This window comes from Novosphingobium sp. BAM6 (genome assembly GCF_057784955.1).
Window position 1 is genome coordinate 845,873 of the sequence record NZ_JBYNTR010000001.1, and the last position, 54,681, is coordinate 900,553.

At 64.2% G+C, this 54,681-nt stretch carries 60 protein-coding genes and 2 riboswitches (2 of these 62 only partly in view); of the genes, 30 read left to right on the forward strand and 30 right to left on the reverse strand.

Annotation, left to right across the window (positions count from 1 at the left end):
* Both AC3EC3_RS04005 and AC3EC3_RS04010 read right to left on the reverse strand, forming a co-directional pair.
* Window positions 1-286, reverse strand: partial view of a DUF4197 family protein gene (locus AC3EC3_RS04005; protein ID WP_488488369.1) — the beginning only. Its footprint begins 344 nt before the window's first position; the window shows 286 of its 630 coding nt (coding positions 1-286); its start codon is at window positions 284-286; its stop codon lies beyond the left edge, outside the window.
* A 131-nt stretch (window positions 287-417) separates the two neighbouring features.
* The gene (locus tag AC3EC3_RS04010; RefSeq protein WP_488488370.1) at window positions 418-1,170 is read right to left on the reverse strand and encodes a DUF4197 family protein; all 753 of its coding nucleotides are present in this window, start codon (window positions 1,168-1,170) and stop codon (window positions 418-420) included.
* Window positions 1,171-1,221: 51 nt separating this feature from the next.
* Here AC3EC3_RS04010 and AC3EC3_RS04015 point away from each other — a divergent pair, with 51 nt between their 5' ends.
* The gene (locus tag AC3EC3_RS04015; RefSeq protein WP_488488371.1) at window positions 1,222-3,387 is read left to right on the forward strand and encodes a primosomal protein N'; all 2,166 of its coding nucleotides are present in this window, start codon (window positions 1,222-1,224) and stop codon (window positions 3,385-3,387) included.
* Here the strand turns inward: AC3EC3_RS04015 and ada are convergent.
* Window positions 3,372-4,487 (reverse strand): bifunctional DNA-binding transcriptional regulator/O6-methylguanine-DNA methyltransferase Ada, encoded by a 1,116-nt coding sequence (gene ada / locus AC3EC3_RS04020; RefSeq protein ID WP_488488372.1) that lies wholly within the window; start codon window positions 4,485-4,487, stop codon window positions 3,372-3,374. The two genes, AC3EC3_RS04015 and ada, sit on opposite strands and share 16 nt — an antisense overlap.
* Before the next feature lie 324 nt (window positions 4,488-4,811).
* On the opposite strand from ada, the gene AC3EC3_RS04025 reads away from it, so the two are divergent.
* The 5 genes from AC3EC3_RS04025 to AC3EC3_RS04045 all read left to right on the forward strand — a co-directional run bounded on the left by AC3EC3_RS04025 (window position 4,812) and on the right by AC3EC3_RS04045 (window position 9,662).
* The gene (locus AC3EC3_RS04025) at window positions 4,812-5,366 is read left to right on the forward strand and encodes a F0F1 ATP synthase subunit delta (protein WP_260922493.1); all 555 of its coding nucleotides are present in this window, start codon (window positions 4,812-4,814) and stop codon (window positions 5,364-5,366) included.
* A 13-nt stretch (window positions 5,367-5,379) separates the two neighbouring features.
* Complete coding sequence (atpA, locus tag AC3EC3_RS04030) at window positions 5,380-6,909, forward strand: F0F1 ATP synthase subunit alpha (RefSeq protein WP_260922500.1); 1,530 nt, start codon at window positions 5,380-5,382, stop codon at window positions 6,907-6,909.
* Between the two features lie 61 nt (window positions 6,910-6,970).
* Window positions 6,971-7,849 (forward strand): F0F1 ATP synthase subunit gamma, encoded by an 879-nt coding sequence (locus AC3EC3_RS04035; RefSeq protein ID WP_488488373.1) that lies wholly within the window; start codon window positions 6,971-6,973, stop codon window positions 7,847-7,849.
* A 59-nt stretch (window positions 7,850-7,908) separates the two neighbouring features.
* Entirely contained in the window at window positions 7,909-9,366 is a 1,458-nt protein-coding gene (gene atpD, locus AC3EC3_RS04040; RefSeq protein ID WP_488488374.1) for a F0F1 ATP synthase subunit beta, read from the forward strand.
* Window positions 9,367-9,404: 38 nt separating this feature from the next.
* Window positions 9,405-9,662: an ATP synthase F1 subunit epsilon gene (locus AC3EC3_RS04045; protein WP_260922504.1), complete on the forward strand. Its 258-nt coding sequence runs from the start codon at window positions 9,405-9,407 to the stop codon at window positions 9,660-9,662.
* A gap of 59 nt (window positions 9,663-9,721) precedes the next feature.
* On the opposite strand, the gene AC3EC3_RS04050 is transcribed toward AC3EC3_RS04045, so the two are convergent.
* Complete coding sequence (locus AC3EC3_RS04050; RefSeq protein ID WP_488489193.1) at window positions 9,722-10,000, reverse strand: HNH endonuclease; 279 nt, start codon at window positions 9,998-10,000, stop codon at window positions 9,722-9,724.
* A 175-nt stretch (window positions 10,001-10,175) separates the two neighbouring features.
* Between AC3EC3_RS04050 and AC3EC3_RS04055 the strand changes: the two genes are divergently transcribed.
* Window positions 10,176-11,666: a TadA family conjugal transfer-associated ATPase gene (locus tag AC3EC3_RS04055; protein WP_488488375.1), complete on the forward strand. Its 1,491-nt coding sequence runs from the start codon at window positions 10,176-10,178 to the stop codon at window positions 11,664-11,666.
* A gap of 3 nt (window positions 11,667-11,669) precedes the next feature.
* Here AC3EC3_RS04055 and AC3EC3_RS04060 read toward each other — a convergent pair whose 3' ends face one another.
* Window positions 11,670-11,894 carry a hypothetical protein gene (locus AC3EC3_RS04060; protein WP_488488376.1) on the reverse strand — a complete coding sequence of 75 codons (225 nt, stop codon included), beginning with the start codon at window positions 11,892-11,894 and terminating at the stop codon, window positions 11,670-11,672.
* A 249-nt stretch (window positions 11,895-12,143) separates the two neighbouring features.
* On the opposite strand from AC3EC3_RS04060, the gene AC3EC3_RS04065 reads away from it, so the two are divergent.
* Entirely contained in the window at window positions 12,144-12,281 is a 138-nt protein-coding gene (locus AC3EC3_RS04065) for an entericidin A/B family lipoprotein (RefSeq protein ID WP_488488377.1), read from the forward strand.
* 48 nt (window positions 12,282-12,329) lie between these two features.
* Here the strand turns inward: AC3EC3_RS04065 and AC3EC3_RS04070 are convergent, their stop codons facing one another.
* From AC3EC3_RS04070 to AC3EC3_RS04115, 10 genes are all read right to left on the reverse strand, one after another.
* The gene (locus AC3EC3_RS04070; RefSeq protein WP_488488378.1) at window positions 12,330-12,875 is read right to left on the reverse strand and encodes a CcdC protein domain-containing protein; all 546 of its coding nucleotides are present in this window, start codon (window positions 12,873-12,875) and stop codon (window positions 12,330-12,332) included.
* 10 nt (window positions 12,876-12,885) lie between these two features.
* Complete coding sequence (gcvPB, locus tag AC3EC3_RS04075; RefSeq protein ID WP_488488379.1) at window positions 12,886-14,487, reverse strand: aminomethyl-transferring glycine dehydrogenase subunit GcvPB; 1,602 nt, start codon at window positions 14,485-14,487, stop codon at window positions 12,886-12,888.
* On the reverse strand, window positions 14,484-15,854 hold the full coding sequence (gene gcvPA / locus AC3EC3_RS04080) for an aminomethyl-transferring glycine dehydrogenase subunit GcvPA (RefSeq protein ID WP_488488380.1): 1,371 nt from the start codon (window positions 15,852-15,854) through the stop codon (window positions 14,484-14,486). Before gcvPA ends, gcvPB begins: the two co-directional genes overlap by 4 nt.
* A 79-nt stretch (window positions 15,855-15,933) precedes the next feature.
* Complete coding sequence (gene gcvH / locus AC3EC3_RS04085) at window positions 15,934-16,305, reverse strand: glycine cleavage system protein GcvH (protein WP_488488381.1); 372 nt, start codon at window positions 16,303-16,305, stop codon at window positions 15,934-15,936.
* Between the two features lie 13 nt (window positions 16,306-16,318).
* Window positions 16,319-17,446: a glycine cleavage system aminomethyltransferase GcvT gene (gene gcvT, locus AC3EC3_RS04090; RefSeq protein ID WP_488489194.1), complete on the reverse strand. Its 1,128-nt coding sequence runs from the start codon at window positions 17,444-17,446 to the stop codon at window positions 16,319-16,321.
* Window positions 17,447-17,496: 50 nt separating this feature from the next.
* A riboswitch (glycine riboswitch) is annotated at window positions 17,497-17,614 on the reverse strand.
* Window positions 17,615-17,742: riboswitch (glycine riboswitch) on the reverse strand.
* 79 nt (window positions 17,743-17,821) lie between these two features.
* Window positions 17,822-18,532, reverse strand: coding sequence for an NAD(P)H-binding protein (locus tag AC3EC3_RS04095; RefSeq protein WP_488488382.1), 711 nt, complete (start codon window positions 18,530-18,532; stop codon window positions 17,822-17,824).
* Window positions 18,525-19,685, reverse strand: coding sequence for a deoxyguanosinetriphosphate triphosphohydrolase (locus AC3EC3_RS04100; protein WP_488488383.1), 1,161 nt, complete (start codon window positions 19,683-19,685; stop codon window positions 18,525-18,527). The genes AC3EC3_RS04095 and AC3EC3_RS04100 overlap by 8 nt, the downstream gene beginning before the upstream one ends.
* Before the next feature lie 6 nt (window positions 19,686-19,691).
* Complete coding sequence (locus AC3EC3_RS04105; protein WP_488488384.1) at window positions 19,692-20,381, reverse strand: aspartate/glutamate racemase family protein; 690 nt, start codon at window positions 20,379-20,381, stop codon at window positions 19,692-19,694.
* A gap of 75 nt (window positions 20,382-20,456) precedes the next feature.
* Window positions 20,457-20,786, reverse strand: a complete 330-nt coding sequence (locus AC3EC3_RS04110; protein WP_260922547.1) for a hypothetical protein — start codon at window positions 20,784-20,786, stop codon at window positions 20,457-20,459.
* 82 nt (window positions 20,787-20,868) lie between these two features.
* Window positions 20,869-20,994 carry a hypothetical protein gene (locus AC3EC3_RS04115; protein ID WP_488488385.1) on the reverse strand — a complete coding sequence of 42 codons (126 nt, stop codon included), beginning with the start codon at window positions 20,992-20,994 and terminating at the stop codon, window positions 20,869-20,871.
* Between the two features lie 177 nt (window positions 20,995-21,171).
* Here AC3EC3_RS04115 and AC3EC3_RS04120 point away from each other — a divergent pair, with 177 nt between their 5' ends.
* Complete coding sequence (locus AC3EC3_RS04120) at window positions 21,172-22,596, forward strand: sigma-54-dependent transcriptional regulator (protein WP_488488386.1); 1,425 nt, start codon at window positions 21,172-21,174, stop codon at window positions 22,594-22,596.
* 85 nt (window positions 22,597-22,681) lie between these two features.
* A complete protein-coding gene (locus AC3EC3_RS04125) occupies window positions 22,682-23,428 on the forward strand; it encodes an SDR family NAD(P)-dependent oxidoreductase (RefSeq protein ID WP_488488387.1) in 747 nt (248 codons plus the stop codon).
* 111 nt (window positions 23,429-23,539) lie between these two features.
* On the opposite strand, the gene AC3EC3_RS04130 is transcribed toward AC3EC3_RS04125, so the two are convergent.
* The 4 genes from AC3EC3_RS04130 to rnhB all read right to left on the reverse strand — a co-directional run bounded on the left by AC3EC3_RS04130 (window position 23,540) and on the right by rnhB (window position 27,246).
* Window positions 23,540-23,911, reverse strand: a complete 372-nt coding sequence (locus AC3EC3_RS04130; protein ID WP_488488388.1) for a hypothetical protein — start codon at window positions 23,909-23,911, stop codon at window positions 23,540-23,542.
* Between the two features lie 198 nt (window positions 23,912-24,109).
* Window positions 24,110-25,222 (reverse strand): dihydropteroate synthase, encoded by a 1,113-nt coding sequence (gene folP / locus AC3EC3_RS04135; RefSeq protein WP_488488389.1) that lies wholly within the window; start codon window positions 25,220-25,222, stop codon window positions 24,110-24,112.
* Window positions 25,223-25,238: 16 nt separating this feature from the next.
* On the reverse strand, window positions 25,239-26,372 hold the full coding sequence (locus AC3EC3_RS04140; RefSeq protein ID WP_488488390.1) for a DNA methyltransferase: 1,134 nt from the start codon (window positions 26,370-26,372) through the stop codon (window positions 25,239-25,241).
* Between the two features lie 253 nt (window positions 26,373-26,625).
* Window positions 26,626-27,246, reverse strand: coding sequence for a ribonuclease HII (rnhB, locus tag AC3EC3_RS04145; protein WP_488488391.1), 621 nt, complete (start codon window positions 27,244-27,246; stop codon window positions 26,626-26,628).
* A 130-nt stretch (window positions 27,247-27,376) separates the two neighbouring features.
* On the opposite strand from rnhB, the gene AC3EC3_RS04150 reads away from it, so the two are divergent.
* The 6 genes from AC3EC3_RS04150 to AC3EC3_RS04175 all read left to right on the forward strand — a co-directional run bounded on the left by AC3EC3_RS04150 (window position 27,377) and on the right by AC3EC3_RS04175 (window position 31,652).
* Window positions 27,377-27,901, forward strand: coding sequence for a GNAT family N-acetyltransferase (locus AC3EC3_RS04150; protein WP_488488392.1), 525 nt, complete (start codon window positions 27,377-27,379; stop codon window positions 27,899-27,901).
* A gap of 96 nt (window positions 27,902-27,997) precedes the next feature.
* Entirely contained in the window at window positions 27,998-28,546 is a 549-nt protein-coding gene (locus AC3EC3_RS04155) for a DUF1285 domain-containing protein (RefSeq protein WP_488489195.1), read from the forward strand.
* Window positions 28,543-29,148, forward strand: a complete 606-nt coding sequence (locus AC3EC3_RS04160; protein WP_488488393.1) for a CoA pyrophosphatase — start codon at window positions 28,543-28,545, stop codon at window positions 29,146-29,148. The genes AC3EC3_RS04155 and AC3EC3_RS04160 overlap by 4 nt, the downstream gene beginning before the upstream one ends.
* A complete protein-coding gene (locus AC3EC3_RS04165) occupies window positions 29,132-30,298 on the forward strand; it encodes a CCA tRNA nucleotidyltransferase (RefSeq protein WP_488488394.1) in 1,167 nt (388 codons plus the stop codon). The genes AC3EC3_RS04160 and AC3EC3_RS04165 overlap by 17 nt, the downstream gene beginning before the upstream one ends.
* Window positions 30,295-30,969 (forward strand): retropepsin-like aspartic protease family protein, encoded by a 675-nt coding sequence (locus AC3EC3_RS04170; RefSeq protein ID WP_488488395.1) that lies wholly within the window; start codon window positions 30,295-30,297, stop codon window positions 30,967-30,969. The genes AC3EC3_RS04165 and AC3EC3_RS04170 overlap by 4 nt, the downstream gene beginning before the upstream one ends.
* Before the next feature lie 11 nt (window positions 30,970-30,980).
* Window positions 30,981-31,652 carry a retropepsin-like aspartic protease family protein gene (locus AC3EC3_RS04175; RefSeq protein ID WP_488488396.1) on the forward strand — a complete coding sequence of 224 codons (672 nt, stop codon included), beginning with the start codon at window positions 30,981-30,983 and terminating at the stop codon, window positions 31,650-31,652.
* A gap of 45 nt (window positions 31,653-31,697) precedes the next feature.
* Here the strand turns inward: AC3EC3_RS04175 and parC are convergent, their stop codons facing one another.
* The 4 genes from parC to AC3EC3_RS04195 all read right to left on the reverse strand — a co-directional run bounded on the left by parC (window position 31,698) and on the right by AC3EC3_RS04195 (window position 36,597).
* On the reverse strand, window positions 31,698-33,992 hold the full coding sequence (gene parC, locus AC3EC3_RS04180) for a DNA topoisomerase IV subunit A (RefSeq protein WP_260922604.1): 2,295 nt from the start codon (window positions 33,990-33,992) through the stop codon (window positions 31,698-31,700).
* 95 nt (window positions 33,993-34,087) lie between these two features.
* Window positions 34,088-34,420 (reverse strand): 2Fe-2S iron-sulfur cluster-binding protein, encoded by a 333-nt coding sequence (locus AC3EC3_RS04185; protein WP_488488397.1) that lies wholly within the window; start codon window positions 34,418-34,420, stop codon window positions 34,088-34,090.
* A 16-nt stretch (window positions 34,421-34,436) separates the two neighbouring features.
* Window positions 34,437-35,516 carry a cysteine desulfurase family protein gene (locus AC3EC3_RS04190; RefSeq protein WP_488488398.1) on the reverse strand — a complete coding sequence of 360 codons (1,080 nt, stop codon included), beginning with the start codon at window positions 35,514-35,516 and terminating at the stop codon, window positions 34,437-34,439.
* 19 nt (window positions 35,517-35,535) lie between these two features.
* A complete protein-coding gene (locus AC3EC3_RS04195) occupies window positions 35,536-36,597 on the reverse strand; it encodes a cysteine desulfurase family protein (RefSeq protein ID WP_488488399.1) in 1,062 nt (353 codons plus the stop codon).
* A 137-nt stretch (window positions 36,598-36,734) separates the two neighbouring features.
* Between AC3EC3_RS04195 and AC3EC3_RS04200 the strand changes: the two genes are divergently transcribed.
* Window positions 36,735-37,391, forward strand: a complete 657-nt coding sequence (locus tag AC3EC3_RS04200; RefSeq protein ID WP_488488400.1) for an alpha/beta hydrolase — start codon at window positions 36,735-36,737, stop codon at window positions 37,389-37,391.
* Window positions 37,392-37,473: 82 nt separating this feature from the next.
* On the opposite strand, the gene AC3EC3_RS04205 is transcribed toward AC3EC3_RS04200, so the two are convergent.
* Together AC3EC3_RS04205 and AC3EC3_RS04210 are read right to left on the reverse strand one after the other, a co-directional pair.
* Window positions 37,474-37,827: a hypothetical protein gene (locus tag AC3EC3_RS04205; RefSeq protein WP_488488401.1), complete on the reverse strand. Its 354-nt coding sequence runs from the start codon at window positions 37,825-37,827 to the stop codon at window positions 37,474-37,476.
* 126 nt (window positions 37,828-37,953) lie between these two features.
* Window positions 37,954-39,573, reverse strand: coding sequence for a phosphoenolpyruvate carboxykinase (locus tag AC3EC3_RS04210; protein ID WP_488488402.1), 1,620 nt, complete (start codon window positions 39,571-39,573; stop codon window positions 37,954-37,956).
* 286 nt (window positions 39,574-39,859) lie between these two features.
* Here AC3EC3_RS04210 and AC3EC3_RS04215 point away from each other — a divergent pair, with 286 nt between their 5' ends.
* From AC3EC3_RS04215 to AC3EC3_RS04245, 7 genes are all read left to right on the forward strand, one after another.
* Complete coding sequence (locus AC3EC3_RS04215) at window positions 39,860-40,636, forward strand: response regulator transcription factor (protein ID WP_488488403.1); 777 nt, start codon at window positions 39,860-39,862, stop codon at window positions 40,634-40,636.
* Window positions 40,617-42,209: a sensor histidine kinase gene (locus AC3EC3_RS04220; RefSeq protein ID WP_488488404.1), complete on the forward strand. Its 1,593-nt coding sequence runs from the start codon at window positions 40,617-40,619 to the stop codon at window positions 42,207-42,209. Before AC3EC3_RS04215 ends, AC3EC3_RS04220 begins: the two co-directional genes overlap by 20 nt.
* Complete coding sequence (locus tag AC3EC3_RS04225; RefSeq protein ID WP_488488405.1) at window positions 42,206-42,676, forward strand: HPr kinase/phosphorylase; 471 nt, start codon at window positions 42,206-42,208, stop codon at window positions 42,674-42,676. Before AC3EC3_RS04220 ends, AC3EC3_RS04225 begins: the two co-directional genes overlap by 4 nt.
* A 72-nt stretch (window positions 42,677-42,748) precedes the next feature.
* On the forward strand, window positions 42,749-43,720 hold the full coding sequence (rapZ, locus tag AC3EC3_RS04230; RefSeq protein WP_488488406.1) for an RNase adapter RapZ: 972 nt from the start codon (window positions 42,749-42,751) through the stop codon (window positions 43,718-43,720).
* A 54-nt stretch (window positions 43,721-43,774) separates the two neighbouring features.
* Window positions 43,775-44,179 (forward strand): PTS sugar transporter subunit IIA, encoded by a 405-nt coding sequence (locus AC3EC3_RS04235; RefSeq protein WP_488488407.1) that lies wholly within the window; start codon window positions 43,775-43,777, stop codon window positions 44,177-44,179.
* Window positions 44,176-44,454, forward strand: a complete 279-nt coding sequence (locus AC3EC3_RS04240; protein ID WP_488488408.1) for an HPr family phosphocarrier protein — start codon at window positions 44,176-44,178, stop codon at window positions 44,452-44,454. The genes AC3EC3_RS04235 and AC3EC3_RS04240 overlap by 4 nt, the downstream gene beginning before the upstream one ends.
* Before the next feature lie 7 nt (window positions 44,455-44,461).
* Window positions 44,462-45,265, forward strand: coding sequence for a TrmH family RNA methyltransferase (locus AC3EC3_RS04245; protein WP_488488409.1), 804 nt, complete (start codon window positions 44,462-44,464; stop codon window positions 45,263-45,265).
* Window positions 45,266-45,342: 77 nt separating this feature from the next.
* Here the strand turns inward: AC3EC3_RS04245 and AC3EC3_RS04250 are convergent, their stop codons facing one another.
* The 3 genes from AC3EC3_RS04250 to recR form a co-directional block, all read right to left on the reverse strand.
* Window positions 45,343-46,899, reverse strand: a complete 1,557-nt coding sequence (locus AC3EC3_RS04250; RefSeq protein WP_488488410.1) for a DNA recombination protein RmuC — start codon at window positions 46,897-46,899, stop codon at window positions 45,343-45,345.
* Between the two features lie 69 nt (window positions 46,900-46,968).
* The gene (locus AC3EC3_RS04255; RefSeq protein ID WP_488488411.1) at window positions 46,969-47,538 is read right to left on the reverse strand and encodes a peptide deformylase; all 570 of its coding nucleotides are present in this window, start codon (window positions 47,536-47,538) and stop codon (window positions 46,969-46,971) included.
* An 88-nt stretch (window positions 47,539-47,626) separates the two neighbouring features.
* A complete protein-coding gene (gene recR / locus AC3EC3_RS04260; protein WP_488488412.1) occupies window positions 47,627-48,223 on the reverse strand; it encodes a recombination mediator RecR in 597 nt (198 codons plus the stop codon).
* 84 nt (window positions 48,224-48,307) lie between these two features.
* Here recR and fmt point away from each other — a divergent pair, with 84 nt between their 5' ends.
* Window positions 48,308-49,219, forward strand: coding sequence for a methionyl-tRNA formyltransferase (gene fmt / locus AC3EC3_RS04265; protein ID WP_488488413.1), 912 nt, complete (start codon window positions 48,308-48,310; stop codon window positions 49,217-49,219).
* Window positions 49,216-49,962, forward strand: coding sequence for a tRNA pseudouridine(38-40) synthase TruA (truA, locus tag AC3EC3_RS04270; protein WP_488488414.1), 747 nt, complete (start codon window positions 49,216-49,218; stop codon window positions 49,960-49,962). Before fmt ends, truA begins: the two co-directional genes overlap by 4 nt.
* A gap of 450 nt (window positions 49,963-50,412) precedes the next feature.
* On the opposite strand, the gene cobS is transcribed toward truA, so the two are convergent.
* Window positions 50,413-51,405 carry a cobaltochelatase subunit CobS gene (gene cobS / locus AC3EC3_RS04275; RefSeq protein ID WP_260922674.1) on the reverse strand — a complete coding sequence of 331 codons (993 nt, stop codon included), beginning with the start codon at window positions 51,403-51,405 and terminating at the stop codon, window positions 50,413-50,415.
* Between the two features lie 223 nt (window positions 51,406-51,628).
* On the opposite strand from cobS, the gene AC3EC3_RS04280 reads away from it, so the two are divergent.
* From AC3EC3_RS04280 to AC3EC3_RS04295, 4 genes are read left to right on the forward strand one after another with little or no spacing between them, the layout of a single operon-like run.
* Window positions 51,629-51,988 (forward strand): DUF1428 domain-containing protein, encoded by a 360-nt coding sequence (locus AC3EC3_RS04280; RefSeq protein ID WP_488489196.1) that lies wholly within the window; start codon window positions 51,629-51,631, stop codon window positions 51,986-51,988.
* A 34-nt stretch (window positions 51,989-52,022) separates the two neighbouring features.
* The gene (locus tag AC3EC3_RS04285; RefSeq protein WP_488488415.1) at window positions 52,023-52,826 is read left to right on the forward strand and encodes a VOC family protein; all 804 of its coding nucleotides are present in this window, start codon (window positions 52,023-52,025) and stop codon (window positions 52,824-52,826) included.
* Between the two features lie 55 nt (window positions 52,827-52,881).
* Window positions 52,882-53,508: a glutathione S-transferase family protein gene (locus AC3EC3_RS04290; protein ID WP_488488416.1), complete on the forward strand. Its 627-nt coding sequence runs from the start codon at window positions 52,882-52,884 to the stop codon at window positions 53,506-53,508.
* Window positions 53,505-53,963 (forward strand): SRPBCC domain-containing protein, encoded by a 459-nt coding sequence (locus tag AC3EC3_RS04295; protein ID WP_488488417.1) that lies wholly within the window; start codon window positions 53,505-53,507, stop codon window positions 53,961-53,963. Before AC3EC3_RS04290 ends, AC3EC3_RS04295 begins: the two co-directional genes overlap by 4 nt.
* A 616-nt stretch (window positions 53,964-54,579) precedes the next feature.
* Here AC3EC3_RS04295 and AC3EC3_RS04300 read toward each other — a convergent pair.
* Window positions 54,580-54,681, reverse strand: partial view of a DnaJ domain-containing protein gene (locus tag AC3EC3_RS04300; RefSeq protein WP_488488418.1) — the final stretch only. The gene runs 507 nt beyond the window's last position; the window shows 102 of its 609 coding nt (coding positions 508-609); its start codon lies off the right edge, out of view; it ends in the stop codon at window positions 54,580-54,582.

The following is a 54,681-nucleotide window of genomic DNA, read 5'->3' on the forward strand; positions in this document are numbered from 1 at the left end:
GAAGCGCGGGATCGTTCGAGGCCGAGGCGGGCTGTGTGCCGGAAAGGCGCGGAATGGCGAGCCGGTAGCGACTGTCCCAGAACCCGTTTGCACTGGCAAGCTGGGCATAGCTGCGCTCGATCGAGAGCGTCAGCAGGCGCCGCCCGGTCAGCGTTGGGCCGGAATGCACCATCGAGGCCGCGCAGCCGGACAGAAGTCCTGCTGCAAGCAGTCCGCCACTGGCGAGAGCCGCTCGCCGCGTTGTCTTCTCCAGCTTGAAGACCTGCTCGAAACCGCCTGTCGTCATTCCCCTCAACCCTCCGCCACCTGTTCGATGGCAAAGGGCTAGGAAAAGCTCGTTTCGTCGCGATGGCGCGTTCGTTTCATCGCATAACAGTCAAGTATCACTGTGTAACGTCATGCGGCGGAGGCAATCGGTTATCGGCGATGCAGAGCGGCGGCGAGCATGGCGTTTCCGCCAGCGGTGGGATCGTCGCGAACCTGCCCTTCGGCGGCACCGATCTCGTACCAGATCGCATTGTCGGCGCCGAGCGCGAGCGCATGCGCGGCATCGGTGATCGTCACGCCGGAAACCGCCGCCATGGCCTTGGCCAGTACCGGATCGTTGCTGGCCTGCATGGCCTGTTCGAGCGCAGGGATCATCGCGTTGACCAGCATCGGGCCCATCTGCTGGCGCAAATCGCTGCTGGCGGCGGTGCGACCTGCGGTGAGCAGCGCGTCGGGTTTGGCAAAGGTCGCCTCGTCGATCGCGCGTTCGATCAGCGGTCCTGCGACTTTCGCGCCGGCCTCGGCGAAGGTGTTGAGCCGGTGGGCAAGGTCGTTGCGGAATTTCGCCGAGCGCAGCGCATTGTTGCGGGTGCGACCGGGACGCTGGAACAGGACCGGCAGGCCGATCTGCGCGACCGGACTGTTCCAGAAGCCGTCCGGCTGGCTCAACTGGACAAAAGCACGGGTGCTGGCGAGGTGTAGCAGTGCCCGCACGGCACCTTCGTTCGCTGGCGGCGGGCCTGCCGTATGCGGGCGGGAGCCGCCTTCGCCCGTCACGCAGCCGGTCAGGGCCACAGCGAGTCCTGCTGCGGCGAAACCCAGCACACTGCGGCGTGCCACGATCGCCTCGGGTCCGGAAAACGCGCCTTGCGCGGTGAATTTGTTACGCGATCCCCAGTTCACAATGCCCTCCTGCTTCACGAACACCCGATGCGGTGCCTATATCGACGCGACATGAAACGCGTCCGCCTCCTCGTCTTCAATGCCGCGCTCGGCGTGCTCGACTACCGCGTGCCGGACGGCATGGACCCGCAGCCGGGCGCCGTGGTGGTGGCGCCGTTGGGGCCCAGACAGATACTCGGAATCGTCTGGGAGCCACAACGCCTGAATGCGCAGGAAGTGCCTGAAACAAAACTGCGTTCCATTCTGGAAGTGTTGCCGGTGCCTCCGCTGCCCGAACCGCTGCGGCGGCTGGTGGAGTGGACGGCCGATTACTACTGCGCGCCGATGGCCTCGGTCGCGCGCATGGCACTGGGCAGCAGCGCGGCGCTGCGCGGCGGCGGCACGACCACCGAGTATCGCCTGACCGGCGTGGAACCCGCCCGCCTCACTCCCCAGCGTGCAGCGGCAATGGACGCCTTGCAGGGCGAACAGGCCTCGATCCGCGAACTGGCCGAACTCGCCAGCGTTTCCGAAGGCGTGCTGCGCGGGATGGTGGGCGCGGGGATACTGGAGGCGGTGACGGTCGATCTCGACCGCCCCTACCCCGCCGCCGATCCCGAGCATGCGGTGCCCGACCTCAATCCCGAACAGCGCACGGCGGCGGATGCCTTTATCGAGGCCGTAACCGCGCATGAGTTTGCGCCGTTCCTGCTCGATGGTGTGACCGGCTCGGGCAAGACCGAGACCTATTTCGAGGCCGTCGCCGAAGCGCTGCGGCTGGGGCGGCAGATACTGGTATTGCTGCCCGAGATCGCGCTTACCGAGAATTTCCTGCGCCGTTTCGAGCATCGTTTTGGCGTGCCACCGATCCTGTGGCATTCATCGCTCAAGGCTAGCGAGCGACGACGGGCGTGGCGGGCGATCGTCAATGGTGACGCGCAGGTCGTCGTCGGCGCGCGCTCGGCACTGTTCATGCCTTACGCCAAGCTCGGCCTGATCGTCGTCGACGAGGCGCATGAGGTCTCGTTCAAGCAGGACGACGGGGTGCGCTACAACGCCCGCGACGTGGCGGTGATCCGCGCGCGGTTCGAGGGTATTCCGGTAATCCTCGCCAGTGCGACTCCCGCGCTGGAATCGATGCAACTGGCCGAGGCGGGAGTCTATCGCCGGATCGAGCTGGCCGGGCGCTTCGGCGGTGCCAGCCTGCCCTCGATCGAGGTGCTGGACTTGCGCAGTGAGGCACCCGAGCGCGGCCGCTGGCTGGCGCCTCGGCTGGTCGAGGAGATGAAGGCGCGGCTGGCGCGCGGTGAGCAGTCGCTGCTGTTCCTCAACCGGCGCGGTTATGCCCCGCTGACCCTGTGCCGCAACTGCGGCTATCGCTTCCAGTGCCCCAACTGCACCGCCTGGCTGGTGGAGCACCGCTTTTCCAAGCGCCTCGCCTGCCACCACTGCGGCCACGAGACGCCTGCGCCAGAGGCCTGTCCCGAGTGCGGCACCGGGGATTGCCTTGTCGCCTGCGGGCCGGGTGTGGAGCGTATCGCCGACGAAGTGGCCGAAGTGCTGCCTGAGGCGCGCACCGCGCTTGTCACCTCAGACACGATGAACACGCCCGAAGCCATCGGCGAGTTCGTTGCCATGGCGGAAGGCCGCGCGATCGACGTGATTATCGGTACGCAGCTGGTAACAAAAGGCTACCATTTTCCCGAGCTGACGCTGGTAGGTGTCGTCGACGCCGACCTTGGCCTCGAAGGTGGCGATCTGCGCGCGGGCGAGCGGACGTACCAGCAGATCGCGCAGGTCGCCGGGCGCGCCGGGCGCGGCGAGAAGCCGGGACAGGTGCTGCTCCAGACCCGGCATCCCGAAGCCGCCGTCATCGCCGCGCTGGCGGCGGGCGATCGCGATGCGTTCTATGCCGCAGAGACCGAGGCGCGCCGCGATGCCGGTGCCCCGCCGTTCGGACGCTGGGCGGCGATCATCGTGTCTTCCGAGGAACTCAACGAGGCGCGCGATGCGGCCCGTGCCATCGGCGGTACTGCGCCGGACCTGCCCGACATGCTGGTGCTCGGCCCTGCCCCTGCCCCGCTCTCGCTGTTGCGCGGACGGCATCGCTTCCGCCTGCTCATCAATGCGCGACGCTCGGCCAGCCTTCAGAAAGTGCTGCGCGAGTGGCTGGAGCCGCTCCAGTTTCCGCGCGGCGTGCGCGTGAACATCGATATCGACCCTTACTCGTTTGTCTGACTTGTCCGGAGCGTCCGATCAGCGAAAAGATCGGGCGTGTCGCCGTGTTCCGTCGTGACACCTTCGCGGCGCAGCAGCTCACGCTTGATGCCGGTGCCATAGGCATAGCCGCCGATCGATCCATCGGTGCGCACCACGCGGTGGCACGGGATCAGCACTGCCACACAGTTCGCGCCATTGGCCGAGCCTGCCGCACGCGTGGCCTTGGGCTTGCCCACGGCGGCGGCCAGTTGCGCATAGCTGCGCGTCTCGCCTGCCGGGATGCGCTGAAGCTCGCGCCAGATCGCTTCCTGAAATGCGGTGCCTGCCACGTCGAGGGGAATGCCGCGCGCATCGCCCGGACGCTCGACCGCGTCGATCACTTGTCGGAGTAAGGCCGCGAAATCCTCGCCGCCCTCGATCAGATCGGCATTGGGAAAACGCTCGGCCAACGTCTCGACGCCTTCGTCGAACGAGAGGCGGCACACGCCCTTATCTGTCGCAGCCACCAGCATCGCGCCCATGCTGGTGGGAACCACCGCCCAATGGATCGTCACGCCGCGCCCGCCGTGCTTCCATGCCGAGGGCGTCATGCCAAGCCGGGCCTCGCTGGCTTCGTAGAAGCGGGATGCGGAGCCGTATCCGGCCTCGTAGATGGCCTCTGTCACGTTGTGTGCCTCCTGTAGGGCGTTCTGTACGCGTTCCATGCGCCGGGCGCGGGCATAGGCGGCAGGCGTCAGGCCTAGCGCGCGCTTGAACAGGCGCTGGAAATGGGCGGGCGAATAGCCGACATGGCCTGCCACCTGCTCGACGGTGACGGCCTCGTCGAGCGCGAGCAGTCGCACTGCCTCTGCCAGCGCGACCTCATCCCGCGATACGTCATCGGGATGGCAGCGCAGGCACGGGCGCAGGCCTTCCTCGCGCGCCTGCGAAGGCGTCGCGAAGAACCGCACGTTCTCGTGCCGGGGGTGGCGGGCCGCGCACGAAGGACGACAGTATATCCCGGTGGAGAGCACACCCGTCACGAAATGCCCGTCATAATCCCGGTTGCGGGCCAGTACCGCGCGCCAGGCCGTATCATCATCGGGCATCTTGTTCGCCATGCCGTCCGAATCCGTCATCCGACCTGCCGGGTCAAGGCGCAAGCGTGAAAGATCGCGCGGGCTTGCACCATTTCCGAGCTGGAAAATCGGCAGGGTGTGTCCCGCTTGCGGCGCAGTTTTTGGCGAAATGAAGGTCATGCGCGCATAGTAATTGCGTGCACACGGCAGCGCTTCCCGATTTCTGCTTTCAAATCACTTCGATTGCGGTCGCGCATAGACAATCCGCCCACCTTGCGTCGTCGCATTATCGTCGCTATGCGGCCCCGACAGCAGGCCGGGGAGAGCGCTTTCGCGCACTGTCTCGTCGTGCCTCAGACACACCGATGTAAGGAACAGGACGGCGTGGAGAATTCCGGCGCAATCAAAGCCAGCCTGCAGGGACGATACGCTTCGGCGCTGTTCGATCTTGCCAGCGAAGCGGGCACCGTCTCGACAGTCGAGAGCGACCTCGAAGGTCTTGGGCAGGCCCTGCGCGAAAGCGCGGAAATGGCGGATCTGATTCGCAATCCCCAGCTGAGCCGCAAGGCGGCCGGTCAGGCGATCGATGCCGTGGCCGGTGTGCTCGGTGTCTCGCCCCTCACCCGCAATTTCCTCGGCGTGCTGGCGGCCAACCGTCGCCTGGCCTCGCTGCCGGGCATCGTCACCGCGTTCGCCGCGATTGCCGCTGCCCAGCGCGGTGAAGTCTCGGCCGAAGTGGCCAGCGCTCACCCGCTGAGCGAAGCCCAGGTCGAGGAACTGCGTCACAAGCTCGAGGCGCGCGAAGGCCGCAAGATCAAGCTCAGCACCCGGATCGATCCGGAACTGCTCGGCGGCCTCGTCGTCACTATCGGGTCCAAGCGCATCGACAGCTCGATCCGCACCCGTCTCAATTCGCTCGCCCAGGCCATGCAGGGCTAAGAAAGGCAGAACAATGGATATCCGCGCGGCAGAAATCTCGAAGGTCATCAAGGACCAGATCGCCAGCTTCGGCACCGGGGCCCAGGTCTCGGAAGTCGGCTCGGTGCTCAAGGTGGGTGACGGCATCGCCCGCATCCATGGTCTGGACAACATCCAGGCCGGCGAAATGGTCAAGTTCGCCAACGGCACGCAGGGCATGGCGCTCAACCTCGAAGCCGACAACGTCGGCGTCGTGATCTTCGGCTCGGATGCCGAGATCAAGGAAGGTGACATCGTCGAGCGCACGAACACCATCGTTGACGTCCCGACCGGCAAGGGCCTGCTCGGCCGCGTCGTCGATGCCCTGGGCAACCCGATCGACGGCAAGGGCCCGATCGAGTACACCGAGCGTCGCCGCGTCGAGACCAAGGCTCCCGGCATCATCCCGCGCCAGTCGGTGCACGAGCCCGTGCAGACCGGCCTCAAGGCGATCGACGCTCTGGTTCCCGTGGGCCGTGGCCAGCGCGAGCTGATCATCGGTGACCGCCAGACCGGCAAGACCGCCGTCGCCATCGACACCTTCATCAACCAGAAGGAAGCGAACAAGAGCGACGACGAGAACAAGAAGCTCTACTGCATCTACGTCGCTGTCGGCCAGAAGCGCTCGACCGTGGCACAGATCGTGCGCCAGCTCGAAGAGAACGGCGCGATGGAATACTCCATCGTCATCGCCGCAACCGCTTCGGAGCCCGCACCGATGCAGTACCTCGCGCCCTACACCGGCGCTGCGATGGGCGAATTCTTCCGAGACAACGGCATGCACGCCGTGATCGTGTACGACGACCTTTCGAAGCAGGCCGTAGCCTACCGCCAGATGTCGCTGCTGCTGCGCCGTCCGCCGGGCCGCGAAGCCTATCCGGGCGACGTGTTCTATCTCCACAGCCGCCTGCTTGAGCGTGCGGCCAAGATGAGCGACGACAAGGGCGCAGGATCGCTGACCGCGTTCCCGATCGTCGAGACGCAGGCAGGCGACGTGTCGGCCTACATTCCGACCAACGTGATCTCGATCACCGATGGCCAGATCTTCCTCGAAACCGGCCTGTTCTATCAGGGCATCCGTCCGGCGATCAACGTCGGCCTGTCGGTCAGCCGCGTCGGCGGCGCTGCGCAGACCAAGGCGATGAAGAAGGTTGCCGGTTCGATCAAGCTGGAGCTGGCGCAGTACCGCGAAATGGCGGCCTTCGCGCAGTTCGGTTCGGACCTCGACGCCTCGACGCAGAAGCTGCTCAACCGCGGTGCGCGCCTGACCGAGCTGCTCAAGCAGAAGCAGTTCTCGCCGCTCGGCATGGAAGAGCAGGTCGTCTCGATCTTCGCGGGCACCAACGGCTATCTCGACAAGATTCCGGCGACCCGCGTCACCGAATATGAAGCCGAGATGCTCGACTACATGCGCGCCGAGCATGCCGACGTGCTGGCCATGATCCGCGATACGAAGAAGTTCGAGGGCGAGATCAAGGACAAGACCGTCGCCGCGCTCGACGCCTTCGCCAAGCAGTTCGCCTGAGACTGACGTGACGCCGCCGCGCCGGGCTTTCGGGTCCGGCCGGTAATTCGGAGACAAACGAGTGGCTTCGCTCAAGGAACTCAAGGGCCGGATCGGCTCGGTCAAATCGACCCAGAAGATCACCAAGGCCAAGCAGATGGTCGCTGCGGCCAAGCTGCGCAAGGCACAGGCGGCCGCCGAGGCCGCGCGTCCTTACGCCACGCGTCTGACGCGCGTCATGGCCTCGCTGGCGGGCCGCGTCAGCCTCAGCGGCTCCAGCCCCAAGCTGTTGACCGGCACCGGCAGCGATCAGGTTCACCTGCTCGTCGTCGCCAACTCGGACAAGGGTCTGGCGGGCGCTTTCAACTCGAACATCGTCAAGGCCGCCATGGCCAAGGCGCGCGAGCTGGAAGCCCAGGGCAAGACCGTTCTGTTCTACCTCGTGGGCCGCAAGGGCCGCGCGCCGATCACCCGCGCCTACCCGAACCAGGTCGCCTACACGTTCGACACCACCGACGTGCGCAACCCCGGTTTCGACGAGGCAGAGAAGATCGCCAACGAACTGGTGAAGCTCTACGACGAAGGCCGCTTCGACGTCGCCCACCTGTTCTTCTCGAAGTTCCGCACCGCGCTTCTTCAGGAGCCGACGAGCGTTCAGGTCATTCCAGTCCCGACCCCCAAGGTCGAGGCTGCCGATGCCAACGATGCCGTCGTCGAGTACGAACCCGATGAGGAGCAGATCCTGGCAGCCCTGCTGCCGCGCTACGTGAAGACCCAGATCTTCGGGGCGCTGCTGGAGAATGCCGCTTCCGAACAGGGCGCGTCGATGACCGCCATGGACAACGCGACGCGCAACGCCGGCGACCTTATCAAGAACCTCACGATCCAGTACAACCGCAGCCGTCAGGCCGCGATCACCACTGAGCTCGTCGAAATTATCGCCGGCGCGGAAGCGCTTTAACGGCACCCGAAAAATCTGGCGCGGAAGCGCTTCAAGAAACCGCAGGCAAGGAACCCAAAATGGCCACCGCCCCCGTGCTTAACCAGACCACTACTGGCAAGATCAGCCAGATCATCGGTGCTGTCGTCGATGTGATTTTCGATGGCGAACTGCCGTCGATCCTCTCCGCTCTCGAAACCGAGAACAACGGCCAGAAGCTGGTGCTCGAAGTCGCCCAGCATCTGGGTGAGAACACCGTTCGCACCATCGCCATGGATAGCACCGAGGGTCTGACCCGCGGTCAGAACGTCGTGTCGACCGGCGCGCAGATCTCGGTTCCGGTCGGTCCCAAGACCCTGGGCCGTATCATGAACGTCGTCGGCGATCCGATCGACGAGCGTGGCCCGATCGGTTCGGACATGTTCGCCCCGATCCACGCCAAGGCGCCCGAGTTCACTGAGCAGTCGACCGAAGCGGCGATCCTCGTCACCGGCATCAAGGTCATCGACCTTCTCGCCCCTTACGCCAAGGGCGGCAAGATCGGCCTGTTCGGCGGCGCAGGCGTCGGCAAGACCGTGCTCATCCAGGAACTGATCAACAACATCGCCAAGGGCCACGGCGGCGTCTCCGTCTTCGCGGGCGTCGGCGAGCGCACCCGCGAGGGTAACGATCTGTACCACGAGTTCCTCGACGCGGGCGTTATCGCCAAGGACGCCGAAGGCAACGCCACCTCGGACGGTTCGAAGGTCGCTCTCGTATACGGCCAGATGAACGAGCCGCCGGGCGCGCGTGCCCGCGTTGCCCTGTCGGGTCTGACCATGGCCGAGTACTTCCGCGACCAGGAAGGTCAGGACGTGCTGTTCTTCGTCGACAACATCTTCCGCTTCACGCAGGCAGGCGCGGAAGTGTCGGCTCTGCTGGGCCGTATTCCTTCGGCCGTGGGCTATCAGCCGACGCTGGCGACCGACATGGGCCAGCTGCAGGAGCGCATCACCTCGACCACCAAGGGTTCGATCACCTCGGTCCAGGCGATCTACGTCCCCGCAGACGACCTTACCGATCCGGCGCCTGCTGCCTCGTTCGCGCACCTCGATGCGACGACCACGCTGAACCGCGCGATCTCGGAGCTGGGCATCTACCCGGCGGTCGACCCGCTCGACTCGACCTCGCGCGTGCTGGAGCCCCGCATCGTCGGTGCCGAGCACTACGAGACCGCCCGCCGCGTTCAGGAAACCCTGCAGAAGTACAAGTCGCTGCAGGACATCATTGCGATCCTGGGCATGGACGAGCTGTCGGAAGAGGACAAGCTGACGGTCGCCCGCGCCCGCAAGATCCAGAAGTTCCTCTCGCAGCCGTTCCACGTTGCCGAAGTCTTCACCGGCATCTCGGGCAAGTTCGTGCAGCTGGAAGAGACCATCAAGTCGTTCAAGGCGGTGGTCAACGGTGAGTACGATCACCTGCCGGAAGCGGCCTTCTACATGGTCGGTGGCATCGACGACGCCGTCGAGAAGGCCAAGAAGCTGGCCGCTGACGCCTGATCGTCACGTCTGCTGATCGAACGCAAGGAAACGAACCGATGGCATTGCACTTCGAACTCGTGACGCCGGCCCGGCTCGTTCGCTCCGAGGAAGTCCACATGGTGGTCGTCCCCGGAACCGAAGGCGAGTTCGGCGTGCTGGAGGGCCACGCGCCCTTCATGTCGACCGTCGCCGATGGCGCCCTCATGGTCTATCGTACCGAGAACGCCGCGCCCGAGGCGATCCAGATCACCGGCGGCTTCGCGGAAGTCGGCGCGAACGGTCTGACGGTTCTGGCCGAGCATGTGAACGGCTGACGCCTTTTACATCACGCGAAGAATGGGGCGCCCCGGCATGTCCGGCGGCGCCCTTTTCTTTATTTTCTCCTCGCGGTCGGGGCATGGAAATCTGGAGGCTTTCGGGCGACCCATGAAAGGAAACGCGCGATTTCGGGGGCGGCTCGCAACATTGCCAGATCCTCGCCCAGCTTTGCCAGCCGGGCATTCGGAAAGGTTGCATGCAATGTGCGGTGACAGATGGGATGGACGGGAACCGTCCGGCGCCCTCCCCGGCTCTTGGGCACGGGATGATGCCATTCGGCGCGCTGTCCCAAAGGTCTTTCGCATAGCCAGCAGCAGGTTTGCGGTGCATCCATCATGTCCGGAAAATGGTGGACTTGGCCGGGCCGATCAAGTTCGCTTCGCCGTGTTAGCCGCCGGATACCTCCCGGCATTAGGAAGTTATCAAAGTTTCAACCTTAATCCGGTGCTCAATCGCCTGCGTGCGTCGGCAAAGAGGCATGCGATTGCGAACAGGAATTGAGGATCAAGATGACGGCATTCGGTCGGCGCAACGGTATCAACGGCATGACGCAGGGGGCACGCCCTGCTTTTGGCGTCGCTCGCCCGCTCAAAGGCGGAATGCCGGAAACGCCGTTTGCCGACGCGCCTGCTGCGGCGCCGATCGCGGACGGTCCCAAGGCGCGCGGCGAGGACGCCATGGCGCGCCTCGCGGACCGTGCCAATGCCGTTCACGACGCTTCCAACGAGCAAGGCGGCTTCGAGGCCTCGATCCACAAGATCAAGGAACAGGTGCTCCCGCGCCTGCTGGAGCGCGTCGATCCCGAAGCGGCGGCCACGCTGACCAAGGATGAACTGTCGGAGGAATTCCGCCCGATCATCATGGAAGTGCTGGCGGAGCTGAAGATCACCTTCAACCGCCGCGAGCAGTTCGCGCTTGAGAAGGTGCTGATCGACGAACTGCTGGGCTTCGGGCCGCTCGAAGAGCTGCTGAATGACCCGGACGTGTCCGATATCATGGTCAATGGCCCGAACCAGACCTACATCGAAAAGAAGGGCAAGCTGCAACTCGCCTCGACCAAGTTCCGCGACGAGCAGCACCTGTTCCAGATCGCCCAGCGCATCGTCAACCAGGTCGGCCGCCGTGTCGATCAGACCACGCCGCTGGCCGACGCCCGCCTCAAGGACGGCAGCCGCGTCAACGTGATCGTGCCCCCGCTGTCCTTGCGCGGCACCGCTATCTCGATCCGTAAGTTCTCCGAAAAGCCGATCACCATCGACATGCTCAAGGGCTTCGGCTCGATGAGCGAGAAGATGGCGACCGCCCTCAAGATCGCCGGGGCCTGCCGCATGAACGTGGTGATCTCGGGCGGTACGGGCTCGGGCAAGACGACGATGCTCAATGCCCTTTCGAAGATGATCGATCCGGGCGAGCGCGTGCTGACGATCGAGGACGCGGCCGAACTCCGGCTCCAGCAGCCGCACTGGCTGCCGCTGGAAACCCGCCCTCCGAATCTTGAAGGACAAGGCGCGATCACCATCGGCGATCTGGTGAAGAACGCCCTGCGTATGCGTCCTGACCGCATCATCCTGGGCGAAATCCGTGGCGCCGAGTGCTTCGACCTGCTTGCCGCGATGAACACCGGTCACGACGGTTCGATGTGTACGCTCCACGCCAACAGCCCGCGCGAGTGCCTCGGCCGTATGGAAAACATGATCCTGATGGGCGACATCAAGATCCCTAAGGAAGCCATCAGTCGCCAGATCGCCGAATCGGTCGACCTTATCGTGCAGGTGAAGCGCCTGCGGGATGGCTCGCGTCGTACCACCAACATCACCGAGGTGATCGGCATGGAGGGCGATGTCATCGTCACGCAGGAACTGTTCAAGTTCGAGTATCTGGACGAGACCGACGACGGCAAGATCATCGGTGAATTCCGCTCCTCGGGCTTGCGTCCCTATACGCTGGAGAAGGCGCGTCAGTTCGGCTTCGATCAGGCCTTCCTCGAAGCCTGCCTCTGAACTTTACTGAAAGCGCGCGATCAGGGTCGTCACGATCGCGCGCGAGGCCAGGCCCAGCATCAGGATACCGGGCAGGAAGGTGATGAAGAACACGCCTGTCCACGGGATCATGCCCACCCGGTCGAGATCGCGGCGCCGCGCGCGCAGATGATCGGCCAGCCAGGCGGTGGTCGCCAGCACCATGCAGATGGCCCCGCCCGAGGCGAAGAGGATGTCGGTTTGATCCATCCGGCCTCTTGCCTTGAAGTCGCTTCGAATCAAAGAGCGAAGCGGGAGCGCGGTGAATTTCCCGCCTCCCCGGTCTCTCCGCTAAACCCGACTTCCGGAAAACCGGGCGATGCGGTTCCGGCCATTTGCGCAGAAACGCTTCGCAGCATCGACCGAGTATGGGAACCTCGTCTGGAGACGCACGTTTGTTCTCCCGATCCGCACGCTCTTGGCGGCAGGCGGAGACAACAGGAACAAGGAATTCCCGTCATGATCAAGAAAGTCGTTCTCGTGCTCGTGGCGTCCAGCATCGCGCTGGGTGCGACCGCCTGCAACACCGTGAAGGGTGCCGGTCGCGACGTGACGTCGGTCGGCCAGGCTGGCGACGACGCCATCAACGGCAAGTAAGCCGTCAGAAAAGCCCGCGCCCTTAAACCCAGGGCGCGGGCTTTTATCTTACTGGAAGACTTCTTCGGTTTTCCTGAGACGATGCTCTTCTGCCACCTTGCGGGCACGAAGCCAGAGGCATAGTCGCAGCGCCAGCACCATTCCCAGCGCCAGACCGAGCATGCCGTCCGTCACCAGCAGGGCTCCGGCGGCGGGATGATGCTCAGGCGTTGAACCCGGCTGATAGCTTGGAAAGATCACCCGCCTGACGATGAAGATCGCGGCGACGAACAACAGCGCCGCAGGCGATTGGCGCATCATCACGCGGGCACTTTCGCCCTCACCTTCGACGTGAAGGCGCATCATGCGGCCACGCTGCCAGCCAATGGCGGCGCCGATGACGATTCCTCCTGCCACGGCCAGCCAGCCCATCGGGCTGGGGCGCATACCGAACAGGGCAAGCCCCACCACGGCACACAGGATCACCGGCATGATCCACAGCATCGACAGCCGCAGCGGTCGTGCCTTTTGCAGATTGCGATAACGCAGGAGCATGACGAGGGCGAAAATCGCCACCGGCAAATACCCCAGCAGCGACTTTGCATCCCCCGTCATATGATACCCCTTAGCTTCCGCCGATCTCGCTCAGCGAGGGCGTCCCTGCCGGAGCCACATCGCCTTGCCATACCAGCACAGGTTTGCGCGCCGCGAGCGTTTCGTCAAGACGGCGACGCGGGGCGAAGTGCGGCGCCGAATGCAGCGTGTCGTCGCCCTGCTTGGCGCGCTCCGCCAGACTGCGCAGCGACCCGATGAAGCGGTCGAGACCGGCCTTGCTCTCGGTTTCGGTCGGCTCGACCAGCATCGCGCCGCGCACCACCAGCGGGAAGTAGACCGTCATCGGGTGGAAGCCCTCGTCGATCAGGCCCTTGGCGATGTCGAGCGTCGAGAAGCCATCGGCCAGCCCGGCGTCGCTGAACAGCGCCTCGTGCATGCACGGGCCGCTGGCACCGAACGGGGCCTGGAGAACGTCGTCGCACGAACGCAGCACGTAGTTGGCGTTGAGCACCGCGTCCTCGGCCACCTGACGCAGGCCGTCCGCACCGTGGCTGAGGATGTAGGTCAGCGCGCGGGTGAACATGCCCATCTGGCCGTGGAAGGCGACCATGCGGCCGAAGGCCTTGTCATGACCCTCGCCGCGGTTCTCTTCCTCGACGAGGTGGATCGAACCGTCGGCACCACGGGTGACGAAAGGCAGCGGCGCGAAAGGTGCGAGCGCTTCGGAAAGCACAACCGGACCCGCACCCGGACCACCGCCGCCGTGGGGTGTCGAGAAGGTCTTGTGCAGGTTGATGTGCATCGCATCGACGCCGAGGTCGCCGGGGCGAACCTTGCCGACGATGGCGTTGAAGTTCGCACCGTCGCAGTAGACATAGCCGCCGGCCTCGTGGACCGCATCGGCGATGGTCTTCAACTCGGGCTCGAACAGGCCGCAGGTGTTGGGGTTGGTGATCATCACGCCCGCAACGTTCGGCCCCAGCTTGGCCTTGAGCGCCTCGACATCGACGCGGCCCTCGGGCGTTGCCGGGATCGACTGGACCTTGAAGCCTGCGAAGGCGGCAGTCGCCGGGTTGGTGCCGTGGGCGCTCTCGGGCACCAGCACGACATCGCGGGTCTCGCCGCGCGCATCCAGAGCGGCGCGGATGCACAGCAGGCCGCACAGCTCACCATGGGCACCGGCCTTGGGGCTCATCGCCACCGAGGCCATGCCGGTCAGCGTGATGAGCCAGTCGGCCAGTTGCTCGATGACTTCGAGAGCGCCCTGCACGGTGCCCTGCGGCTGCATCGGGTGGACGTCTGCGAAGCCCGGCAGTCGCGCCATCTTCTCGTTCAGGCGCGGGTTGTGCTTCATCGTGCACGACCCGAGCGGGAACGGCCCGAGGTCGATCGCATAGTTCTGGCGCGACAGGCGGGTGTAGTGGCGCACCACTTCCGGCTCGGTCAGGCCGGGCAGTGCCGGGGCCGACTTGCGCAGGAACTTCGACACGCCCGCAGCAGGCGCCCGCGCGGGAACGTCGATATCGACGCCGCACTTGCCGTCCGAGCCAAGTTCGAAGCTCAGCGCTTCTTCCAGCATCAGGCCGCGATCGCCACTGTTGGTGGTGAGCGCAGATCCGGTCGAACCTTCACCCATCGAGGGGCGCCATCCGGCAGCATTCACGGCGCTCATGCGGCGGCTCCTTCGAGAACGGCGGCGAGTTCGCGCGCGAGCGTCGCGATATCCTCGTCGGTGGTGGTTTCGGTGGCAGTGACGAGCAGGCCGTTGTGCAGGCCCGAAGCGTCGGGGAACAGGCGGCCAAGCGACACGCCGCCCAGCACCTCGCGGTCGGCCAGCTGGCGGACCACTTCGCGGGCATCAGTCGGCAGGACGAGCGTGACCTCGTTGAAGTACGCATTGTTCAGGCAGGTGACGCCGGGGATCTGCGTGACCGCCTCGACCATCGCCTGTGCGCGGTCATGGTTGACCGCCGCCAGCTGGGCAATGCCCTCGCCGCCCAGCAGCGTCAGGTGGATGCTGAACGCCAGCGCGCAGAGGCCGGAGTTGGTGCAGATGTTGCTCGTCGCCTTCTCGCGGCGGATGTGCTGTTCGCGCGTCGAAAGCGTGAGCACGAAACCGCGCTTGCCCTCGGCATCGACGGTTTCGCCGCAGAGGCGCCCCGGCATCTGGCGCACGAACTTCTCGCGGCAGCCGAACAGGCCGAGGTACGGCCCGCCGAACTGGAGGCCGACGCCGATCGACTGGCCTTCGCCCACGACGATATCGGCGCCGAGGTTGCCCGGTGCCTCGATCATGCCGAGCGCGACCGGCTCGGTGACGACCACGATCATCAGCGCGCCCTTGGCGTGCGCGGCTTCGGCAATCGCGGCGAGATCGGGGATGCGGCCGAGAACGTCCGGGTACTGGACGACGACGCTGGCGGTCTTGTCGTCGATCGCGGCGATCAGCGCGGCGTCATCGGACTCGGCGGTCAGTTCGGCACCGAGCGAGACGATGTCGTCCTTGGTGAACTTGGCCATCGTGCGCACGACTTCGCCGTAGTGCGGGTGCAGGCCGCCCGACAGGACGCTGCGGCCCTTGCGGGTGACGCGTGCGGCCATCAGGATCGCTTCCCAGCACGCGGTCGAACCGTCGTACATCGAGGCATTGGCGATGTCGGTGCCGAACAGGCGCGCGACTTGCGTCTGGAACTCGAACAGGACCTGCAACGTGCCTTGCGCGATTTCCGGCTGATAGGGCGTGTAGGCCGTCAGAAATTCGCCGCGCTGGATCAGGTGGTCGACCGAGGCCGGCACATGGTGGCGATACGCCCCTGCGCCCAGGAAGAACGGCACGGAACCCGCGCTCATGTTCTTCGCAGCGAGCTTCGACATGTGGCGCTCGACGGCCATTTCGCTGGCGTGGAGGGCAAGGCCGGAAATCGGTCCGGCAAGCCGGGCTTCCTCGGGAACATCGACGAACAGATCGTCGACCGAGGCCGCGCCGATCACGCCGAGCATCTCGGCCCGGTCGGCGGGTGTCAGGGGGAGGTAACGCAAGGGGCAGATCCTCGGGAGAAGGGTGAGGCCGGTTGGGGACGCGCGGCGCTTTTGCGCTCGCAGCGTCCCCGTCAGGCGATCAGAGGGCTTCGACGAAAGCCTTGTAGTTGGTCTCGTCCATCAGGCCCGAGAGTTCGGCAGTGTCCGACAGCGTGATGCGGAACAGCCAGCCGCCGGTTTCGGCCTCGGTGTTCACCAGCTCGGGCTGGTCGGCGAGCGCATCGTTCACTTCGGCGATGCTGCCCGAAACCGGGGTGTAGACGTCGCTGGCGGCCTTCACCGAATCGACGACCGAAACGGAATCGCCCTTGCCGAACGTGGCGCCCACTTCGGGCAGGTCGACGAAAGTGATGTCGCCGAGCTGGCCCTGCGCATAGTCGGTGATGCCGACGGTTCCGAGGTCGCCCTCGACTTCGATCCACTCATGGTCTTCGGAAAAATAACGTGTCATCGCCTTGGCTCCTTCAGCGGTGATAGCGGTTGGGGACGAAGGGCATGGGCGCGACGGTGGCGTCGAGCTTCTTGCCCCGCATTTCGATGGTGAGCGCGGTGCCGTCGGCGGTCAGGGCCGCATCGACATAGGCCATCACGATCGGCTTCTGCAGGCTGGGCGAGAACCCGCCCGAGGTGACGACGCCGACTTCGGTCTCGCCGTTCAGCACCTTGGCGCCCTCGCGCGCGGCCATGCGGCCTTTGAGCACGAGGCCGATGCGCTTCTGGGCGGTGCCCTGCGCGAAGTCGCGCTGGACGCGCTCGGCGCCGGGGAAACCGCCTTCGAGGCGGCGGCGCTTGTTCACGCCGAATGCGAGGCCCGCATCGACCGGACCGCGCGCGGGGTCCATGTCATGGCCATAGAGCGGCAGACCGGCTTCGAGGCGCAGCGAATCACGCGCGCCCAGAGCGATCGGCTTCACTTCCGGCTGTGCGCAGATCAGGTCGGCGACCTTGGCGGCATCCTCGCCGGGGATCGAGATCTCGAAACCGTCCTCGCCGGTATAGCCCGAACGGCTGATCCACGCCTCGACGCCGTCCAGCGTGAAGCGCGCGCCCTTCATGAAAGTGAGCGAGGACAGCGCCTGCTCGCCCTCGGCAATGCGCTCCAGCGCCGCGACGGCCTTGGGGCCCTGCAGCGCCAGCAGCGCACGGTCGTCGAGGTGGTTGAGGGTGATATCGTCGGGCAGCAGTTCGCGCAGCGTGCCGATATCGTCCCACTTGGTCGCGCCGTTGACGACCATGTAGAAACCATCGTCCCAGCGCGTGACCATCAGGTCATCAAGGATGCCGCCCTCTTCGTCGAGCAGCAGCGAGTAACGCACCGAATTGGTCTTCAGGGTCGACAGGTCGATGGGCAGCGCGGCTTCGATAGCCGCTTCCACGCCCTCACCCGAGAGGAACAGCTGGCCCATGTGGCTGACGTCGAACAGCCCTGCATTCTCGCGGGTCCACAGGTGTTCGGCCATGATGCCTTCATACTGGACGGGCATCATGTAACCGGCGAATTCGACCATGCGGCCGCCCTTCTCGCGATGCCAGGCATCGAGCGGCAGGATCATCGGCTCCAGGGTCTCTTCGACCTGATCGTCATCGTTCATGGAAAATTCGCTCAAGACACAGCTCCGCACAGCATTGGCACACCATTCCAGGTGCCCCCTCTGTCACGGAAGCCTGAGAGCTTTCCCCCACTCACCCGTTGCGGGGAGCAAGGTTACACCTTCGGCGGCCACACCGTTGCCGGAGGGGCACTTTCCAGAGCGTCGCTATCGACGGGCGCGGTCCTTTTGCCTGAGAGTTTCCGGGGCGGTTGCTCCTTCGGCGCCTGCCGTTCTTCCGTAGCTTACCCCAGGGGCAAGACCCGTCCGAATCGGCGGGTCTCTCCCGCGTTGTCAGCGACGCGCAAAGCCTTGGTCGAGCGCGCAACGCAAGTCAACGTCCGCGAGACGCAAGCCCGCGCAATTTCCACCGCCCGATCAGGCCGCCTTGCGCAAGAGGGTGTCAACCGCGTCCCAGTCATGGACGAACACCCCCGGCTCACGCTGGCGAGCCAGTGACAGCATAGCGGAGGCAAGACGACGCACGGGCATCGAGCGGAAACGGCGCCATTGTCCGCGCAGGATCGCAAGATCGACGGCGGGCGCGGTGATGCGGGCGACCAGTTCCAAGGGCCTGAACTCGCTGCGAGGCCCACGCAACACACCCGGACGCATTACATCGACACGGGCAAAGCCCAGCGCCTGCACGGCCTGTTCGGTCTCGCCCTTGGTGCGTAGGTAGAAGTTGCCACTGGCGGCATCGGCGCCGGTGGAGGAAACGAGGATAAAGTGGTCTGCCCCCGCCTCGCGCGCGGCTCTGGCCAGATCGAGCACGAGATCGTGATCGACGGCGCGGAAGGTTTCTCTCGATCCGGCCTTGCGCAGGGTGGTGCCCAGTGCACAGATCACGACGTCGGGGCGGGCCGCACGGACGAGATCGGCCCAGCCGGACGGCTCGTCCAGCAGAACCTCCATCCGCGCTCCTTCCGGCAGCGGAATTTCCCGGCGGGATATGGCCGTCAGGCGCAGGCCCGGAGCCTTTGCGCCCGCCGCGACCACCGCCTGCCCCACCAGCCCGGACGCGCCGAGCAGGCAGATGCGCAAGGAAGCGGAAGAAGGCTCCTCCACTTCTTCGCTGGCGTCAGACATTGCGCAGGACTTCGGGCGTGCGCTCGTAGATCTCGGCATGGCGGGCGATGGCGAAGCGGTCGGTCATACCGGCGATGTAATCGGCGATATGGCGGCTGCGCTCGGGCTCGTGGCGGGGCAGCGTGTCGATCCACTCCTCGTCCATCAACACCGGATCCTGCGAATAGGCAGAGTAGAGTTCCGCCAGCAGTGCCCGCGCCCGGCGCGCCGTTTCCAGCTGTTCCGGGTGGAAATAGAGCTTCTCGTACATGAAACGCTTGAAGGCGCGCTCGCCCTCCTCGACTTCGGGCGAAAACGCGATCAGCTGGCGCCCGGCCTGCCGCACTTCGTCGACCGAGGTAATGCCGACCAGACGCCGCGCACTTTCTTCGAGCAGGTCGTTGACCATCACGCCGATCTGGCTGCGGATCAGTTCGGACAACTGGCGATTGCGCGGCACGCCGGGATAGCGTTTCTCGACCGCCGCCCACTGCTGCGCCACGAACGGATGGGCAAGCACTTCGTCGAGGTTGAGGAATCCCGCGCGCAGGCCATCATCGATATCGTGATTGTCGTAGGCGATATCGTCCGACAGCGCCGCGACCTGTGCCTCCAGCGAAGCGTGCGAGCCGAGATCGAGGTTGTAGGCCGCGTCCAGTTCGGTCAGCGCCCAGCCAGGGTTGAGCACTGGGCCGTTGTGCTTGGCGAGACCCTCCAGCGTCTCCCACGTCAGGTTCAGCCCGTCGTGCTCGCAATAGGGACTTTCCAGCCGCATCAGCGTGCGCAGGCTTTGCGCGTTGTGGTCGAAGCCGCCGGCATTGACGAGCGCCGCATTCAGCGCGTCCTCGCCTGCATGGCCGAACGGCGCGTGGCCGATATCGTGCGCCAGCGCCAGCGCTTCGGCCAGATCCTCGTCGAGGTTCATCGCACGGGCGATCACGCGGGCGATCTGCGCGACTTCGAGGCTGTGCGTCAGGCGGACGCGGTAATGATCACCATCGGGCGCGACGAAGACCTGCGTCTTGTAGCGCAGACGCCGGAACGCGATCGAATGGATGATGCGGTCGCGGTCGCGCTGATAGTCGCTGCGTGGCCCGCGCGAAAGCGAGCCTTCAATGGCGAACTCACGCCCGCGTGAGCGGGCCGGGTCGGAGGCGTAAGGGGCGCGTGCCAAGATGGTTTACCCCAGAATCCAGTCGACCGCCGCTTCCGCATGGATGCGGGTGCAGTCGTAGACCGGCAGGACATTGGCATCGACGTCGACGATCATGGCGAGTTCGGTACAGCCCAGCACGATGGCCTGAGCACCTTCCTGCGCCATGTTGGTGAGCATCGTCTTGAGATCGCGCTCGGACTGGCGCGTGACCTTGCCCAGCATCAGCTCGTCGTAGATGATCTTGTCCAGCGCCTCGACGCGAGTGAGCACCGGGGGCAGCAGTTCGATGTCGCGCGCGATCAGCTTCTGGCGATAGAAGCTTTCCAGCATCACGTTGCGCGTGCCGATCAGCCCGGCGAGGCCAACCTTGTCCGACACCATGCGCTCGGCCACGCACTCGGCGATGTGCAGCACCGGCACCGAAACCGCAGCGGCGACCTTGTCGTAAACCTTGTGCATCGAGTTTGCGCCGATCAGCACCGAGGTTGCGCCCGCCGCTTCAAGCCGCTGTGCCGCGCTGGCCAGTTCGTCTCCGGCCCGCGCCCAGTCATCCGCGCTGGAAAGCCGGGTCAGGCCGGAGGCATCGAGGCTCTCGATCACCATGGGGGCGGAATGGTTCGCGCCAATGCGGCTCTGCACGCCGCGATTGATGGCATCGTAGTAGGTTTGGGTCGAGTACCAGCTGAGACCGCCGATCAGGCCGATTTTCCGCAAGGGAGCAGATCCTTTCGCGTTGGGATGGTCGCAATCGATACCGCCCTAACCGGGCAGGCGATCCAGGTCCATTCCCTAACGCGCGGTTTGCACCGAACAGACGACGGCTGACTTCACCGTGACGCGCACCACTTCGGGATCGTCGATGCGGGCGGCAAGCAGGGCAAGATCGGACATGCTGGCGTGCCCTGCACCCTTCAGCGCCTTGAGCTTCTTGAGCTGCTTGACGGTCAGGCGATCGGTCATGCGCTGGGCCATGCACTCGGCGGTCGGTGGCGGCACGCCAGCCTCGACCAGTGAATCCCGGACGTGCGAATACGCTATGCGCGAGGCGCATCCCGAGAGCGAAAGGCCCGCAGCGATCGCAAGTGCCGAGGCGATCAGGGGCAAGGGGGCAATACGCATGAAGGCTCCTGTGGCAGGCGAGGCGAGTCGCACGCAAGGCCCCTCATTGCGCGGGTCAGTATTGCCGCAGGATGAGCGAATGTTACGAGGTGAGCAGAAACACCACGAAGGCCACGATCAGCAGGATGATCGGCACGGCCCAGCCCAGCACTTTCAGAAAGCTGTGATAGGTCTGCTGCGCGGCTGCGATGCTCTTGTCGGGTGTCATGGCCTTATCCGCTCTCCCAAGCCGGAACTGGCACGATGCTATGCCTGTGGAGCTGGCGCGGCAAGGTGGATCTGAGCCGCGCGCTTCGCGGTTGCCCCTGTGCTTAATTCAGTCTTTACTCCCCGTAAGCTAAGGCCGTTGCAACATTGGCGGGTCGCGGACGAAGAAACAGGGATCATGGCTGAAATCGAGCAGCGCCTCTTGATGCTGATTGACGATGAACCGGGGCAGAGCCGGCTCATCTCCGCGCTTGCCGCGCGCGAGGGCTGGCGATGCCTGCTCGTGCGCGATGCCGAGACGGCGATCGCCACGCTGGGAACGCGTGAGGGGATGCGGCTTTCGGCGATCATTCTGGACCAGTGGGTGCCGGGCGACGATGCCTGCGCGCTGATTGCCGAGTTGAAAGCCCGCCGCCCAGCCCTGCCGATCCTGATGCTGACCGCCAGCACCTCGCCGCTGCTTGCAGTCGATGCGATGCGTGCGGGGGCGACCGACTATCTCGTAAAGCCCGTCGCGCCCGATCGCCTGATGCACGCCTTGCGCGCCGCCACCATGCTCGAGGCGCCGCGCGACGAACTGGCGCCGCTTACCGAAAAGCTGATGCTCAGCCCCGACTTCGAATCGATGGTTGGCGCAGCACCCACCTTCCGCAAGGCGCTGGCTGTCGCCGCCAAGGCCGCCCGCAGCCACGGCGCGGTGCTGGTCGAGGGCGAGAGTGGCAGCGGCAAGGAAATGCTCATCCGCTCCATGCACGCAGCCTCGCCGCGCGCGAAGATGCCGCTGCGCATCGTCAATCTCGGCGGCGTTCCGGCAAGCTCCGTGGAATCGGTGCTGTTCGGGCATGAAAAAGGCGCTTTCCCCGGCGCGTTCGACCGTCATGTCGGCGCATTGCAGAATGCCGACGGGGCCACGCTTGCGCTCGATGAAGTGGATCGCCTCCCGCTCTCGGTGCAGGAACGCCTGCTCGAAGCGCTCCAGCGCGGCGATGTACGACCGATCGGCGCGCGCCATTCGTTCCGGGTCGATGTCCGCCTGATTGTCGCCAGCAATATCCCGCTGGAGGAACTGGTTGCGCAAGGTCACTTCCTTGTGGGGCTTCACGATCTGCTCGCTCCCACCAAGGTGCTGCTGCCGCCCTTGCGGGAACGCCCTGGCGACATTCCCGCCCTCACCCGCTTTTTCCTGGCTCGCATCGGTGAGCAGCCAGGCCTGCGCGAGCTTGGCATTACCGACGGCGCGCTTTCGCTGCTGTCGTCCTACGACTGGCCGGGCAACGTCCGCCAGTTGCAGGCGGTGCTGTTCCGCGCCGCCGTGTTCTGCGACGGCGACGCGCTGACCGCCGAGGACTTTCCGCAGCTTCTGGCGATCCTCGGCGACGGGACGGCCCATGCCAACGGCAATCCGCGTCAGGAAGCCAGCGGCGTCATGCTCTACACGGCGGACGGCAACCTGCGCCCGCTGGAAGAGATTGAGGCCGATGTCATCCGCCTCGCCATCGGCCACTACCGGGGGCGCATGACCGAAGTCGCCCGAAGGCTGGGGATCGGCCGGTCAACGCTCTATCGCAAGCTCAGCGAACTCGGAATCGACAACGTGGCCTGAGTTTTTTTACAAGTCTCTCGTTTGTAAAGAAAACCTCTGATGCTCCCATGCGTTGTGAGACGTAATCCAGTGGGAGATTTCAAGAATGGAAGACTTTATCAACCGCTGCGCCATCGTGACTGGCGCAGCTTCCGGGATCGGTGCGGCTATCGCCCGCCAGTTGGCCAAGGCCGGTGCCCGCGTCGTGATTGCCGACTTCGATGAAGAGGCGGCCCACGCGCTGTCGGAGGAATTGGGCACCGAACAGACCGCCGTATTCGGCATCGACGTCGCCGATGCCGCAGCGAACGAGGAACTGGTCCGCTTCGCCGAAGAGCGCTTCGGCCCGCTCGCCTATGCCGTGAACAATGCCGGGATCGGCGACAAACCTATGAAGCTGGCCGATATTCCCCTCCAGAACTGGCAGCGCGTGCTCAATGTCGATCTGAACAGCGTGTTCTACGCCATGAAATACCAGATCCCGGCGATGGTAGCGAGCGGTGGCGGTTCGATCGTCAATATGGCTTCGATCCTCGGCGCCGTCGCGTGGCAGGGCTCGGCGGCATACGTTACCGCGAAGCACGCGCTGCTGGGGATGACCAAGACCGCCGCGCTCGATTATGCCGCCGATGGTCTGCGCATCAATGCGGTGGGGCCGGGCTTTGTCTCCACGCCTGCGCTGGAAAAGAACATGACCGATGAGGCGATCGCTGCGCTCGCCGAAAAGCACGCGCTCAACCGCCTTGCGACGCCGGATGAGATCGCCAACCTCACGTTGTTCCTGCTGTCGTCGAAAGCCTCGTTCATGACCGGGACGTATTATCCGGTCGATGGCGGCTATCTGGCGCGCTGATCGATTTGAAAGCGGTATGAGCAAAGGGGGCGGACCAGAGTCCGACCCCTTTGCCCGGGCGAAGTCTCTGCCGCCCGAGAGCGGGAGAGGCTTCATCCCTCGGTGGCTGGTTTACATGCCTTCGAAGTAGACCTGAGGCATGCGGTAGCCGCGCTTGGCCATGTACTTCACGTAGCCGGCGCGCTCATGGCCCAGTTCGTGCGCGTATTCGTCCCAAGCATCGCGGCGATCCTCGGTATCGCTGGCATGGCGCATGTCGCTGACCAGCTCCTTGCGGCTCTCGTTGATGTTGGCGCGATAATTGAACCAGTGGCTGTTCTCGATCCCGCCGATCGGAGACTTGATGATCCGCCCTTCTTCCTGATGGGCGAGCGATTCCTCGTACATCATGGGCAAGGCGGCCATGGCGGTAGCGGTTACGCCGCCGGTCACGCCCAGCGCGGCGACGGCCAGAGCGGCTCGGATGGTCGTGGTCTGCTTCATGGAATTACTCCCTTTCGCTTGTACGACACAGGCCCGATTGCCTGCGTTTGAGGGAGAAACGAGCAAGTCGGAAAAAGTCGTCCGCAAAATGGATGAAGCGAGCCGTTCCACCGGCAACATGTTATTATGTGCTCTGGGAACTACTCTTTCTGTACGGATATTCAGATTTACAGCCGATATAGGCGCAGCTGGTGCGCTTTATTCCGGTATTTGCGAGAAGTCTGTCAGAGCACTGTCGCGAAGACCTCGCCAGACACGCAGGGCCTGAACGGTTTCGAGGGCATCGTGGACGCGGATCACATGGCACCCCGCTTCAGCGGCCTTCAGGGCCAGTGTCAGCGAGCCTCCCAGGCGCTGATCTGCAGGGACTTCGCCCGCAAGCGCGCCGATCATTCGTTTGCGGCTAGCGCCGAGCAGGATCGGGTGCCCCAGAGCGTGGAACAGCGGCAGGCCATTCATCAAGGCAAGGTTTTCGGCGACGGACATGCCAAAGCCAATGCCCGGATCCAGCCAGATGCGCTCCGGAGCGAGCCCCTGTTCCATCGCCCGATCGCGAAGGCCTTTCAGGCGATCGAACACGTCGAGCACGACATCGCGATAGCCATGTTCGGCATGCAGGTCGTTCCCGTCGCCGGGAGCATGCATAAGTACCACCGGCGTTCCGGCGTTGGCAGCCAGTTCGGCGCTGCGCGGATCGAAACGCAGCCCCGAGACGTCGTTAAAGATATGTGCGCCGACCTTGAGCGCGGCTTCCATCACCCCGGCCCGCCGGGTATCGACGCTGATCGCAGCGCCTGCCCTGGCCAGCCTGTCCACGATCGGCACGACGCGGGCGATTTCGTCCCCCTCCCACACGGACGCAGCGCCGGGGCGGGTAGACTCGCCGCCGACATCGATAATCGCGGCCCCCGCCTCCAGCATCTGCATGGCATGGTCGGCGGCGGCATCAAGGTCGCTGTCGAAGCGGCCTCCGTCCGAGAAACTGTCCGGCGTGCGGTTGAGGATCGCCATGACCTGAGGCTGGTCGAAGCGGATAGTCCGGTTTCCGCACTGCAACGCAGGATGGCTCTTGCGCAGGTTCACCCATTGCGTTTCCGCTTCCTGCGCCAGATCGTCTGGCAGACCGGCAAGCGCGGTCGGCATAGCTGGAACATCGACCCGCTCGCGCCGTGTCACCACGCCGTCCTCGCGCACGATCAGCGCAAAGCGGCTGGCCCAGACCATCGAGCCGCCCAGCCGTATGGCTTCGCCAAGCTCGCTTTGCGGGCTTTCGGCAAAGCCGATCGGACGGATGTAAACCTGCCGCGTCATGATGCCGCTCTGAAGTTCAGGGCTCGGTGGCGAGGATGTAGAGCTGACGGATCGCGTCGAGCGGCTTCACTTCGCCTTCGTGCTCCAGATGCCAGAAGGTCCAGCCGTTGCACGACGGCGCGCCTTGCACATCCTTGCCCAGACCATGGATCGAGCCGGTCGCATTGCCCTGGATCAGCGAGCCATCGGCGCGGATCGAGGCGACATGGCGGCGCTTCTTGTCGAAGACCTTGGTGCCGGGTTCGATCCAGCCGGTCTCGACCAGCGTGCCGAAAGCGACCTTGGGGGCGGTCCGCTTTGACTGCATGGTCTTGAGCGCGCTCTCGTCGAGCGGCAGTGCCATCTCGATACGCTCCAGGGCGGCTTCGCGATAGTCGCTCTCACGCTCGCAGCCGATCCACTCGCGGCCAAGGCGCTTGGCGACTGCACCCGTGGTGCCGGTGCCGAAGAACGGATCGAGCACGACATCGCCGGCATTGGTGGTCGCCAGCATGACGCGGTAGAGCAGCGCTTCGGGCTTCTGCGTCGGGTGAACCTTGCGGCCACCCTTCTTGAGACGCTCGGCGCCGTTGCAGATCGGCAGCACCCAGTCCGAACGCATCTGAAGTTCGTCGTTCAGCGTCTTCATCGCGCGGTAGTTGAAGGTGTACTTCGACTTCTCGCCCATGCTCGCCCAGATCAGCGTCTCATGCGCGTTGGTGAAGCGCGTGCCCTTGAAATTGGGCATCGGGTTCGCCTTGCGCCAGACGATGTCGTTCAGAATCCAGAAGCCCATGTCCTGCATGATCGCGCCGAGGCGGAACACGTTGTGGTACGAGCCGATCACCCACAGCGAGCCGTCGGGCTTGAGCACGCGGCGCGCCTCGGTCAGCCACTCGCGGGTGAACTGGTCATAGGCGGCAAAGCTGGAGAACTTGTCCCAGTCGTTGGTCACGGCATCGACGTGGCTACCATCGGGACGGGCAAGGTCGCCGCCCAGCTGGAGGTTGTACGGCGGGTCGGCGAAAACCATGTCGACGCAGGCGTCCGGCAGCGAGCGCATGGCCTCGATGCAGTCGCCCGGAATGATGCGGCCCAGCGGCAGCAGTTCGCGCGGCGTGGGCGCCGGTGCTGCTGCGCGAAGACGCTCCTTGACGAGGACCTGACCCATGTGTGCTCCGAAACTCAGATGTGGAAAATGTTCCTCCTTTTGAGTCGTCAGAGACTCGCCGTCAAGCCGCGACTCGTGGGAATCTCTGGCGATTCAGATGAATCGGAAGCGGAACAAAACGAATCCGACACAAGATGTAGTGGGCTTGCGAATCGCGATGACTCAAGATTCTGCGGTGTGACTCGCACGACTCTCATGCGAAATTTATTTCGTGCCCAGGAACAATCCGGAAAGGCTTGAACCAGTTTTCCGCTTACAGCAGCGAGAGTTGCGCAACCGGCGCGAAACTGCGGCGATGGTGTACGGTCGCGCCATGTTCGCGCAGTGCGGCGAGGTGTTGCGCGGTGCCGTATCCGGCATTGCGTTCCCACCCGTAGTGCGGGTGCTGTTGGGCAAGGCCCCGCATCACCCGGTCGCGATGCTCCTTGGCGACGATCGAGGCTGCGGAAATGCAAGGCTCCAGCGCATCGCCGCCGACGATGGCGCGGGCATTCCATCGCCATTCCGGACGACGTCCCGCAGGTGTCATGTTGCCGTCGATCAATACCTCGTGGGGTTCTTGGCCGATCTGGGCGCATAGCGCCGCTACCGCACGGGTCATCGCCAGCATCGTGGCGCCGAAAATGTTGAGGCGATCGATCTCCTCGACATCGACGACGCCCAGCGCCCACAGGCAACGGCGATGGATCACAGCTTCCAGCTCCGCACGGCGTTTGGCAGAGAGCTTCTTGGAATCATCGAGGCCGGAAGGTCGTGGCTTGGGCAGGATCACCGCCCCCGCCACCACTGGTCCTGCAAGAGGCCCTCGCCCGGCTTCATCCACGCCGATGACGATGCGGGGTGGCAGGACGAACGGTGCAGGCGAGGTGCTCATGGGAAGCGTCTATCGCCGCTGTATCGCGGCGGGGCAAGATCCGTCCCAATGTGGCGATTACTGTACAGGCAGGCCTGTATCCTGCGATTTGAATCGACAAACCCCGCAGACCCGCCTATCCGCGCGCGCCATGTCCGACACCGTTCAATCCACGCTGATCCCGCTCGATAACGTCGACCCCGTGCTTGTCGAGAGCCTGCTCGACCGCGCTTTCGGTTCCGAGCGACACCAGCGAACCGCCTACAAGGTGCGCGAAGGGACCGACTGGCTCCCGGCGCTCAGCTTCGCGGCGATGGATGCGAACGAGATGCTGGTCGGCACGATCCAGTGCTGGCCGGTGGCTCTCACCGACCCGGCAGGCCGTGCCCATCCGATGGTGATGGTCGGCCCGGTTGCCGTGCTGCCCGAGCATCAGGGTATGGGCTACGGTCAGGCGCTGATGTCCGCTGCGCTCGCAGGCCTCGATCCGCGCGCGCCGCTGCCGCAGGTCCTGATCGGTGATCCCGAGTATTATGGCCGCTTCTGGGGCTTCGAAAGTGGCCCCACGGGCGACTGGGATCTGCCCGGACCGTTCGAGCGTCATCGCCTGCTGGTGCGCACGCCTAACGCGGCGGTCCTGCCCGAAGCGGGTATGCTCGGCCCCTGGCTGCGCTGAGTTCACCGCCTGATTTCGACAAGGTCTGATTTTGACAAGGCCTGATGTCGACAAGGAACGCTTGGCGTCGGGGTGCCGATCTGGCATCCGGGCGCCATGCCTTACGATCCGCCCCCTGATCTGGCAGGCCTCAGTCTGTCCCGTATCGCCGAACTGGTCGCCGAGCGCAGGCTCGCGCCGGTCGATACGTGGCGACCGGATGTGGTTGGCGATAGCGATATGCGGATCGCCGCAGATGGGCCCTGGTATCATGAAGGCACGGAAATTCGCCGCGCCGCGATGGTTCGCGCCTTCTCGCAGCTGCTGATCCGTGATGCGCAAGGGCAGCACTGGCTGGTCACGCCGGGACAGAAGCTGTCGATCGTGGTGGACGATGCCGCTTTTCTTGCCGTCGATCTCAAGCACGAAGATGATGCGCTGGTCTTTCGGTTGAACACCGATGAGTTCGTTATTGCCGATAGCGATCATCCGCTGATCGCCCGTGGGAGCATCGAGGCACCGGCGATCTATCTCGCAGTCCGCCATGGGCTTGAAGCCAGACTGGATCGCAGCACATGGCTGCAACTCGCTGAAATTGCGATTGAACTCTCAGACATGTCGGTCAGCAGCAAGGGATGCACCTTTGCGCTGGTGCCATCTGTATGAGTGACCTGTTCCAACGAGTGGCGCAGCGCCTCGCCTATGCGCATGCAGAGCAACCTCCGATGCGCCTGTCCGATCCGCGCGTGAAAGACAGCGACCTCGAACTGAAGCCGGCTTCAGTCCTTATTGCCCTGACAGAACGGGATACCCCTGGAATCCTCATGCTCCATCGTCCCTCGACGATGCGCGCCCATCCGGGGCAGATCGCCCTTCCCGGCGGTCGCCGTGAACCGGGGGAGAACGCGACAGAGGCAGCCTTGAGAGAGGCAGAGGAGGAACTCGGCATTCCTTCCGATCTCGTTCGCGTGGTGGGTGCAACCGACGTCTATCGCACCGGCAGCGGCTATGAAATTACACCGGTGATCGGTATCATTCCCCCCGATATCGAAATTCGTCCCAATGCTGCCGAAGTGGCGCAATGGTTCGAAGCCCCTGCGGAATTCGTGCTCGATCCGACCAACCAGCGCACCCGATTGCTGGAGCGCAATGGCCGACAGTATCCTGTCATCGAGATCGACTGGCAGGGCCATGTCATCTGGGGCGTGACCGGGGCGATCCTCTCCAACCTTGCAAGAAGACTGAACTGGCATGACGAAACGGCTTGAGGCCGAATGGATGGCGCGGCCCGATCTGGCTGCGTTGGTTGCGGCGCTGGGCCGGGAGAACGTGCGCTATGTCGGCGGCGCGGTGCGGGACAGTCTGCTCGGCGCGCCGGTCAAGGATATCGACATGGCGACGGCGCTGCATCCAGAAGAGGTCATGCAGCGCCTTGATGCGGCGGCTATCCGCAAGGTGCCGACCGGAATCGAGCACGGCACCGTGACCGCTGTCCTGCCGGGCGGTCCGGTCGAGATCACCACGCTGCGCCACGATGTCAGCACCGATGGCCGCCGCGCGACCGTGGCTTTCGCTAGCGACTGGCGCGAGGATGCCGCTCGCCGCGATTTCACGATCAATGCGCTTTATGCCGATCCCCTGACCGGCGAGGTATTCGACTGGTTCGGAGGGCTGGCCGATCTCGATGCCCGCAAGGTCCGGTTTATCGGCGATGCCGCACAGCGCATCCGTGAGGATCACCTGCGCATCCTGCGATACTTTCGGTTTCAGGCGAGGTTTGGAGCGCAACCTGCTGATAAACAGGCAGAAGAGGCATGCCATGATCTTGCCGCCACGCTGAAAGGCCTGTCGCGCGAAAGGGTCGGCATGGAGACCATGAACCTGCTGGGACTGCCCGATCCGGCACCAACCGTGGCGCGGATGGAGGAACTCGGAGTCTTGCGCGAAATCCTGCCGGAAGCAGACGTTCCCGCCCTCGCCCGGCTTGTCGCGACGGAAAAGGCGCAAGGTATCGCGCCGGATCCGCTGCGTCGTCTGGCAGCGCTGGTGCCGCAGCAGCCGGGGCTCGCCGAACAGGTCGCCGCGCGTTTCCGACTCTCTGGCGCGCAGAGGAAACGCCTGTCACTGGCGGCTGCACGGACCGGTGAGATGCCATCCGCCCGCGAACTCGCCTATCGGTTGGGGCGTGACGAGGCGCTAGATCGTCTGCTTCTGGCAGGCGCGGACACCTCGTCGCTCAGCCGTTGGGATATTCCTCTCTTTCCGGTGAAAGGCGGGCAGATCGTCGCGCGCGGTGTCAGCGCCGGGCCGCAGGTTGCTGCCACGCTGCGAAGGGTAGAGGACTGCTGGATCGCGGCAGGCTTCCCGTCCGATCCTGCAACCATCGACGCAATGCTGGACAAGGAACTCGCCTCGTGAACCTGGGTGAACTGGGGGCGCAACTTTATGCCAATCCCTTGTTGGCGCTGGCCGTGATAGCGGTGCTGGCGGGTATCGCCTCAATGATGCTGTCGCCCGAGCGCACACGTCTGGCGCAGGGTTTGCGCAACGGGGCCTATCTTATCATGGCCGCCGTGATCTTGCTGACCGTCGCAGAATCTGCACTCAACAACGACAGGTCGGAGGCCGCGGACTGGTTCGACCACACCCGCCCCGCCACCGTTTCAGGTGACGAGACGCAGATCGCCAAACGTCGGGACGGCCACTTCTGGGTCGAGGCGAAATTGAACGGCGTGCCTACCGCCTTCCTGATCGATACCGGTGCGACCTACACCTCGATCTCGCAAAGCGTCGCGCAGGCGGCAGGCATCATTGTCGATCCCGATAGCGAGGGCCGCATGCTCGATACCGCCAACGGCACTATCGTCGCGCGTATGTCGACCGCAGGATCGCTGGACTTCGGCGGCGTTTCGGCGCGCGAACTCCCGGTGGCGGTCACACCCGACAGTGCAGGCGATACCAGCGTGATCGGCATGAACCTGCTTTCCCGCCTGAAAGGCTGGCGGGTGGACGGTGACCGGATGACGCTGGTGCCGTCTGCCGGTGCGACAAGCCGGCCAGTCAGCGACGAGAAAGCCGGCGGAAACTAAACGCTCGGTATATGAACCTTTCCGGCTTCGATCTCTCGGGCTTTCATGACCTTCTGCCGTGGTTGCGGGGCCAGCCCTTGCTGGCGCTCGCGCTGGCGGCGATCTTCGTCAGCGTGCTGGGCGGCGTGCTGCGCCGCCCGCTCCCGTGGATTGCAGGACTGCTGAGAGGGATCGGTACGCTCGGGCTGGTAGCGGCGCTGCTGCTGACAGTGGCGCAGGTCGCGCGGTTTTCGACCAGCGCGGACATCTCCATCCCCGCGCTGGGCGTTCCCAGGCAGGTGGTGGAAGGCCGGGTAACGCGGGTTCCGATGTCGCCCGACGGGCACTTCTGGATCCGTGCCAAGGTGAACGGCACCCCGATCCGCTTCCTTGTCGATACCGGCGCGACCATCACCGCGCTGAGCCCGCGTGCCGCGCATGAGGCAGGCGTCGAGGTGCAGCCGATCCGACGTGCAGTGATGATGCAGACCGCCAACGGCACCGTCTCCGCCGACATGGCCACGATCGACGAGATGCACATGGGCAATATCGTCGCCCGCGATCTCGACGCCGTGATCGTGCCAGGCCTTCAGGATGCCAATGTTATCGGCATGAACCTGCTCTCGCGCCTCGCGGGCTGGCGCGTTGAGCGCAACACGCTGATTCTGGAACCGCACCATCCGCAGAAGGTGACGGGGGCCTGACGCCGCCATCATCATCCCGGCCTACACCGGGATGATGCATTCGGATTACCCCTGAAACTTGTTGTCGCGCGGGAAGCCGTTGGGCGGCAGGCGTCCGGCGGCACCGCGCGCGACCTTCCACAGCACCATGTCCTTTTCGGTGCGCGTGCGACCGGTATCGCCGCCCATCGTCCAGGAGAGGCCATCCTCCAGCTTCAGCGTGATCGCATCGGCAAGACCGCCATCGCGATAGCGCTGGAGCGTAACGCCCTGCCCCTTGGCCAGCACCGGAAGCTCTTCCAGACTGAAGACGACGAGCTTGCGGTTGTCACCCACCACGGCAACGTGATCGTGCTCTGCCGGAATCTCGCGAACGATGGTGAGCGTGACGCCGGGCTTGGTGGACATGACCGCCTTGCCCTTGCGGGTTTCGGCCAGAAGTTCGTCGCTGTCCGCCGCAAACCCACGCCCGATGTTCGAGGCGAGCAGCAGTTGCGCCTTGGGTTTGTGCGGCATGGCGGCGATGATGTGCGCGTCGGCGTCGATATCGACCATCGTGCGGATCGGTTCGCCAAAGCCGCGCGCGCCGGGCAGCTTGTCGGCGCCGAGCGTGTAGAAACGACCGTTCTCCACCGCGATCAGGATCTTGTCGGTGGTCTGGGCATGGAACGCAAAGGCAGGGCCGTCGCCTTCCTTGAACTTGAAGTCGCCATCGAGGGGCACATGGCCCTTCGCGGCACGGATCCAGCCCCTTGCCGAGAGGATCACCGTCACCGGCTCCTTCTCGATCATCGCATCCATCGAGAATTCGACCGTGGGCGTCGCCTGCGCGATGGTGGTGCGGCGACGGCCGAGCACGGTGGTCTCGGCATAGTCCTTGCGCAGGGTGTTGAGATCGCGCTTGAGGCGCGTGCGCTGGCGGGCCGGGCTTTCGAGCAGCTTGGTGAGGTCGTCCTGCTCTTTCAGCAGTTCGGCATGTTCCTGCCGCAACTCCATTTCCTCCAGCTTGCGCAAGGAGCGCAGGCGCATGTTGAGGATCGCCTCGGCCTGACGGTCGGTCAGGCTGAACTCGGCCATCATCACCTGCTTGGGCTCGTCCTCGGTCCGGATGATCTCGATGATCCGGTCGAGGTTGAGGTAGGCAATGATGTAGCCTTCGAGCAGTTCGAGGCGGGCGGCGATCTTTTCGAGGCGATGCTGGGTGCGGCGCAGCAGGATGTCGATCTGCGCAAAGACCCACTCCTGCAACACCAGCCGGATGCCGAGAACGCCCGGCGTGCGATGCGCGTCGAGCACGTTGAGGTTGAGCGAGAAGCGGCTCTCCAGATCGGAGAGACGGTAGAGGCTTTCCTTCAACAGCTCCGGATCGACATTGCGGCTCTTGGGCACGAAGACGATGCGGATGCTCTCGTCGCTCTCGTCGCGAATGTCTTCGAGGATCGGCAGCTTGCGATCGGCGATCAGCTGCGCGACCTGCTCGATCAGCTTGCCCTTGGGCAGCATGTAGGGAATTTCGCTGATGACGAGCTGCCACTGGCCGCCGCCCAGCTTTTCGATGCCGGTCTCTTCCCAGCTGCCGTCCTCGTTGCGCCCGGTCGAGAAACGACCACGCACGCGGAAGGCGCCCTTGCCGGTCTCGTAGGCGTGGCTGATCGCCTCGGGACTGTCGACCACGAGGCCGCCGGTCGCGAAGTCCGGCCCCTTGAACACCTGCATGATCTGCGCGTGCTCGGCCTGCGGATTGTCGATCAGCATCAACGTGGCGTCTATGATCTCGGCGACGTTGTGGCTGGGGATCGAGGTCGCCATGCCCACCGCGATGCCGGTGGCGCCATTGGCCAGCAGGTTCGGGAACAGGCCGGGGAAGATATCCGGCTCGCTCTCTTCGCCATTGTAGGTGGGGACGAAATCGACAGTGCCCTCGTCCAGCCCGGCCATGAGCTGGATCGCGGTCTTGGTCAGGCGCGCTTCGGTGTAACGATAGGCGGCGGCATTATCGCCGTCGATATTGCCGAAGTTGCCCTGCCCCTCGACAAGTGGATAGCGCAGCGAGAAGTCCTGCGCGAGACGGACCATCGCATCGTAGACCGAGGCATCGCCATGCGGGTGATATTTGCCGATCACGTCGCCGACGACACGGGCGGATTTCTTGTAGGCGCTGGCGGGATCGAGTTTCAGCTGCCGCATCGCCCAGAGCAGGCGACGGTGGACCGGCTTCAGCCCGTCGCGAAGATCGGGCAGCGACCGCGCGGTGATCGTCGAAAGCGCATAGACGAGATAGCGCTCGGAGAGCGCGGCATCGAAAGGCGCATCGACAATGGCGTCGAAAGGGTCCGGAGCGTCGTCGATCGTGTTCACCATGGTAGGAACAGCCTAGCAACGCGATCGGCAGACCGGAATACCCTTGACCCAAGTTTTCCGACGATCTTTCGCGAGGATGGAGGGAGCGGAAGCGGTCAGCCGATCTGCAGGTTGTGCGCATTGCGGGGAATGCGCACCTCGATCCCGTCGAGATCCTCGGTCACGCTGATCTGGCAGGCGAGGCGGCTGGTCCGGGTGACGTGTGCGGCAAGATCGAGCAGGTCTTCTTCCTCGTCGGACGGATCGGGCAGACGCGGGAACCAGTCGGGTGCCACGATCACATGGCAGGTGGAACAGGCCATCTGCCCCTCGCAGGTGCCTTCCAGCGGCATGCCTGCGATCTGCGCCACTTTCAGCAGCCTCTCGCCGCTGGCGGCATGGGCGAGGACGATCTCGCCCTGCTCCGTTACGAAACGTACGTCCGGCAATTCATACTCCTGCAACTCATACGCCCTGGTCCGCAGCGGCGGCTTCCAGGCGTGCGCAGGCATCCTCAATGTCCCGAAGGTGACTATAACGTCCGAATCCGAGGCGGATAGAGGTCTTTGCATCGGAATCTGAAAGCCCCAGCGCGCGCAGCACATGACTGGGGCGCCCCGAACCGCTGGCGCAGGCAGATCCGGCAGAGAACGCCACGTCGCGAAGGTCCGACATCAGCCGTGCGACATCCAGCCCCGACAGACGCAGGTTGAGATTGCCATGCCAGCGCGCGATCGCCGAACCGTTCAGCGTCCAGCGCCCCAGCATGGCGCGGGTCCGGTGCCAGAGGGCTTCGGCGCGCGCGGCATCCTCGGTGCGACGGCGATGGGCCAGTGCCGCAGCGGCACCGAAGCCCGCGCAAAGCGCCGGGCTGAGCGTGCCGGAGCGCAAGCCCTGTTCCTGCCCGCCGCCCCGGATCAGCGGGGTGAGTTCAACACCATCGCGTACCCAGAGCGCGCCGATGCCCTTGGGTCCGTAGAGCTTGTGCGCGGAGATCGCGATCAGGTCGGCGTTCTCAGGCGGAGCCAGTTTGCCCGCGCCCTGCACCGCATCGCACAGGAACAGCGCGCCTTGCGCATGGGCGCGCTCGGCGAGAGCTTCGACCGGCTGGATCGTGCCGATTTCGTTGTTGACCTGCATCACCGCAACGAGGCCGGTTTGCGCTGGGAGCGGCACATCGCCTGCGACCAGCCCCTCGCTATCCACCGGCAACATGGCCAGCGCCGGGTCTATCGCCTGCGCGCAATCGAGCACGGCGGCATGTTCGATGGCGGAGACGGCAAGATGCCTGCGTCCCGAACCCAGCAGCGCAAGGTTGATCGCCTCGGTTGCGCCGGAGGTGAAGATCACCCGACCACCGGGGGGCAGAAGCTGCGCCACCTGCTCGCGCGCGATCTCGACAGCGGCAGCGGCACCGCGACCTGCCCGGTGCGGGCTGTGCGGATTGGCAAAGCCGTCGGTATCCGGGCCGGAAAGCCACGCCAGCATCGCCTCACGCGCTTCGGGCGCCAGCGGCGTCGTCGCCTGATAGTCGAGGTAGATCATGCGTCCCTCTCCCTTATCCTTACGGCAGCCTCTTATGGATCGATTCCCAGGCCTGCGCAAAGGCCGAGAGATCCTCAGGCGACGTATTCCATCCGATAGATACGCGCACCGTGCGTTTCGCCAGATCGGGGTCTATGTTGAAACCCTGCAAGACCCGGCTTGGTTTCAAAGTACCCGACGAACAGGCGCTTCCCGCCGAAATGGCAAAGCCGAGTGCATCCATACGGATCAGCGTCGCGGTCGCAGCGAGTTTCGGTGCGGCGACCGCAAAGATATGCGAGCACTGAAAGCCCGGTTGCAGCACCTCGCCATAGTCGTAGAGACGATTCCTGAAGTCAAAGCGCTGCTCGGCGGTGGTTGCCCAACTGTCGATGCCGCCTGCTTCCAGCGCTGCGGCGAACGCCATCGCGCCGGGCAGGTTCTCGGTGCCGGCACGATAGCCGCGCTCCTGCCCGCCGTTAGGCTCTATCATGACAAAATCGCGTACTAACAGCGCGCCGATACCGATGGGGCCACCGAGCTTGTGTGCGGAGAGCACGATCATGTCGGCATCGGGGAAAGGCGACTTGCCGGCCGATTGCGAGCAGTCCGCCAGCACCACCCCTCCGGCGCCGCGAACCTGTTCGATCACCGGATTGCGGGCATAGGGCAGCAGAACGGTGCCGGTTTCGGAATTGATCGACTGGACCGCAACTATCGCTTTTCCCGGCAGCGAAAGCGCTGCGGCCAGAGCCTCGGGATCGACTTCTCCGTCGCGGATCGGCAACACCTCCGCCCCCGGTGCGGCGCGGAACACGGCGTCGTGCTCCACGGCCGAGACCAGCCTGCGCTCTGCCTTGGCTCGCCCCAGCCCCAGCGCGAGCGCTTCGCTGGCGCCCGAGGTGAAGATCACCTCGCCTTGCCATTGCAGCGCGGCCTTCACCCGTTCGCGCGCGTCTTCCAGCGCGGCGCGTGCGGCGCGGCCCGGCTTGTGAGGGCTGGAGGGATTGGCCCAGATGTCAGCGCCTTCGAGCCAGGCCTCACGGGCGGCAGGCAGCATCGGCGTAGTGGCGGCATGATCGAGATAGATGGTTTCCGGCACGCTCGGATCGTAAAGTTGTTTTCAAGGAAGCCGTTTCTATATACGGACTTTGCTCTTTTACACTCCCGCTTGTGGCCGCCGGTCGATACGATCGTGGCCTGGGCGGGAGTTTCAACAGGTCAGGTCGACACACAACTATGCCAGCCGTCATCTTCCCCGGTCCCGAAGGCCGCCTCGAAGGCCGCTTCCAGCCCGCAACCCGCGCCCGTGCGCCCGTGGCGATGATCCTGCACCCGCACCCGCAGGCCGGCGGCACGATGAACGACCGCATCACGCAGCACCTTTACAAGACCTTCGTGAACCGCGGCTTTGCGACTCTGCGCTTCAACTTCCGCGGCGTCGGCCGCAGCCAGGGCAGCTTCGACAACGGCATCGGCGAGCTTTCGGACGCCGCGGCCGCACTCGACTGGGTACAGTCGATCCATCCCGAGGCTTCGACCACCTGGATCGCGGGTAGTTCGTTCGGCGCGCTGATCGGCATGCAGTTGCTGATGCGTCGCCCCGAAATTCGCGGCTTCATCTCGATCGCACCGCCCGCCAACATGTACGATTTCTCGTTCCTGGCGCCCTGCCCGGCTTCGGGCATCATCATCCAGGGCACCGGCGATACGGTGGTGACGCCCAATGCCGTGCAGAAGCTCGTCGACAAGCTGCGCACGCAAAAGCACATCACCATCCATCACGACGAGATTCCGCGCGCCAATCACTTCTTCGAGAACGAGACGGCCGAACTGATGACCTCGGTCGATCGCTATCTCGACATGCGCCTCGCGCCGGATTGCCCGATCAAGTGATCCGAGACGCCTGGTTGTGAACAAACGAAAAGGCCGGAAACCCAAGCTGGGCTTCCGGCCTTTTCATCAGGCTTTCAGGCGATTACGAGCGGCCAAAGAAGCCCTTGGCCATATCGGTGATATCGTCGATCGCGCTGCCGTCACCGTCCTTGTCGAACATCGAGGCGATCTTCGAGGGATCGGAGGCGATCTGGCCTGCAAATTCGCTGAGCGAGCCTTCGCCGCCGATATGGCCGATCAGCGACTGGATCGTGCCAAGGTCGAGCCCGGTCTTCTCGGCAGCGAGTTCGGCAGTGTCGCCGGGCTGCTGGTGCGCGATGCCGAGCGCGGCAATCGCCTTCTCCGCCATCGCGGGATCGATGCCGAGCTTGGCGGCAAGGTTCTCGACGTCGGCGTGCTCGCTCACCTGACCGAGGATCGAATCGAACATTCCCATTTCGCGTACTCCTTCTTAACGACGGGCTGCCACTCTTGGCATTCACGCGATCATGCACGGTTGTCATGACAGAACAAGAGGCCCCCAACCAAAGCAGGGGGCCTCCCGCTGTTCGTCACCTTCCCATCAGGCCGCTTCGACTGTGGGAGCGAGCCCCGGTGCGGCCTTGCGAACGCCTTCGTCGACGTGGGCTTCGTACTGCGCGAAGTTGTCGATGAAGCGCTTAACCAGCGCTTGTGCGGTCTCGTCATAAGCAACCGGATCGGCCCAAGCACTGCGCGGATCGAGCAACTTCGTATCGACACCCGGAACCGAAACAGGCACTTCGAAGCCGAAGTTCGGATCTTCCTTGAACTCGGCATTGTTGAGCGAGCCATCGAGCGCGGCATTCAGCAGCGCGCGCGTGGCCTTGATCGGCATGCGCTTGATGCCCTCCATCGTCGCCTTGCCACCCGACCAGCCGGTGTTGACCAGCCAGCACTTCACGCCGCCCCTGGCGATCCGCTCCTTCAGCAGATTGCCGTAGACCGACGGGTGACGCGGCATGAATGCCGCACCGAAGCAGGTGGAGAACGTTGCTTCCGGCTCGGTCACGCCGATCTCGGTGCCCGCGACCTTGGCGGTATAGCCCGAGAGGAAGTGATACATTGCCTGCTCGGGTGTGAGGCGCGCGATCGGGGGGAGCACGCCGAAGGCATCGGCGGTCAGGAAGATGATGTTCTGCGGCACAGGGCCCAGATTTTCTTCCGAGGTGTTGGGAATGAAGTCGATCGGATAGGCCCCGCGCGAGTTCTCGGCGAGCGAGGCATCGTCGAAATCAAGCGCGCGCGTGTCGGGATCGATCACCACGTTTTCGAGCACGGTGCCAAAACGCTTGGTGGTGGCGTAGATTTCCGGCTCGGCGTCGGCCGAAATGCGGATCATCTTGGCGTAGCAGCCGCCTTCGAAATTGAAGACGGCGGTGTCCGACCAGCCATGTTCGTCATCGCCGATCAGCGTGCGTGAGGCATCGGCCGAGAGCGTGGTCTTGCCGGTGCCGGAAAGGCCGAAGAACACCGCCGTATCGCCATCGGGGCCGATATTGGCCGAGCAGTGCATCGGCATCACGCCCTTGGCGGGCAGCAGGAAGTTGAGGATGCCGAAGACCGACTTCTTCATCTCGCCCGCATAGGCTGTGCCGCCGATCAGGATCAGCTTCTCGGTGAAGTTGACCGCGATCACCGTCTCGCTGCGGCAGCCGTGGCGCTCGGGATCGGCGCGGAAGCTGGGCAGATCGATGATCGTGTATTCGGGCGCGAAGCTGGCAAGTTCATCCTGCGTGGGACGGACCAGCAGCGTGCGGATGAACAGGTTGTGCCAGGCATATTCGTTGACCACGCGCACGTTCACGCGGTGCTCCGGCTGCGAGCCGCCGAACAGGTCCGCGACGTAAAGCGTGTCCTTCTGCGACAGCGCTTTCAGGAAATCGCTCTTGAGCGCGGCAAAATGCGCCTCGGTCATGGGGCGATTGACGTCGCCCCACCATACGGTGTCTTCGGTCGTCGCATCGCGGACGATGAACTTGTCCTTGGCCGAACGGCCTGTGTGCTTGCCGGTCGCCACGACGAACGGGCCGTCCGCTGCGAGCACACCCTCCCCGTTGCGGACCGCATGTTCGACCAGCGGTGTGGTCTGCAGATTGGCGTGGATCGTTGCAGTGGTCTCGATACCCTGCGCGGAAAGCGGTGTGTTGAGAACTGTGGTCAAGGTCATCTCCTCCTATGACTTGCCCGCTCCGATTTTCCCGTCGGAGCGCCCATTCCTGTACCTGTCGCCCCTTCCCTCGGAAGAAAGATGCGGCAGGCGGATGCAGAATGTGCACAAATCCCACAGAATGGAACGCAGAGTGCGTCCAAATGGGTGTTGCAAACGATATTCCACGCGTTGTCAGCGCGGCATGGGCGGGCTACTCACAAGTCCGAAGACGACAGCGGTTCGACGGGTAGCGATGCACTGCCGAATCCGCGAGTTAGGAAGGTTTGCAGGGTCCGTCATGTCCGCGTCCGCCCCCCCGGAGTCGCAGCCGGAGTCGCTCTCCGCTCCATCGCAGGCGACCAAACGCCAGCAGACGATCGCGCTCGTCGACGACGACCGGAATATTCTCACGACGCTCTCCATCTCGTTGCAGGCAGAAGGCTTTGCAACGCGCGTCTATGCCGACGGTGCGACCGCGCTACGCGCCCTGCTCGACAATCCGCCCGACCTTGCCATCTTCGACGTGAAGATGCCGCGCATGGACGGCCTCGCCCTTCTCCAGGCGTTGCGAGCGAAGTCCAGCCTGCCGGTCATCTTCCTGACATCGAAGGACGAGGAGCCGGACGAGGCGCTGGGGCTGGCGATGGGTGCTGACGACTACATCACCAAGCCGTTCAGCCAGCGCCTGCTGGTCGCCCGTATCCGCGCGATCCTGCGCCGCAGCGATCTGGCTCGCGAGGCAGGCGACATCTCGGAAAACGAGCCGCTTCCCGACCCTGTGGTGCGCGGCCGCCTGCAACTCGATCCGGCGCGCCACATGGTGACATGGCGGGAACGCGCGGTGTCTTTGACCGTGACCGAATTTCTGATCCTCGAAGCGCTCGCCGCGCGCCCCGGCGTGGTCAAGAGCCGGAACCAGTTGATGGACGCCGCGTACAACGACGATATCTATGTCGACGATCGCACTATCGACAGCCACATCAAGCGCATGCGGCGCAAGTTCCGGCAGGTCGATCCGGAATTCAGCGCGATCGATACCCTCTATGGTGCTGGCTATGCCTTCGCCGATGGCTAAGGCGCGGCCCGTTTCGGGCTGGCATCCTTTCAAACCCCGTTTCGGGATTTCGCGGCGGGTCTCGTTGACCGCGCGCATACTTGCCGTGAATGTGATCGCGCTGGCGCTGATGGCCGGCAGCCTGTTCTATATCGACAGTTATCGTCGCGAATTGCTGGCCGAACGCTATCGCCTTGCTGGTGCGGAAGCTGAGATTGCCGCGAGCGCTTTGGCCATGCGCAGCCCTTACGAGCGGCTGGACCTACTGGTCCGGATCGGCACCACGCAACACCTGCGATTGCGGCTATATGATGCCAAGGGCGAACTTGTCGCTGACAGCTTCGCGCTCGCCCCGCCGTCCTATACGCTGGTCGACCCCTCGCGAGAGCCATGGGTGCAGGATGCTGCGCGGATGCTGGATCGCGCGATGGACGTCATTCTCGGCTCGCGGCCGCTCGACGCATACCGTGACCCGGCTGTAGATCGGGCGGCAAGCTGGCCAGAGATCGCCGAAGCACTGGCGGCGCACCAGACACGCATCCAGCACATGGCAGCGCCGGATCAGACCCCGGTCATCATCGCCGCAACGCCCGTAGGAACCGATGGCGAGGCCCTGCTGACCACCCGCAATGCCCGCGACATTACCGATAACGTGCGCGAGGCGCGCCAGACGCTGGCCATCATCGTCGGCGCAGCCTTGGCGGTGTCCGTGCTGCTGTCACTGTTCCTGGCCCGCACCATTGTCGAACCGTTACGCAAACTGGTTCGCGCCGCCGTACGCGTACGTCTCGGGCGCGACCGCAGCGTGATCGTGCCGCGTCTTCCCGACCGCCGTGACGAAATCGGCCTGCTGGCCCGCGCCATCTCCGACATGAGCCTCGCCCTGCGCCAGCGCATCGACGACGTCGAGAGTTTTGCGGCGGACGTTTCGCACGAGTTGAAGAACCCCCTCACCTCGCTACGCAGCGCGCTGGAAAGTCTGGACCGGGTCGAACAGCCGGACTTGCGGCGCCAGTTGCTGGGTGTCGCACAGGACGATGTGCGTCGTATCGACTTTCTCATCACCGAGATCGCCGATGCCAGTCGCATCGATGCGCAACTCAGCCGCACCACCTTCGAGCCCATAGACATGACCGGCCTGGTTCGAGCTCTTGTTGCAGAGCGCGACCAGCGCGGCGTGAACGGAACCTGCCGTATTGTGATCGGGCGAGAGGGCGCGCAGGATCTGTTGGTGCCCGGAGATGCTTCGCGGCTCGCTCGCGTTCTGCAGAACCTGTTCGATAATGCGGTCTCGTTCTCTCCTGAAAATACCAGCGTCGAAGTGGCCCTGTCGCGCAGGGACGATCGCGTTCGCATCGCCGTGAGCGATCATGGGCCCGGCATTCCAAAGGATGCGAGAGAGCGGATTTTCGAGCGCTTCCATTCGCTTCGCCCGGATGGCGAAGCCTTTGGGCGGCACAGCGGGTTGGGACTGGCCATCGCACGTACGATTGTCGAGGCACATTATGGGCGGCTGGTCGCCATGTCGCGCGATGACGGTAGTGCGGGCGCGCGCTTCGAGCTGACATTGCCTGCCTGGGAAGACGCGCCATGAGTCTCGATACCGAAAGAGGCGATATGTACGAGACCTCCGGGGCTGCTCAGCAACTGACGGCCGTTGCCATCAATGGGATTGCTGTGCTGATCGATGGTGTGTCAGGGGCTGGAAAATCCTCCCTTGCCATGATGCTGATCGATCGTGGCGCACGCTTGATTGGCGACGATTCAGTGCTGCTCTACGATAGCGGCGAATGTCTTTTCGCTCGCCCCCATCCGCGCACCACTGGCCTGCTGGAAGTACGTAATCTGGGGCTTTTGCCGACAGCGCCGCTGGATAGTGCGCCGGTCGGGCTATCGATCAGGCTCAGTGGTGACGCGCCGCGGTTCATCGAGGCGGCAGGCAAGCGTGATATTCTGGGATATCGGATTCCCCACCTCGATATCTGGCCAACGGAAGCGACACTGATGGCGATCAAGGTTGAGCTTGCGCTCAAAGCCTATGGACTTTTCCGGGGAGAGTGACGATGCGAAGGGACAAGCCGATCAGGTAGGGCCAACTGCTGACGGCTCCGGGCGGGCGCGGATATAAAGATCATGAGTGAAGACAGTCTATCGGTTCATCCTCAGGCAGTATCTGCCGACAGCGATGCGAAGCGGGATCGCCAGCAACTCCTGCTGGTGACCGGCATGCTGGGTGCAGGCAAGACGACCGCGTTGCGGGTGCTGGAGGATCTGGGCTGGGAGATTATCGACAATTTCCCCGTGCGTCTTCTGGATCGTCTTCTCGACCCGGCGAACCATGAGGAAAGCGACACCTCCGGCCCGCTGGCCATCGGTTTCGATTCCAGGACGCGCGGCTTCGATGCCCAGCGGATTATCCGGCAGGTGAAGACGCTGGTTGAGCGCGGCAGTGTCGAACTGACTACGCTGTTCCTCGATTGTACGTCTGCCGAACTCGAACGTCGCTATAACGAAACGCGCCGCCGCCATCCGCTTGCGCATGATAACCCTGTTGGCGCGGGCATTCGCGCCGAACGCGATCAGATGGCACCGCTGCGCCGCTGGGCCGACGTACTGATCGATACCAGCGATTACACCTCGAACGACCTTCAGCGCGCTATTCGCGACCGCTTTGGCGACGAGTCCCCTGCCGAAATGACGATTACCATCACCAGTTTCGGGTTTTCGCGCGGCATGCCACCTTTAGCCGATCTGGTGTTCGACATGCGCTTTGTCGATAACCCGCACTGGGATCCGGTGCTGCGCCCGATGACCGGGCAGGACGCGCCTGTGGGGGAATATATTCTAAAAGATCCGTCGTTTGGGGAGGCTTTCGAGCGAATCCGCGATCTGCTGTTGCTGTTGCTTCCGCGCTACAAGGCGCAAGGAAAAAGCTACGTCACGATCGCCTTCGGCTGCACAGGCGGCCGACACCGCTCGGTCTTTACCGCCGAACGTATGGGCGAAGTCTTGCGTCTTGCGGGTTTTTCGCCCACATTGCTGCACCGCAACCTGGGGGCAAGAGCGGCAGACCTTCTCGAAGGAGGACTGTCTCGTGGCAACTGAGCAAAAGACTGGGACCAGGATGCGTTCGCAGGAAATTCGGAGCGTTCTTTTCCAATGATCGGCATGATCCTCGTCACGCACGGCAATCTTGCCGTCGAATTCGTCAATGCGATGGAACATGTCGTGGGCAGTCAGGCCGCAGTTGCCACCATCTGCATCGGCCCCAATGACGATATGGAGCGTCGCCGCTCCGAGATTGCAGATGCCATCTCTACTGTCGATTCGGGCGAAGGGGTGATCGTTCTGACCGATCTTTTCGGGGGAACGCCTTCAAATCTCGCGATTTCGCTTATGCAGGCGGGCAAAGTCGAAGTGATCGCGGGGATCAATCTGCCGATGTTGATCCGCCTGGCCAAGGCGCGCCGCTGTATGCCAGTCCGTGATGCCGTGACCGCCGCGCGGGATGCAGGCCGGAACTACATCACCATCGCCAGCGAATATCTGGGTCAGGACGCATGAGCGAATTTCGCGAGACGATCCTTATCGTCAACAAGCGCGGCCTGCATGCACGTGCCAGTGCCAAATTTGTCAATTACGTATCGGAGTTGCCGGAAACCGTCGGTGTTATCGTGAGCAAGGACGGTACGGAAGCTGCCGGTAACTCCATTCTTGGACTGATGATGCTGGGCGCCGCTAAGGGCGATACCATCGAGATCGCCTGCCGTGGCGATGGCGCGCAGTACGCGATGGAGACGCTTGGTGCGCTGGTGCGCGACGGCTTCGGCGAGGACTGATTTTTCCATGCATCGCCGTACGATCACGGGCTTTTCCAATCCGCTCGTCAAGTTTCTGCGCAGCCTGCGCGAGAAAAAGCACCGCAAACGTGAGCGCCGCTTTCTCGCAGAAGGCCTGCGGCTGCTGACCGATGCCCGCGAGAACGGCATTCTTCCCGAAATCCTGGTGATGGCCACGGGGCGCGATCCGCACCCTTTGCTCGAAGCACTGGAAGCAGACGTGCTGGCTGCCGGTGGCGATGTCGTCGAGATGGATGTCGAGATCCTCGCCAAGGTCACGGGCAAGGACAACCCGCAGGCAGTCGCAGGCGTTTTCGCAGAGTTCGACACTTCGCTTGCCAACGTTGACCGCAATGCGGCCCCGATCTGGCTGGTGGCGCAGGCGATGCGCGATCCGGGCAATCTGGGCACTATGCTGCGGACCGGCGATGCCGTGGGCGCTGGCGGCCTGATCCTGATCGACGACTGCGCCGACCCCTTCTCGGTCGAGGCCGTGCGCGCCAGCATGGGTGCCATCTTCACCCAGAAGCTGGTCATGGCCTCGTGGAACGAGTTCGAGCCTTGGCTGCGCTCTGGTCCCGGCCAGCTCGTAGCCGCCTCGCTGCGTGACCCTACCGGCTATCGTGATGCGGCTTACACGGCCCCTTGCTTCCTGATGGTCGGCAACGAATCGCAAGGTTTGCCGGAGGCGTATGAAAAGGCATGCGATATCCGCGTCACCATGCCGATGCTCGGCCGTGCCGATAGCCTGAACGCGGCCATTGCCGGAGCTGTTCTCGCCTATGAAGCTCTGGCCCGCATCAAGGTCTGAGCTACCTGAACCGATTTACAAAGCAGCCAGATTTCAAAACCGAAGCGCGATTTCGCGCTCCGGTTTCATACGGGCGGTCATTCGGCTGCGGCAATACGCGGCAGGTCAGCGTCTGATGCTTCAGCACTATCTGCCGCAGTCCCATAACGCGGGCTCGTTTCCACCAGCGCGACTTCATCGGAGACTTCGCGCTTGCCGATCTTGATGTGCTTCTCGCTGAGGCGGCGGGCCCGGCTCAGGACATTGCCGTCATAGGTTCGCGCGAAGTCGTTGAAGCTGTTCACTGCACGTCCGAGGTGCACACCTACCTTGCCAAGGTCGTCCTGCGTCTTGGCGAGACTATCGTAGAGATCGCTGCCGAGTTTGCCGATTTCGCGTGCTTCGCGTGCCAACCCCTCCTGCTGCCAGACCTGTGCGATTGTCCTGCAGATCGCGACAAGGTTGGTCGGGCTTGCCAGCAGCACCTTGCGGTCGAAAGCATAGTCCCACAGCCCGGAATCGTGATCGAGCGCGGCGGCGATGAAATGCTCGCCGGGCACGAACATGATGACGTAATCCGGCGCATTCTCGAACTGGCTCTGATAGCTCTTGGCGCCCAGCGTCTGAATGTGATTGCGCATCGAAGCGGCGTGCTGATCGAGAAAGGCCGCCCGGCGTGTTTCGTCCTCAGCTTCGAACGCATCCTGATAGGCGTTCAGCGAAACCTTGGCGTCGATGACCAATTGTTTGTTGCCGGGTACACGCACGATCGCGTCAGGACGAAGCCGCCCATCCTCGGTCTCGATCGATTGTTCGGTCTCGAAATCGGTATGCTCGGTCAGGCCGCACTGTTCGAGCACGTTTTTCAGCTGCTGCTCGCCCCAGCGCCCGCGCGCCTTGGGGGCATTACGAAGCGAGTTGCTGAGGCGGGCGGCTTCGGCACGCACGCGTTCCTGGCCTGCGCTGAGTTCGACAAGTTGCCCCGTCAGCGTGGCGAAGGCGTCGGTGCGCTGCTTTTCCAGCGTGGCGACCTGCAATTCATAGCTCTTCAAGCGCTCACCGACAGGTGCGAGCAAAGTTGCGATGCGCTCTGCACTCGCCTTTTCGCTTTCCTCGAAACGCGCACCGGCGCGATGGAGAAACGCTTCCTGCGCACCTGCCAGCACCTTGGCACCGGCGTTCTCGAACTCCTTGCGCAAGCCTTCCTGCGCTTCGATCAGCAGGCGCTTTTGCTCATCAAAGTTCGCGGTCTTTTCGCGCAGGGTCGAGAGCTCATCGGAAAGTGCGCGTTGCTCACCCAGCAATACGCCGATGCGCTGGGCATGCTCCACACGGGTGCGCTCGTGCGCCTGCTCCAGTTCGCTGCGGGTCTGTTGAAGCGTTGCGACGCTTTCGCCGCGGAGGCGTTCGGTCTGCGACGCGTGTTCCGCTCTCGCCCGTTCAAGGGTCGTAGTCAGTTCGTCTACCCGGCTGGCTCTTTCACGCGCCGCCTCAAGTTCGGCGAAGGCGCGCAGATACCTGCCATCGGCCTCGCGCGCTTCCTTTTCGCGCGCGTCGGCCATCGCCCGCCATTGTGCGCCGGGTCGTGAGCCAAAGACCCAACCCAGAACGAGACCGATGACGAGCGCGACAATGGCGAAGACGATTCCCTGCATGTCCCGAGCTTATCGGGAACATTCAGGGAACGCCAGTCTCTATTGCAGGATTTCCACCAGATTGGCGGATCAGGCCGCTTTGCGCAGCTTGTCGAGCTTCTTGAGGGCCATCTGGCGCTTGAGGCGCGAGAGGTGGTCGATGAACAGGATACCTTCGAGATGGTCCATCTCGTGCTGGAGGCAGGTCGCCATCAGATCGTCCATGACCTCTTCATGGACAGTGCCGTCGAGGTCCTGCCAGCGGGCACGAATTCGTGCCGGACGCTCAACCTCGGCGAAGATCTCGGGCACCGAGAGGCAACCCTCGGAATAGACCGAATAGTCTTCCGAAGGATCGAGAATCTCGGGGTTGATGAATACCCGCGGCTCGCGTTTGGTGGGCTGGTGATAGTGCTCGTGATCGCCGTGCGAGTGGCACTTCTCCGGCTCCGCATCCGTATCGTCGGGCTGCAGGTCGATGACGAGCACGCGCAGCGGCACGCCAACCTGGATCGCGGCGAGGCCGATGCCGGGGGCATCGTACATCGTCTCGAACATGTCCTCGACGAGCGTGCGCAGCTCGTCGTCGAACGTTTCGACGGGCTTGGAGACCTGCTTCAGGCGCGGGTCGGGAACTTCGATGATTTCACGGATAGCCATGCGCTCTAAATAAGCGCATCGTCGCGATTCCGCAATCCGGGCGCTTGCGATCAACGTGATCGGATAAGGCGCGGTACGAAACGGCCTGTCAGATCACCGGCCTGCGCGCGCGGATCGCCTGTGCCAGCGTGCCTTCGTCGAGATAATCGAGTTCGCCGCCGACCGGGACGCCATGCGCCAGTTGCGTGACGCGGACGGGCATGGCCTCCAGCCGTTCGGCGATGTAGTGCGCGGTGGTCTGGCCTTCGAGCGTGGCGTTCATGGCGAGGAGCACTTCGTCGATACCGCCTGCTTCGACCCGACGCAGAAGGCTGTCGATGGCGAGGTCTTCGGGGCGAATGCCGTCGAGCGCCGAGAGCCTGCCGCCAAGGACGTGATAGCGCCCGGTGAACAGGCGCGCGCGGTCGAGTGCCCACAGGTCGGCCACTTCCTCCACCACGCAGATCGAGCGGACATCCCGGCGGGGATCGGCGCAGATCGCGCAAGGGTTGGTGGTATCGATATTACCGCAGGTCCCGCACTCGACCAGCGCGCCACGAACGGCCTCCAGCGCATCGAGCACCTGCACCAGTGCGGTCTCGCGGCGCTTGATGAGCCAGAGCACCGCCCGACGGGCGGAGCGCGGCCCGAGGCCGGGAAGGCGCGAAAGCGCGGCGGTCAGCGTCTCGATCTCTTGCGATGCCATCCTCAGGCAGATAGGGCCTGCGCCGACCCGGCGATAGTGCCTGTCTGTACTGCCCTGCCCTCGAACCTCGGAGTTTCCCCAGTCATGCGCATCATTTTCATGGGAACGCCCGATTTCGCAGTGCCCGCGCTGCTGGCACTGCATGAGGCGGGACATCAGATCGTCGCGGTCTACAGCCAGCCGCCACGCCCCGGCGGTCGGCGCGGACGAGAACTGACGCCCTCCCCGGTCCAGCGAGAAGCGGAACGGCTTGGTCTTGAGGTGCGCCACCCGGTCTCGCTGAAAGGCGCAGACGAGCAGGCAGCCTTCGCGGCGCTGGCGGCGGATATCGCGGTGGTTGCCGCATACGGCCTGATCCTGCCGCGCGCGGTGCTCGATGCTCCGCGGCTTGGCTGCCTCAACATCCATGCCTCGATCCTGCCGCGCTGGCGGGGTGCCGCGCCGATCCAGCGCGCGATCCTCAGCGGCGATCCGACTACCGGCATCACCATCATGCAGATGGAGAGCGGGCTCGACACCGGGCCGATGCTGGCGACGCTGCGCACGCCCGTCGAGCGCAAGACGGCAGGCGAACTGACGCAGGAACTGGCGGAACGCGGTGCGCGGCTGATGGTCGAGACGCTGCGCGATCTCGCGGTCCACCGTGCCGTCGTCCAGCCCGAAGAGGGCGTGACCTACGCCAGCAAGATCGACAAGGCCGAAGCGCGCCTCGACTTTTCGCAGGACGCCGAGGCGGCCGAGCGGCAGGTCCGGGCCTTCGTCCCGGCGCCGGGGGCCTTCTTCGAGCTGGAAGGCGAGCGTTACAAGGTGCTCGCCGCCGAGGTGGTAACGGATATGTCAGGTGCGCCGGGAACGACGCTGGACGATGCGCTGACGGTGGCGTGCGGCACTGGTGCGCTGCAAATCGTGACGATCCAGCGCGCAGGCAAGCCGGCGATGGCCGCGGCAGACCTGCTGCGGGGACGCCCGATCCCGGCGGGAACGCAGCTCTCGTGACCCGTTTCGCACTGACTCTGGAGTTCGACGGCGCCCCGTTCATGGGGCTGCAGCGTCAGTCGCACGGGCCGTCCGTGCAACAGGCAGTGGAAGAGGCTGCCGAAGCGGTGTGCGGACATCCGGTGATCATGCATGCCGCCGGTCGCACCGATGCGGGGGTCCATGCGCTGGGCATGCGCGCGCATATCGAGATCGACAAGCCGCTCGGTGCGTTCCGCTTGCGCGAAGCGCTCAATGCCAGGCTGCGTCCCGACCCGATCGCCGTGCTCGACTGTATCGAGGTGGCGGACGATTGGCACGCGCGGTTTTCCTGTACCGGCCGCGCCTATATCTACCGTATCGCCAACCGCCGGGCGCCGCTGACGCTGGAGCGCGGCAAGGCCTGGCAGGTGATGCAGCCGCTTGACGCAGCGGCAATGCACCGCGCGGCGCAGGCGCTGGTTGGACGGCACGATTTCACCACCTTCCGCTCCGCCCATTGCCAGTCCGCCTCGCCATTGAAGTCTCTCGACCGGCTCGACGTGCGCCGCGAGGGCGAGATGGTGCTGATCGAAGCGGAGGCGCGCAGCTTCCTGCACCATCAGGTGCGCTCGATGGTCGGTTGTCTCGCGCTGGTCGGCATGGGCCGGTGGAGCGAGGCGCAGATGGGCGAGGCACTGGAAGCGCGCGACCGGCAGGCGCTGGGCCTGAATGCGCCGCCGGATGGGCTCTATTTCGTGAAGGCGACGTACCCGGACGAGTAAATTGCTTCCACGCAAGGTGACACTCTGGTTGACACAGTTGACACGGTTCAGAGGAAGACGCGCAATTCCGGGAGAAAGTGTCACTTTGCGGGCGGCCAGCCTGGCTCTGCGGCGTGAACGCAGAACAGGTTTGCCGAACATGTCAGGGCGAATTGCGGGCATCCATCGGAAATAGATCAAGCTGCGTCTGTAGGAAAATCCGGGCTCAAGTTCGGGCTCAAATCCAGCCTTAAGTCCGGTCGTCACCCCAGCGAAGGCTGGGATCGCTTCGAGTTCGTACCCAGCCCATAACGATCCCAGCCTTCGCTGGGATGACGTGAGGGTGGCGCTGCGTGATGTAAGGAGGGTGCGCCGGGATATACGGGCTTACGGAGATGGGACTGTCCTCGCATCGCTAATAAAAAAGGGAGGCCGCAGCCTCCCTTCCCTGTTCGTCTATCAGTCGCCCAATCAGGCTTTCCCGACCACGCTTTCGGGCAGATCGGTGCCGAAGACGCGCTGGTAGTATTCGGCCACCAGAACGCGCTCGGTCTCGTCGCACTTGTTGAGGAACGAGAGGCGGAAGGCGAAGCCCACGTCGCTGAAGATCGCCGCGTTCTGCGCCCAGGTGATGACTGTGCGCGGGCTCATCACCGTCGAGATATCGCCGTTCATGAAGCCGCGGCGCGACAGGTCCGCCACCTTCACCATGTCGGCGATGGTCTTTTCCGAAACCTTGGGCACCTTCTTGGAAACGATGGCGACCTCGGTGTCTTCGGGCAGGTAGTTCAGACCCACGACCATGTTCCAGCGGTCCATCTGGCCCTGGTTGATCTGCTGGGTGCCGTGATAGAGGCCCGAAGTGTCGCCAAGGCCGACCGTGTTGGCGGTGGCGAACAGGCGGAAGTTCGCATCGGGACGGATCACGCGGTTCTGGTCGAGCAGCGTCAGCTTGCCCTCGGTTTCGAGGATGCGCTGGATCACGAACATCACGTCCGGACGGCCCGCGTCGTACTCGTCGAACACCAGCGCGACCGGGTGCTGGAGCGCCCAGGGGAGCAGGCCCTCGCGGAATTCCGTAACCTGAAGCCCATCGCGCAGGACGATGGCATCACGACCGATCAGGTCGATACGGCTGATATGCGCATCGAGGTTTATACGGATGCACGGCCACTTGAGGCGTGCGGCCACCTGCTCGATATGGGTCGACTTGCCGGTGCCGTGGTAGCCCTGCACCATCACGCGGCGGTTATAGGCAAAGCCCGCCAGAATCGCGAGCGTGGTGTCCGGATCGAACACATAGGTCTCGTCGAGATCGGGCACGCGCTCGTCTGCCTGCGAGAAGGCGGGCACCATCATGTCGATGTCGATCCCGAAGGTCTCGCGGACGTCCAGTTCGATGTCGGGGGCGGCCAGGACAGTCTTGTCGCGGCTTTCGGTGTGAATCTTTGCGCTGTCGGTCATCTTGCCCACCCGACTAACGGACGGGGCGAGCGCTCGCAACACCCTTTGCGTGCAGATGCGATATAGAGTGGCGGGTATCGGCGCGGGCACCGGTGCGAACGCGATTGCCAAGCCGGGAGAGCACGCGCACTCTCGCTTCAGAACTGCGAATCGACCGGGAGAAGTCCAAGTGTCCGATGAGAGCATTTCCGCAGAAGGTATCGTCCCTCAGCCCGGACAGGGGCTGGGCTATGTCGATGGCTTCGTCATTCCCGTCCCGGTGATCGGACGGGAGGCCTTTTACGAACACGCCCGCACGATGGATGCGCTCTTCCTCGAATATGGCGCGCTGCGCGTGGTCGAGTGCTGGAGCGACGATGTGCCGCCCGGCAAGCGCACCGACTTCTACCGGTCGGTCGAGGCCGGTGATGGCGAGGCGGTGGTCTTCAGCTGGATCGAATGGCCCGACAAGGCCACGCGCGACCGTTGCTTTGCAGCGATGGAAAGCGATCCGCGTTTTTTCCCGGAGGACGCCCCGATGCCCTTCGACGGTGCCCGCATGATCTACGGCGGCTTCGTGCCCGCGCTCGTCCTGTCCCCCTGACTTCCATTCCTCCGACACGAAAGGCCCTCCTAGGATGCTGAACCCTGCCGGAAGCTTCATCTGGTACGAACTGATGACCCCCGATCCCGATGCGGCCGCTGCCTTCTATGGCGCGGTGGTGGGATGGACGATAGGCGCGGCGGCGCCGGTCGCCGGAGATATCGACTATCGCATGATCGGCCGCGCCGACGGTGGTTTTGCCGGGGGCGTGCTGACGCTCAGTACCGCGATGGTCGAACAGGGCACCCGCCCCTGCTGGATGCCGTACCTCCATGTGATCGACGTCGATGTGGCCGTGGCGGCAATGGCCGAGGATGGCGCGCATGTCCTCATGCCGCCTGCCGATCTGGAGGTCGGGCGCATTGCCATGCTCGCCGATCCGCAAGGGGTGCCGTTCTATGTGATGGCGCCGGTGCCTGTGCCGGGGCGCGAGGGCGAGCGCAGCGACGTGTTCTCGCCCGATGCGGTGCAGCACGTCCGCTGGAACGAACTTGCCAGCCCCGATCAGGCAGGCGCGCAGGCGTTCTATACCAGGCACTTCGGCTTCGTGTTCGACGAGGCGATGGATATGGGCGAGCTGGGCGAATATCGCTTTATCGATCACGCGGGCCTGCGGGTCGGCGCAATCTGGCAGAGCCGCAACCCCGAGCATCCGGCGCTCTGGACGCTCTATTTCGGGGTTCCCTCGATCACGGCAGCGGCAGAGGCGGTGGTGGCGAACGGCGGACAGGTCTTCATGGGGCCGCATGAGGTGCCGGGCGGTGACTGGATCGTGCTGGCCGCCGATCCGCAAGGCGCGGCCTTCGGGCTGGTCGGGCCGCAACTCGTCGCGATCTGAGCAGGCGCCCTTCCTCGATCCTTCCCCCATTTCCTCGCAGCGGAGCACGCAAGCCTTGGCCGAATACACCTTCTATACCAACCCCATGTCGCGCGGGCAGATCGCGCGCTGGGCGCTTCACGAGGCGGGTGCCGACTATACGCAGGTGCTGGTCGACTGGCGCGCCAAGCCCGAGGCGCTGCTGGCGATCAACCCGATGGGCAAGGTGCCCACGCTCGTCCACCATGTCGCGGGCGAGAACCGGGTGGTGAGCGAGGCGGCGGCGGTGTGTCTCTATCTCGCGGAGATGCATCCGCAGGCGAACCTCTTGCCGACCCCGCCCGAGATCGCCGATTACCTGCGCTGGACGTTCTTTGCGGCGGGACCGGTCGAACAGGCGGTGACGGCCCGCGCGCTCAAGTTCGAGCCCGCGCCCGAACAGAAGGGCATGGTCGGCTTCGGCAGCTACGAACGCACGATGACCACGCTGGAGACGCATCTGGCCAATCGCGATTACGTGTGTGGTGCGCGTTTCACGATGGCGGATGTCTATGTAGGCAGCGCGGTGGACTGGGGGCTGACTTTCGGGACGATGCCGCCGGTCGAGGCTTTCGTGGCCTATGCCGAACGCCTGCAGGCGCGCCCTGCCTACAAGGCGGCCAAGGCCATCGACAACGCGCTGATCGCGGAGATGAAGAAATGACCGGAGCGACCGAGGGGCCTTTCGATCTGTCGATCACCCGGTATATCGCCGCGCCGCCCGAGGCGGTGTGGCATGCCATGGTCGCGCGGATCGAGGAATGGTGGTGCCCCGCCCCGTGGCGCGTCTCGGTGATCGAGCAGGACCACCGCCCCGGCGGCGCCTTGCGGATGACGATGCACGGGCCGGACGGCGAGACGATCCCGCAGGACGGCATCTATCTCGCCTTCGAACCCGGCGTGCGCTTCGTGACCACCGATGCGATCACCTCCACGCTTCATCCTGCCGGACCGTTCATGATCGGCGTGTGGGAAATCGCGCCCGAAGACGAGGGAACGCGCTACACCGCCAGCGCCCGCCACTGGCGCGCGGAAGACCGCGACGCGCACGAAGCAATGGGCTTCACCCCCGGCTGGACCGCCGCCGCCGAGCAGCTTGCCAAGCTGTGCGAGGGGTGAGACTGGAAGTGGCACAGGCAGATTTGGATGGTCTGTCGGCAGACGCCCCCGAGCGGACATTAAAATCCTGTCGTCATCCCAGCGAAAGCTGGGATCGCTTCCGGCATTATGTAACGATAGCGGGATGGGAGGCTGGACCTGCATTCCTGCGTCGCGGATGATGCAGCACCGCGCCGGAAGTCGAAAAGCACAATCCCGGATGGCGCGATCTGTTCGACCGTCTCGTTTGACCGAGAGCGATCCCAGCTTTCGCTGGGATGACGGCATTATGAGAACGACCGCATCCCACCCTTCTTCGTCATTCCCGCGAAGGCGGGAATCCAGAAGCGACGTCACGATAGAGGATGTTTTCGTCTTCGCATCGGCGTCAGACGGCACGCTCCACACCGGCACCACCTCAAATCTGGTCCAGCACACGCGGATCGAGATATGGCACCGGTTCCGGAAACACCGGCTTATCGAAAAGCTGGAAATCCCGAGTGGCGCGAACTCGGATTCGAAGCGCTGCGCTGACTGGATTTCCGCCTTCGCGGGAATGACGAAGATGGAGTGCTCGGTCGTGTGACCGTTTCTCACTCTTCTCCTCGTTCAGTTGACGCCAACCTGCCCAAACCACCTACGCCTCGGCGCGGAACGCTGCTGCGCCGCGCAGCGTCTGGTAGGCCTCCACCACCTGTTGCAAGCGCGCCTCGTGGCTGCGGTCGCCGCCGTTGTGGTC

Bases quoted from the DNA above. Each gene is read 5' to 3' on its own strand.
- recR (WP_488488412.1), bottom strand. From the start codon at position 48,223: ATGGCATCGCAAGAGATCGAGACGCTGACCGCCGCGCTTTCGCGCCTT.
- AC3EC3_RS04205 (WP_488488401.1), bottom strand. From the start codon at position 37,827: ATGGGAATGTTCGATTCGATCCTCGGTCAGGTGAGCGAGCACGCCGAC.
- cobS (WP_260922674.1), bottom strand. From the start codon at position 51,405: ATGACCGACAGCGCAAAGATTCACACCGAAAGCCGCGACAAGACTGTC.
- AC3EC3_RS04235 (WP_488488407.1), top strand. From the start codon at position 43,775: ATGATCGGCATGATCCTCGTCACGCACGGCAATCTTGCCGTCGAATTC.
- AC3EC3_RS04110 (WP_260922547.1), bottom strand. From the start codon at position 20,786: ATGCGTATTGCCCCCTTGCCCCTGATCGCCTCGGCACTTGCGATCGCT.
- AC3EC3_RS04240 (WP_488488408.1), top strand. From the start codon at position 44,176: ATGAGCGAATTTCGCGAGACGATCCTTATCGTCAACAAGCGCGGCCTG.
- AC3EC3_RS04095 (WP_488488382.1), bottom strand. From the start codon at position 18,532: ATGTCTGACGCCAGCGAAGAAGTGGAGGAGCCTTCTTCCGCTTCCTTG.
- AC3EC3_RS04165 (WP_488488394.1), top strand. From the start codon at position 29,132: ATGACGAAACGGCTTGAGGCCGAATGGATGGCGCGGCCCGATCTGGCT.
- AC3EC3_RS04060 (WP_488488376.1), bottom strand. From the start codon at position 11,894: ATGGATCAAACCGACATCCTCTTCGCCTCGGGCGGGGCCATCTGCATG.
- rnhB (WP_488488391.1), bottom strand. From the start codon at position 27,246: ATGAGCACCTCGCCTGCACCGTTCGTCCTGCCACCCCGCATCGTCATC.
- AC3EC3_RS04190 (WP_488488398.1), bottom strand. From the start codon at position 35,516: ATGATCTACCTCGACTATCAGGCGACGACGCCGCTGGCGCCCGAAGCG.
- AC3EC3_RS04245 (WP_488488409.1), top strand. From the start codon at position 44,462: ATGCATCGCCGTACGATCACGGGCTTTTCCAATCCGCTCGTCAAGTTT.
- AC3EC3_RS04250 (WP_488488410.1), bottom strand. From the start codon at position 46,899: ATGCAGGGAATCGTCTTCGCCATTGTCGCGCTCGTCATCGGTCTCGTT.
- AC3EC3_RS04045 (WP_260922504.1), top strand. From the start codon at position 9,405: ATGGCATTGCACTTCGAACTCGTGACGCCGGCCCGGCTCGTTCGCTCC.
- AC3EC3_RS04050 (WP_488489193.1), bottom strand. From the start codon at position 10,000: ATGGATGCACCGCAAACCTGCTGCTGGCTATGCGAAAGACCTTTGGGA.
- AC3EC3_RS04125 (WP_488488387.1), top strand. From the start codon at position 22,682: ATGGAAGACTTTATCAACCGCTGCGCCATCGTGACTGGCGCAGCTTCC.
- AC3EC3_RS04140 (WP_488488390.1), bottom strand. From the start codon at position 26,372: ATGGGTCAGGTCCTCGTCAAGGAGCGTCTTCGCGCAGCAGCACCGGCG.
- gcvH (WP_488488381.1), bottom strand. From the start codon at position 16,305: ATGACACGTTATTTTTCCGAAGACCATGAGTGGATCGAAGTCGAGGGC.
- gcvT (WP_488489194.1), bottom strand. From the start codon at position 17,446: ATGAACGATGACGATCAGGTCGAAGAGACCCTGGAGCCGATGATCCTG.
- AC3EC3_RS04130 (WP_488488388.1), bottom strand. From the start codon at position 23,911: ATGAAGCAGACCACGACCATCCGAGCCGCTCTGGCCGTCGCCGCGCTG.
- ada (WP_488488372.1), bottom strand. From the start codon at position 4,487: ATGACGGATTCGGACGGCATGGCGAACAAGATGCCCGATGATGATACG.
- AC3EC3_RS04120 (WP_488488386.1), top strand. From the start codon at position 21,172: ATGGCTGAAATCGAGCAGCGCCTCTTGATGCTGATTGACGATGAACCG.
- AC3EC3_RS04285 (WP_488488415.1), top strand. From the start codon at position 52,023: ATGCTGAACCCTGCCGGAAGCTTCATCTGGTACGAACTGATGACCCCC.
- AC3EC3_RS04295 (WP_488488417.1), top strand. From the start codon at position 53,505: ATGACCGGAGCGACCGAGGGGCCTTTCGATCTGTCGATCACCCGGTAT.
- rapZ (WP_488488406.1), top strand. From the start codon at position 42,749: ATGAGTGAAGACAGTCTATCGGTTCATCCTCAGGCAGTATCTGCCGAC.
- AC3EC3_RS04160 (WP_488488393.1), top strand. From the start codon at position 28,543: ATGAGTGACCTGTTCCAACGAGTGGCGCAGCGCCTCGCCTATGCGCAT.
- AC3EC3_RS04115 (WP_488488385.1), bottom strand. From the start codon at position 20,994: ATGACACCCGACAAGAGCATCGCAGCCGCGCAGCAGACCTATCACAGC.
- AC3EC3_RS04175 (WP_488488396.1), top strand. From the start codon at position 30,981: ATGAACCTTTCCGGCTTCGATCTCTCGGGCTTTCATGACCTTCTGCCG.
- gcvPB (WP_488488379.1), bottom strand. From the start codon at position 14,487: ATGAGCGCCGTGAATGCTGCCGGATGGCGCCCCTCGATGGGTGAAGGT.
- AC3EC3_RS04150 (WP_488488392.1), top strand. From the start codon at position 27,377: ATGTCCGACACCGTTCAATCCACGCTGATCCCGCTCGATAACGTCGAC.
- AC3EC3_RS04155 (WP_488489195.1), top strand. From the start codon at position 27,998: ATGCCTTACGATCCGCCCCCTGATCTGGCAGGCCTCAGTCTGTCCCGT.
- parC (WP_260922604.1), bottom strand. From the start codon at position 33,992: ATGGTGAACACGATCGACGACGCTCCGGACCCTTTCGACGCCATTGTC.
- AC3EC3_RS04055 (WP_488488375.1), top strand. From the start codon at position 10,176: ATGACGGCATTCGGTCGGCGCAACGGTATCAACGGCATGACGCAGGGG.
- AC3EC3_RS04255 (WP_488488411.1), bottom strand. From the start codon at position 47,538: ATGGCTATCCGTGAAATCATCGAAGTTCCCGACCCGCGCCTGAAGCAG.
- AC3EC3_RS04070 (WP_488488378.1), bottom strand. From the start codon at position 12,875: ATGACGGGGGATGCAAAGTCGCTGCTGGGGTATTTGCCGGTGGCGATT.
- AC3EC3_RS04015 (WP_488488371.1), top strand. From the start codon at position 1,222: ATGAAACGCGTCCGCCTCCTCGTCTTCAATGCCGCGCTCGGCGTGCTC.
- atpD (WP_488488374.1), top strand. From the start codon at position 7,909: ATGGCCACCGCCCCCGTGCTTAACCAGACCACTACTGGCAAGATCAGC.
- atpA (WP_260922500.1), top strand. From the start codon at position 5,380: ATGGATATCCGCGCGGCAGAAATCTCGAAGGTCATCAAGGACCAGATC.
- folP (WP_488488389.1), bottom strand. From the start codon at position 25,222: ATGACGCGGCAGGTTTACATCCGTCCGATCGGCTTTGCCGAAAGCCCG.
- AC3EC3_RS04220 (WP_488488404.1), top strand. From the start codon at position 40,617: ATGCCTTCGCCGATGGCTAAGGCGCGGCCCGTTTCGGGCTGGCATCCT.
- AC3EC3_RS04215 (WP_488488403.1), top strand. From the start codon at position 39,860: ATGTCCGCGTCCGCCCCCCCGGAGTCGCAGCCGGAGTCGCTCTCCGCT.
- AC3EC3_RS04065 (WP_488488377.1), top strand. From the start codon at position 12,144: ATGATCAAGAAAGTCGTTCTCGTGCTCGTGGCGTCCAGCATCGCGCTG.
- AC3EC3_RS04200 (WP_488488400.1), top strand. From the start codon at position 36,735: ATGCCAGCCGTCATCTTCCCCGGTCCCGAAGGCCGCCTCGAAGGCCGC.
- AC3EC3_RS04225 (WP_488488405.1), top strand. From the start codon at position 42,206: ATGAGTCTCGATACCGAAAGAGGCGATATGTACGAGACCTCCGGGGCT.
- fmt (WP_488488413.1), top strand. From the start codon at position 48,308: ATGCGCATCATTTTCATGGGAACGCCCGATTTCGCAGTGCCCGCGCTG.